Annotated in this window: 50 protein-coding genes, 1 tRNA gene and 2 pseudogenes (1 of these 53 running past the window's edge); 27 read left to right on the top strand and 26 right to left on the bottom strand. The window is 68.6% G+C overall.

All coding sequences use genetic code 11. The features are described from left to right. The 3 genes from eboE to ACFVXA_RS24985 form a co-directional block, all read left to right on the top strand. A protein-coding gene (gene eboE / locus ACFVXA_RS24995) for a metabolite traffic protein EboE (protein WP_384022540.1) crosses the window boundary here: on the top strand, positions 1-929 show its 3' portion. It extends 241 nt beyond the left edge of the window; only the last 929 of its 1,170 coding nucleotides appear in the window; its start codon lies beyond the left edge, outside the window; it ends in the stop codon at positions 927-929. Next, positions 926-2,353: an alkaline phosphatase family protein gene (locus tag ACFVXA_RS24990; protein ID WP_390026741.1), complete on the top strand. Its 1,428-nt coding sequence runs from the start codon at positions 926-928 to the stop codon at positions 2,351-2,353. The genes eboE and ACFVXA_RS24990 overlap by 4 nt, the downstream gene beginning before the upstream one ends. 353 nt (positions 2,354-2,706) lie before the next feature. Next, positions 2,707-3,873, top strand: coding sequence for a sugar phosphate isomerase/epimerase family protein (locus ACFVXA_RS24985; RefSeq protein WP_389469847.1), 1,167 nt, complete (start codon positions 2,707-2,709; stop codon positions 3,871-3,873). Between the two features lie 95 nt (positions 3,874-3,968). Here the strand turns inward: ACFVXA_RS24985 and ACFVXA_RS24980 are convergent, their stop codons facing one another. From ACFVXA_RS24980 to frc, 4 genes are all read right to left on the bottom strand, one after another. Continuing rightward, entirely contained in the window at positions 3,969-5,372 is a 1,404-nt protein-coding gene (locus ACFVXA_RS24980; RefSeq protein WP_362028813.1) for an OFA family MFS transporter, read from the bottom strand. After that, the gene (locus ACFVXA_RS24975) at positions 5,372-6,757 is read right to left on the bottom strand and encodes an OFA family MFS transporter (protein ID WP_383745101.1); all 1,386 of its coding nucleotides are present in this window, start codon (positions 6,755-6,757) and stop codon (positions 5,372-5,374) included. Before ACFVXA_RS24975 ends, ACFVXA_RS24980 begins: the two co-directional genes overlap by 1 nt. Before the next feature lie 123 nt (positions 6,758-6,880). Beyond that, positions 6,881-7,456, bottom strand: coding sequence for a CoA-binding protein (locus tag ACFVXA_RS24970; protein WP_390026738.1), 576 nt, complete (start codon positions 7,454-7,456; stop codon positions 6,881-6,883). A 1-nt stretch (position 7,457) separates the two neighbouring features. Further along, positions 7,458-8,687, bottom strand: coding sequence for a formyl-CoA transferase (frc, locus tag ACFVXA_RS24965; protein WP_390026735.1), 1,230 nt, complete (start codon positions 8,685-8,687; stop codon positions 7,458-7,460). A gap of 156 nt (positions 8,688-8,843) precedes the next feature. On the opposite strand from frc, the gene sucC reads away from it, so the two are divergent. From sucC to ACFVXA_RS24945, 4 genes are all read left to right on the top strand, one after another. Then, a complete protein-coding gene (sucC, locus tag ACFVXA_RS24960; protein ID WP_390026732.1) occupies positions 8,844-9,974 on the top strand; it encodes an ADP-forming succinate--CoA ligase subunit beta in 1,131 nt (376 codons plus the stop codon). Positions 9,975-9,985: 11 nt separating this feature from the next. Next, positions 9,986-10,885, top strand: coding sequence for a succinate--CoA ligase subunit alpha (gene sucD, locus ACFVXA_RS24955; RefSeq protein ID WP_390026729.1), 900 nt, complete (start codon positions 9,986-9,988; stop codon positions 10,883-10,885). A gap of 206 nt (positions 10,886-11,091) precedes the next feature. Next, on the top strand, positions 11,092-12,642 hold the full coding sequence (locus tag ACFVXA_RS24950; RefSeq protein ID WP_384401271.1) for an aldehyde dehydrogenase family protein: 1,551 nt from the start codon (positions 11,092-11,094) through the stop codon (positions 12,640-12,642). A gap of 390 nt (positions 12,643-13,032) precedes the next feature. After that, positions 13,033-13,117 (top strand) — tRNA-Leu (locus ACFVXA_RS24945). A 282-nt stretch (positions 13,118-13,399) separates the two neighbouring features. Here ACFVXA_RS24945 and ACFVXA_RS24940 read toward each other — a convergent pair. From ACFVXA_RS24940 to ACFVXA_RS24920, 5 genes are all read right to left on the bottom strand, one after another. Continuing rightward, positions 13,400-13,762, bottom strand: a complete 363-nt coding sequence (locus ACFVXA_RS24940; RefSeq protein WP_389938872.1) for a hypothetical protein — start codon at positions 13,760-13,762, stop codon at positions 13,400-13,402. A 29-nt stretch (positions 13,763-13,791) separates the two neighbouring features. After that, entirely contained in the window at positions 13,792-14,451 is a 660-nt protein-coding gene (locus ACFVXA_RS24935) for a hypothetical protein (RefSeq protein ID WP_362028833.1), read from the bottom strand. Next, positions 14,433-14,843 carry a hypothetical protein gene (locus ACFVXA_RS24930; protein WP_390026726.1) on the bottom strand — a complete coding sequence of 137 codons (411 nt, stop codon included), beginning with the start codon at positions 14,841-14,843 and terminating at the stop codon, positions 14,433-14,435. The genes ACFVXA_RS24935 and ACFVXA_RS24930 overlap by 19 nt, the downstream gene beginning before the upstream one ends. 181 nt (positions 14,844-15,024) lie before the next feature. Then, positions 15,025-15,645 carry a DUF2267 domain-containing protein gene (locus ACFVXA_RS24925; protein ID WP_389938878.1) on the bottom strand — a complete coding sequence of 207 codons (621 nt, stop codon included), beginning with the start codon at positions 15,643-15,645 and terminating at the stop codon, positions 15,025-15,027. Then, positions 15,554-15,883 carry a DUF2795 domain-containing protein gene (locus ACFVXA_RS24920; RefSeq protein WP_389938881.1) on the bottom strand — a complete coding sequence of 110 codons (330 nt, stop codon included), beginning with the start codon at positions 15,881-15,883 and terminating at the stop codon, positions 15,554-15,556. Before ACFVXA_RS24920 ends, ACFVXA_RS24925 begins: the two co-directional genes overlap by 92 nt. Before the next feature lie 10 nt (positions 15,884-15,893). On the opposite strand from ACFVXA_RS24920, the gene ACFVXA_RS24915 reads away from it, so the two are divergent. The 3 genes from ACFVXA_RS24915 (at position 15,894) to ACFVXA_RS24905 (ending at position 19,923) form a co-directional block, all read left to right on the top strand. After that, positions 15,894-16,106 (top strand): hypothetical protein, encoded by a 213-nt coding sequence (locus ACFVXA_RS24915; protein WP_389471238.1) that lies wholly within the window; start codon positions 15,894-15,896, stop codon positions 16,104-16,106. Between the two features lie 209 nt (positions 16,107-16,315). Continuing rightward, positions 16,316-16,681, top strand: coding sequence for a CU044_2847 family protein (locus ACFVXA_RS24910; protein WP_362028846.1), 366 nt, complete (start codon positions 16,316-16,318; stop codon positions 16,679-16,681). Beyond that, positions 16,660-19,923: a trypsin-like peptidase domain-containing protein gene (locus ACFVXA_RS24905; RefSeq protein ID WP_390026724.1), complete on the top strand. Its 3,264-nt coding sequence runs from the start codon at positions 16,660-16,662 to the stop codon at positions 19,921-19,923. The genes ACFVXA_RS24910 and ACFVXA_RS24905 overlap by 22 nt, the downstream gene beginning before the upstream one ends. Positions 19,924-20,052: 129 nt before the next feature. Here ACFVXA_RS24905 and ACFVXA_RS24900 read toward each other — a convergent pair. Next, positions 20,053-20,776, bottom strand: a pseudogene (locus tag ACFVXA_RS24900) (integrase core domain-containing protein); the annotation flags it as partial. Between ACFVXA_RS24900 and ACFVXA_RS24895 the strand changes: the two are divergent. The 3 genes from ACFVXA_RS24895 to ACFVXA_RS24885 are packed head-to-tail and all read left to right on the top strand — an operon-like array spanning position 20,761 to position 22,220. Next, entirely contained in the window at positions 20,761-21,468 is a 708-nt protein-coding gene (locus ACFVXA_RS24895; protein ID WP_390026722.1) for a hypothetical protein, read from the top strand. The pseudogene ACFVXA_RS24900 and the gene ACFVXA_RS24895 sit on opposite strands and share 16 nt — an antisense overlap. 43 nt (positions 21,469-21,511) lie before the next feature. Beyond that, positions 21,512-22,117, top strand: a complete 606-nt coding sequence (locus tag ACFVXA_RS24890; protein ID WP_362028851.1) for a class I SAM-dependent methyltransferase — start codon at positions 21,512-21,514, stop codon at positions 22,115-22,117. Beyond that, entirely contained in the window at positions 22,092-22,220 is a 129-nt protein-coding gene (locus ACFVXA_RS24885; protein ID WP_389471223.1) for a hypothetical protein, read from the top strand. Before ACFVXA_RS24890 ends, ACFVXA_RS24885 begins: the two co-directional genes overlap by 26 nt. Positions 22,221-22,355: 135 nt before the next feature. Here ACFVXA_RS24885 and ACFVXA_RS24880 read toward each other — a convergent pair whose 3' ends face one another. Then, complete coding sequence (locus ACFVXA_RS24880) at positions 22,356-23,519, bottom strand: MFS transporter (protein WP_390026720.1); 1,164 nt, start codon at positions 23,517-23,519, stop codon at positions 22,356-22,358. 295 nt (positions 23,520-23,814) lie between these two features. Between ACFVXA_RS24880 and ACFVXA_RS24875 the strand changes: the two genes are divergently transcribed. Both ACFVXA_RS24875 and ACFVXA_RS24870 read left to right on the top strand, forming a co-directional pair. Further along, positions 23,815-24,729, top strand: coding sequence for a LysR substrate-binding domain-containing protein (locus tag ACFVXA_RS24875; RefSeq protein ID WP_390026718.1), 915 nt, complete (start codon positions 23,815-23,817; stop codon positions 24,727-24,729). Between the two features lie 259 nt (positions 24,730-24,988). Beyond that, positions 24,989-25,807 carry an SAM-dependent methyltransferase gene (locus tag ACFVXA_RS24870; protein WP_362028905.1) on the top strand — a complete coding sequence of 273 codons (819 nt, stop codon included), beginning with the start codon at positions 24,989-24,991 and terminating at the stop codon, positions 25,805-25,807. Between the two features lie 45 nt (positions 25,808-25,852). Here ACFVXA_RS24870 and ACFVXA_RS24865 read toward each other — a convergent pair whose 3' ends face one another. Both ACFVXA_RS24865 and ACFVXA_RS24860 read right to left on the bottom strand, forming a co-directional pair. Continuing rightward, positions 25,853-26,773: a helix-turn-helix transcriptional regulator gene (locus tag ACFVXA_RS24865; RefSeq protein ID WP_362028858.1), complete on the bottom strand. Its 921-nt coding sequence runs from the start codon at positions 26,771-26,773 to the stop codon at positions 25,853-25,855. A gap of 91 nt (positions 26,774-26,864) precedes the next feature. Next, a complete protein-coding gene (locus ACFVXA_RS24860; protein ID WP_362028860.1) occupies positions 26,865-27,095 on the bottom strand; it encodes a DUF397 domain-containing protein in 231 nt (76 codons plus the stop codon). 120 nt (positions 27,096-27,215) lie between these two features. Here ACFVXA_RS24860 and ACFVXA_RS24855 point away from each other — a divergent pair, with 120 nt between their 5' ends. Both ACFVXA_RS24855 and ACFVXA_RS24850 read left to right on the top strand, forming a co-directional pair. Further along, on the top strand, positions 27,216-27,875 hold the full coding sequence (locus ACFVXA_RS24855) for an ATP-binding protein (protein ID WP_390026716.1): 660 nt from the start codon (positions 27,216-27,218) through the stop codon (positions 27,873-27,875). A gap of 775 nt (positions 27,876-28,650) precedes the next feature. After that, positions 28,651-28,914: a hypothetical protein gene (locus tag ACFVXA_RS24850; protein ID WP_383747801.1), complete on the top strand. Its 264-nt coding sequence runs from the start codon at positions 28,651-28,653 to the stop codon at positions 28,912-28,914. A gap of 7 nt (positions 28,915-28,921) precedes the next feature. Here the strand turns inward: ACFVXA_RS24850 and ACFVXA_RS24845 are convergent, their stop codons facing one another. The 7 genes and pseudogenes from ACFVXA_RS24845 to ACFVXA_RS24815 form a co-directional block, all read right to left on the bottom strand. Then, complete coding sequence (locus ACFVXA_RS24845; protein ID WP_390026816.1) at positions 28,922-30,160, bottom strand: Ig-like domain-containing protein; 1,239 nt, start codon at positions 30,158-30,160, stop codon at positions 28,922-28,924. 223 nt (positions 30,161-30,383) lie between these two features. Then, positions 30,384-30,760, bottom strand: a pseudogene (locus ACFVXA_RS24840) (helicase); the annotation flags it as partial. A gap of 490 nt (positions 30,761-31,250) precedes the next feature. After that, positions 31,251-32,438 (bottom strand): carbohydrate-binding protein, encoded by a 1,188-nt coding sequence (locus ACFVXA_RS24835; protein ID WP_390026714.1) that lies wholly within the window; start codon positions 32,436-32,438, stop codon positions 31,251-31,253. Between the two features lie 372 nt (positions 32,439-32,810). Further along, the gene (locus ACFVXA_RS24830) at positions 32,811-33,932 is read right to left on the bottom strand and encodes an ABC transporter ATP-binding protein (protein ID WP_390026711.1); all 1,122 of its coding nucleotides are present in this window, start codon (positions 33,930-33,932) and stop codon (positions 32,811-32,813) included. Between the two features lie 3 nt (positions 33,933-33,935). Beyond that, the gene (locus ACFVXA_RS24825) at positions 33,936-34,766 is read right to left on the bottom strand and encodes an ABC transporter permease (protein ID WP_383911595.1); all 831 of its coding nucleotides are present in this window, start codon (positions 34,764-34,766) and stop codon (positions 33,936-33,938) included. Further along, positions 34,753-35,640 (bottom strand): ABC transporter permease, encoded by an 888-nt coding sequence (locus tag ACFVXA_RS24820; RefSeq protein ID WP_383911597.1) that lies wholly within the window; start codon positions 35,638-35,640, stop codon positions 34,753-34,755. Before ACFVXA_RS24820 ends, ACFVXA_RS24825 begins: the two co-directional genes overlap by 14 nt. Continuing rightward, on the bottom strand, positions 35,640-36,725 hold the full coding sequence (locus ACFVXA_RS24815; RefSeq protein ID WP_384024986.1) for an extracellular solute-binding protein: 1,086 nt from the start codon (positions 36,723-36,725) through the stop codon (positions 35,640-35,642). Before ACFVXA_RS24815 ends, ACFVXA_RS24820 begins: the two co-directional genes overlap by 1 nt. 854 nt (positions 36,726-37,579) lie before the next feature. Here ACFVXA_RS24815 and ACFVXA_RS24810 point away from each other — a divergent pair. Next, positions 37,580-39,025, top strand: a complete 1,446-nt coding sequence (locus ACFVXA_RS24810; RefSeq protein WP_390026709.1) for a gamma-aminobutyraldehyde dehydrogenase — start codon at positions 37,580-37,582, stop codon at positions 39,023-39,025. Positions 39,026-39,214: 189 nt separating this feature from the next. Here ACFVXA_RS24810 and ACFVXA_RS24805 read toward each other — a convergent pair whose 3' ends face one another. Continuing rightward, a complete protein-coding gene (locus tag ACFVXA_RS24805; RefSeq protein WP_390026707.1) occupies positions 39,215-40,069 on the bottom strand; it encodes an NAD(P)H-binding protein in 855 nt (284 codons plus the stop codon). A 3-nt stretch (positions 40,070-40,072) separates the two neighbouring features. Further along, a complete protein-coding gene (locus ACFVXA_RS24800; protein WP_362028891.1) occupies positions 40,073-40,714 on the bottom strand; it encodes a ScbR family autoregulator-binding transcription factor in 642 nt (213 codons plus the stop codon). A gap of 261 nt (positions 40,715-40,975) precedes the next feature. Between ACFVXA_RS24800 and ACFVXA_RS24795 the strand changes: the two genes are divergently transcribed. The 3 genes from ACFVXA_RS24795 to ACFVXA_RS24785 all read left to right on the top strand — a co-directional run bounded on the left by ACFVXA_RS24795 (position 40,976) and on the right by ACFVXA_RS24785 (position 46,051). After that, positions 40,976-41,881, top strand: coding sequence for a ScbA/BarX family gamma-butyrolactone biosynthesis protein (locus tag ACFVXA_RS24795; protein WP_390026705.1), 906 nt, complete (start codon positions 40,976-40,978; stop codon positions 41,879-41,881). Between the two features lie 243 nt (positions 41,882-42,124). Continuing rightward, on the top strand, positions 42,125-42,772 hold the full coding sequence (locus ACFVXA_RS24790; protein WP_362034100.1) for a ScbR family autoregulator-binding transcription factor: 648 nt from the start codon (positions 42,125-42,127) through the stop codon (positions 42,770-42,772). A 450-nt stretch (positions 42,773-43,222) separates the two neighbouring features. Further along, positions 43,223-46,051: an AAA family ATPase gene (locus ACFVXA_RS24785; RefSeq protein WP_390026702.1), complete on the top strand. Its 2,829-nt coding sequence runs from the start codon at positions 43,223-43,225 to the stop codon at positions 46,049-46,051. Positions 46,052-46,194: 143 nt separating this feature from the next. Here the strand turns inward: ACFVXA_RS24785 and ACFVXA_RS24780 are convergent, their stop codons facing one another. The 3 genes from ACFVXA_RS24780 to ACFVXA_RS24770 form a co-directional block, all read right to left on the bottom strand. After that, a complete protein-coding gene (locus tag ACFVXA_RS24780) occupies positions 46,195-46,893 on the bottom strand; it encodes a thioesterase II family protein (RefSeq protein ID WP_383748313.1) in 699 nt (232 codons plus the stop codon). Between the two features lie 224 nt (positions 46,894-47,117). Next, the gene (locus ACFVXA_RS24775) at positions 47,118-48,590 is read right to left on the bottom strand and encodes an MFS transporter (RefSeq protein ID WP_383911921.1); all 1,473 of its coding nucleotides are present in this window, start codon (positions 48,588-48,590) and stop codon (positions 47,118-47,120) included. A gap of 174 nt (positions 48,591-48,764) precedes the next feature. Continuing rightward, positions 48,765-50,276, bottom strand: a complete 1,512-nt coding sequence (locus tag ACFVXA_RS24770) for a GMC family oxidoreductase (protein WP_390026700.1) — start codon at positions 50,274-50,276, stop codon at positions 48,765-48,767. A 281-nt stretch (positions 50,277-50,557) separates the two neighbouring features. Here ACFVXA_RS24770 and ACFVXA_RS24765 point away from each other — a divergent pair, with 281 nt between their 5' ends. The 6 genes from ACFVXA_RS24765 (at position 50,558) to ACFVXA_RS24740 (ending at position 56,809) form a co-directional block, all read left to right on the top strand. After that, positions 50,558-51,283, top strand: coding sequence for a TetR/AcrR family transcriptional regulator (locus tag ACFVXA_RS24765; RefSeq protein ID WP_362034084.1), 726 nt, complete (start codon positions 50,558-50,560; stop codon positions 51,281-51,283). 280 nt (positions 51,284-51,563) lie between these two features. Further along, positions 51,564-51,908 (top strand): hypothetical protein, encoded by a 345-nt coding sequence (locus tag ACFVXA_RS24760; RefSeq protein ID WP_362034081.1) that lies wholly within the window; start codon positions 51,564-51,566, stop codon positions 51,906-51,908. A gap of 185 nt (positions 51,909-52,093) precedes the next feature. Then, positions 52,094-53,821 carry an acyl-CoA dehydrogenase family protein gene (locus tag ACFVXA_RS24755; protein ID WP_383911925.1) on the top strand — a complete coding sequence of 576 codons (1,728 nt, stop codon included), beginning with the start codon at positions 52,094-52,096 and terminating at the stop codon, positions 53,819-53,821. Between the two features lie 34 nt (positions 53,822-53,855). After that, on the top strand, positions 53,856-55,130 hold the full coding sequence (locus tag ACFVXA_RS24750) for a cytochrome P450 (RefSeq protein ID WP_384026680.1): 1,275 nt from the start codon (positions 53,856-53,858) through the stop codon (positions 55,128-55,130). Positions 55,131-55,164: 34 nt separating this feature from the next. Further along, positions 55,165-56,412 (top strand): cytochrome P450, encoded by a 1,248-nt coding sequence (locus tag ACFVXA_RS24745; protein WP_362034073.1) that lies wholly within the window; start codon positions 55,165-55,167, stop codon positions 56,410-56,412. A gap of 46 nt (positions 56,413-56,458) precedes the next feature. Beyond that, entirely contained in the window at positions 56,459-56,809 is a 351-nt protein-coding gene (locus ACFVXA_RS24740; RefSeq protein WP_362034070.1) for a nuclear transport factor 2 family protein, read from the top strand. Positions 56,810-56,927: 118 nt separating this feature from the next. Here ACFVXA_RS24740 and ACFVXA_RS24735 read toward each other — a convergent pair. Then, a partial coding sequence (locus ACFVXA_RS24735) for an acetyl-CoA carboxylase biotin carboxyl carrier protein subunit (RefSeq protein ID WP_390026696.1) occupies positions 56,928-57,119 on the bottom strand: 192 nt, incomplete at its 5' end.

The following is a 57,119-nucleotide window of genomic DNA, read 5'->3' as shown; positions in this document are numbered from 1 at the left end:
TCGAAGTCGTGACCCTCAACGGCTTCCCCTACGAAGGCTTCGGCGCCGAAGAGGTCAAATACCGTGTCTACAAGCCGGATTGGGCCGACCCGGAGCGGCTCGACCACACCACCGCCCTGGCCCGCGTCCTCGCCCAGCTCCTCCCCGACGACGTCACCGACGGCAGCATCTCCACACTGCCCCTCGCCTGGCGTACCGCGTACGACGACGAGCGGGCGGCGACGGCCCGCGCGGCGCTCACCACGCTCGCCGAACGCCTCGACGCCCTCCACGAACTCACCGGCCGTTCCATCCGTGTCGGGCTGGAACCCGAGCCCGGCTGTGTCGTCGAGACCACCGCCGACGCCCTCGCCCCGCTCGCCGCGATCGGCCATGACCGCATCGGCATCTGCGTCGACACCTGCCATCTCGCCACCTCCTTCGAAGACCCGCACACCGCCCTGGACGCGCTCACCCAAGCCCGCGTCCCCGTCGTCAAGTCCCAGCTCTCAGCCGCCCTGCACGCCGCACACCCCCATCTCCCCGAAGTCCGCACGGCCCTCGCCGCGTTCGACGAGCCCCGCTTCCTGCACCAGACCCGCACCCGGACCTCCGCCGGCCTGCGCGGCACCGACGACCTCGGCGAAGCCCTGGCGGGCGACGCCCTGCCCGACGCCTCGCCATGGCGCGCCCACTTCCACGTCCCGCTGCACGCGGCCCCCGCCGCGCCTCTCACCTCCACACTCGCCGTCCTGCGGACCGCGCTGACCCGCCTCGTCGGCGGTCCGCACCCCCTCACCCGCCACCTGGAGGTCGAGACCTACACCTGGCAGGCACTCCCGCCCGAGCTGCGTCCCCGAGCCCGCGCCCAGCTCGCCGACGGCATCGCCGCCGAACTCACCCTCGCCCGCGACCTGTTGACGGACCTCGGCCTCAAGGAGCTGCCATGACCCAGCCGCCGGTACCGACCCCGCAGGGCGAGCACTCCAGCGAGCACCCCCGTCCCACCCCTCTCCTCGTCCTGGACGTCGTAGGCCTGACCCCCCGTCTGCTCGACCACATGCCGCACCTCGAGGCCCTCGGCCAGTCCGGCTCCCGTGCCCCGCTCGGCACGGTCCTGCCCGCCGTCACGTGCGCCGCCCAGTCCACCTTCCTCACCGGCACCCACCCCGGTGAGCACGGCATCGTCGGCAACGGCTGGTACTTCCGCGAGCTCGGCGACGTACTCCTGTGGCGGCAGCACAACGGGCTGGTCTCCGGCGACAAACTCTGGGACGCCGCCCGGCGCGCGCACCCCGGCTACACGGTCGCCAATATCTGCTGGTGGTACGCCATGGGCGCCGACACCGACATCACCATCACTCCCCGTCCCGTCTACTACGCCGACGGCCGCAAGGAACCCGACTGCTACACCCGTCCCCCGGCCCTGCACGACGAACTCACCCAGAAATTCGGCACGTTCCCCCTCTTCCACTTCTGGGGTCCCGGCGCCGACCTCGTCTCCAGCCGGTGGATCATCGACGCGACCCGCCACGTCAACCGCACCCGCCGCCCGGACCTGACCCTCTGCTACCTCCCTCATCTCGACTACGACCTGCAACGCTTCGGCCCCGACGACCCGCGCTCCCTCCAGGCTGCCGCGGACCTCGACGCGGCCATGGCTCCCCTCCTCGACGACGCCAGGGCGGAAGGCCGTACCGTCGTCGCGCTCTCCGAGTACGGCATCACGCGCGCGGACCGCCCCGTCGACATCAACCGCGCCCTGCGCCGCGCCGGCCTCCTCGAAGTGCACACGCAGGACGGCATGGAGTACCTCGACCCGATGGCCTCCCGCGCATTCGCGGTCGCCGACCACCAGATAGCCCATGTCTACGTGCGACGCCCCGAGGACCTGGAGGCCACCAAGGCGGCGCTCGCCGGTCTGCCCGGCATCGAGCAACTCCTCGACGACGAGGGCAAGAAGGCCCACCATCTCGACCACCCGCGCTCCGGCGAACTCGTCGCCGTCGCGGAGCCGGACGCCTGGTTCACGTACTACTACTGGCTCGACGACGCCCGCGCGCCCGACTTCGCGCAGCTCGTCGAGATCCACCGCAAACCCGGCTACGACCCGGTCGAGCTGTTCATGGACCCCCTCGACCCCTACGTCAAGGTGAAGGCGGCCACGGCGTTGGCCCGCAAGAAGCTCGGCATGCGCTACCGCATGGCGGTCGTACCGCTGGACCCCTCACCTATTCGCGGCAGCCACGGCCGCCTGCCCCTGAGCGACGACGAAGGTCCGCTCATCATCTGCTCCACCCCCCGCGCAGTCACCGGCCGCGTCGCGGCCACCGAAGTGAAATCCCTGCTGCTCGACCTGGCCGGCCTCACCTGACGAGGCCTGACAAGCCGTGACGAGCGACTACGGAAAGTGAAACACGCGCCACTGACAACGCGTCCCGTTACGCGTGCGACGGGCGCCCGGCACCCGCCCGACCTGGGCAAAGGAGGAGGCCGGCCGGGATACGAACCCGAGCCAACCCGGAAAACGAACACGACCCCAACCCGGAAACGAACCCGAGCTCAACCCGGCAACGGGCACGACCCCGAGCCCGCTCCGGTGCCGAGCAACAAACCGCCCGGCACCCGCCACCGCCTAACCCTGACCCGACCCGACCCGACCCGACCCGACCCAACCCGAACCGACCTGATCTGACCCAGCCCGGCCCGACCCGAAAGAGAGACACCGTGACCGCGTTCAACGACGAATCCGGAACCGGCGACGCCCTACGTCGCACGCTCGGCGTCAGCCGCCGCCGTTTCCTCAGCACCTGCACCGCCGTCGCGACCGCGGCGATCGCCGCCCCCGTCCTCGGCGCCTCACCGGCCCTGGCTCTGGCCCAGGACCGGGACAGAGGCCACGACCACGGCGGCGACGTCCTCGTCCCCGCGAACAAGCGCGGCATCATCCTCTACACCGTCCGTGACGCGACAGGCCGCGACCCGCTCTCCACCGATCTGCCCTCCGGATTCCGCGAGGTCTTCAAGCAGCTCTCGCGCTTCGGCTACCGGCAGGTGGAGTTCGCCGGATACGGCCAGCACGCCAACGCCCCGGGCGGCGCGAACCTGGAGTCCGTGGAGGGCGCCAAGCTGCTGCGGTCCTGGCTCGACGAGTACGGGCTGCGGGCCCAGGGCAACCACGGTTTCATACCGCCGTCCTGGCCCCTCAGCACGTCGGACCTGGACACCTTCAAGAAGCACCTGGAGATCGCCAACATCCTCGGCATGGCGCACATGGGCACCGGCGGCGACCCCACCGGCAGCGCCTACCGCGCCGACTGGGACGTGGCCGCCGACAAGTGGAACGCGCTGGGCGAGATCGCCCGCCGCGAGGGCATCAAGCTCTACACGCACAACCACGACGCGGCGTACGGCTTCCTGCTCGACGGCGGTCCGCTGGACGCCCAGGGCCACCCGACCCGCAGCTCCGGCATCCGCAAGCTGGAGTACTTCCTCACGGTCACCGACCCCAAGGTGGTCTGGCTGGAGATGGACATCTTCTGGGCGCACGTGGCCCAGTACAAGTTCCACACGTACACGGCCCATGACGGCTCCACCCAGGAGAACGTGTTCGATCCCGCTGGGCTGGTCACCCGCAACAACAAGCGCTATCCCCTGTTCCACGCCAAGGACGGCACGGTCAACACCACGAACGGGATGGGGTACGACATGGTGCCGTTCGGCACCGGCGTCATCGACTACACGACGTTCTTCTCGCGCGTCGGCGCCCGGAACTACCACAACCCGATGGTCGAGCAGGACAACGCCCCGAGCGCCACCGACCCCGGGCAGTCGCTGAAGCACGCGAAGATCGGTTACGACAACCTCGCGGCCCTCCGCAAGAAGCGCCACTAGTTCCGCTGGTTCCGCGGAAACGCATCAGGCGGCCCTCCCCACATGGCGCTACGTGGGGAGGGCCGCCTGATCCTTCTCGTGTGCCGGGGAACCCGTCAGGTCGCGGGTTGCGGCTCCGGAGCCCGGCTGACCTCGTCGCGACCCGGCTGCTTCAGCAGCAGGGTGATCGCCGCCGCCACCATGGAGATGCCGCCGGCCAGCGCGTAGGCGCCGTTGTAGCCCCAGGCGGCGACCACCATCGAGCCGAGCCCGCCGCCGAACAGACCGCTGATCAGCTTGCCGCTGTACACCAGCCCGTAGTTGCTGGCGTTGTAGTTCTCGCCGAAGTAGTCCGGGGTGAGCGCCGCGAACATCGGGTAGAACGCGCCGCCGCCGAACCCGGAGAGGAAGGCGAAGAACAGGAACAGCGCCTCGCTGTGGATGTCACCGGCCCAGATCACGCCGAACTGGGCGAGCCCCAGGACGACGATGACGAACACCAGGGTCTGCTTGCGACCGTAAGTGTCGGAGAGCCAGCCCACCACGCCTCGGCCGATGCCGTTGATGACGGCCATCACACCCATGGACGACGCCGCCACCAGCGGGCCGAAGCCCACCTCCTTGGCGAAGTCGACCTGGAAGGAGATGCCGAAGATCGACACACCCGCGGTCATGACGAGGGCGATCCACATCAGCGGGAGCATGCCGGTCCTGATGGCCTCCTTGGGCGTGTACTGCTTCACCGCGGGAGGGTTCTTGTCGAGACCGGCCGCGCCCTTCTCGGAACTGCCGTGGGTCAGCGGGTCGATGTCCGCCGGCCACCAGTTCTTCGGCGGGTCCTTGAAGAAGAACGCGGAGGAGAGGACCACGATCATCACGTAGCAGCCGATGAGGTCCAGTACGCGGTGATAGTTGGCCGTGTCGAACGCGTAGTTGAAGATGAAGATGAACGGCAGGGAGCCGTACGCGAATCCGCCGTTGACGAATCCGGTCTTCGCGCCCCGACGCTCGGGGAACCACTTGCCGACCATGTTGATGCAGGTCGCGTACACCAGGCCCGAGCCGATGCCACCGATGACACCGAAGCCGAGAATGGCCAGGAGGACGTTGCTCAGGTGCGAGAGGGCGAGGAAGCCGATCAGGCACATGCCCGAACCGACATACATGGCCCTGCGGGCCGTGAGGATGCCCTTCTCCCGCATCCAGCCCGCCGGGAAGGCGATGCCGGCCTGGAAGAAGACCCAGACGCTCAGGATCCAGAAGGTGTTGCTCTGGGTCCATCCGTGCGCATGGGACAGGGTGTCCTCGGCCGAGCCGTACGCGTACTCGAAGACACTGATGGCCATCATGGCGACCCACGGCAGATACACCATGAATTTACGTGAATGGCCAAGAATGTCCCGGTCCGTCTCACCTATTCGGTAGACACGGCCCCGGGCATCGGTGACTTCCCGGTACGAGCGGTTTGAGGTGCCGGGCGCGCTTGACGCGTCCTTTGCGGCGATGGGTTCCGCCGTCATCAAGCCATCTCCTCGCCAAGAGGGTGCGGGTTGGGAACGATCCGAGCCGTCGGGCGGCCCGGAGATTTGAGGAACAGCGCCAGCACGGCGGAGGCCAGACCGATGGATCCGGCCAGGACGAAGGCGCCGTGGTAGTCCCACGCGCCGACGACGACCGCGCCCATCCCGGAGCCCACGAGCCCCGAGATCAGCTTCGAGCTGTAGACCATTCCGTAGTTGGAGGCGTTGTGGTTCTCGCCGAAGTAGTCCGCCGTCATGGCCGCGAACAGCGGGAAGATCGCGCCGCCGCCGAAGCCGGAGACCATGGAGCAGAAGAGGAAGAACGGCATGCTGCCCATCTGGCCGGAGATGAGGACCCCGAACTGGGCGGTGCCCAGCACCAGACACACGATGATCAGCGTGTGGCGGCGTCCGGCGCGGTCGGATATCCAGCCGATGACTCCGCGTCCCGTGCCGTTGACGATGGCCTTCAGGGACATGGCGGTGGCCACGATTCCGCCGGCGAAGCCCATGTCCTTGCCGAACGGGACCTGGAAGGCGATGCCGAAGATGTTGATCCCGGCCGTGCACAGCAGACAGAACCACATCATCCACAGGACAGGTGTACGGGCCGCCTCCTTCGGGGTGTACTGCTTCAGCGCCGGCGGGTTCTTCTCCAGCGCCCGCCGGATCTTGGGGTCGTCGGACACCTTCAGCGGGTCCACGTGCGAAGGCCACCAGCCCTTGGGCGGGTCCTTGAAGAACCAGCCGGCGAAGGCGACGACGGAGCAGCAGACCAGGCCGACCGTGATCAGGACGCCCTTGTAGTTACTCAGGTCCATGTACGAGGTGAACAGGAACACGAAGGGCACCGAGCCGTAGGCGAAACCGCCGTTGACCAGGCCGGTCTTGCCGCCCTTGCGCTCCGGATACCACTTGCCGACCATGTTCACGCACGTGGCGTAGACGAGACCGGCTCCGATGCCGCTGAACATCCCGAAGCCGATGTACGCGACGATCACGTGCGGCGCGAACGCGAGCGAGAGATAGCCGAGGATCGTGCCCAGCGCGCCGAGGAACATGGCGTACCGCGCCGGCAGTTTCCCGCTCTCCCGCAGCTGCCCCGCGGGGAAGGCGACGGCCGCCTGGAAGAAGATCCAGACACCCATCAGCCAGAAGATGTGCCCACTGCTCCAGAGGTGGGCGTCGTGCAGCGTGTCCTCGGCCGACGTGAACGCGTACTCCGAGGAACTGATGCCCAGCATGCCCATCCATGGGAACAGCACCATGGTCCAGCGTGGTCGACCCATGATGTCCCGATCGGTCTCACCGATGCGGTACGTGCGGCCGTTGACGTCCGTCACCCGTTGATACGGGACAGAAGCCGAGTAGTCGGTGGTTGTCATCTTTGTCAAACACCCCTTGCGTCGAAAGATCTGGACAGCGCCCCCTGCCAAATGCCTTTCGTGCGCCCTCGGGTCCAGGGGGCGGCCGACGCGCACCGTCGGCAGTCCCCGCGCTCACTCACGTCATGGGCCCGCCTCCCCACGGCCCACCGCGCGCGCCCAGCGGTGCTTCGCGCCGAGGGCCTCCACGGGCTCGGTCGGACGGGGCACGAGGCTGTGCCGGTGGCCGGGGACGAGCGCGTGGCCGCGCGGGTCCGTCGGGCCGAGCCGGATCGTCGCCTCGTACGTCGACGGCGGGTCGCTGCCCGCGATGATGACGACGTTGTCGTCCCGGGGGGTCCCCAGCGCCGGCAACGCGCGCGCGTGCGCCGGCGTGTCCTCCTCCAGGGCCGAGGACATCGACGTGGCGGGGACAGCGAGAACCGCCACATCCACCTCACCGGGATCGTTCGTGTCACCCTTGTACGCCTCGCGGCCCCGGATGTCATCGGCCTGCGGGTTCACCGGATGGATCTCTTCGGAGAAGCCGCCGTCGACGACGCCGCGGATGGCGCCGGTCGCCGGTTCCTCGGCAGGGACGGCGATCGCGTACGGGTCCGGGAGCACCTCGCGCTCGGATGCGGTGAGCGCGGTCCGTCCCCTGGCCGGTACGGCGTCGAGAAGCACCCGCGCGATCGGCATCAGGTCCTCGGTCAGCACGTCAGATCACCCCGCTCGACCTGAGCAGGCGCAGTTCCTCGTCCCCGAGGCCGAGCTCGCCGACGTAGACCTCTTCGTTGTGCTCGCCGAGCAGCGGCGAGCTGGTCACGTGGACGGGGGAGTCGGAGAGCTTCAGCGGGTTGCCCACGGTCAGGAACTCGCCCCGCTCGGGGTGCGGCACCTTGACGACCATCTCGTTGGCGATCAGTGACTCGTCCTCGACGATCTCCTTGGTGGAGAGGATCGGACCGCACGGGATGTTGTGGGCGTTGAGCTTCTCCAGTACCTGCCATTTGGGAAGGGTGCTGGTCCACTCCTCGATCAGCTGGAACATCTTGGTGAGCTTGGGCAGGCGGGCCTCGGGGGTGGCCCACTCGGGGTCGTCGGCGAGTTCGGGCCGGCCGATGAGTTCGCTGATCGGCTGCCAGCCGACGGGCTGCACGATGACGTAGACGTAGTCGTTGGGTCCGCCCGGCGCGCACCTGACCGCCCAGCCGGGCTGTCCGCCACCGGAGGCGTTCCCGGACCGGGGAACCTCGTCGCCGAAGTCCTCGTTGGGATATTCGGCGAGCCTGCCATGGGCCAGGCGCTGCTGATCGCGCAACTTCACCCGGCAGAGGTTGAGCACGGCATGCTGCATGGCCACGTTGACCCGCTGTCCACGCCCGGTGTTCTCCCGCTGGAACAGCGCCGCGAGAATCCCCGCCACGGCGTGGATGCCCGTGCCGGAGTCGCCGATCTGGGCGCCGGTGGCGAGTGGCGGCCCGTCCTCGAAGCCGGTGGTCGCCATCGACCCGCCCATGGCCTGCGCGACCACCTCGTACGCCTTGAAGTTGGTGTACGGACCGTCCCCGAACCCCTTGATGGAGGCATAGACGATACGAGGATTGATCTCCCGGATCCGGTCCCAGGTGAAGCCCATACGGTCGACCGCGCCCGGCCCGAAGTTCTCCACCATCACGTCCGAACGCCGGATCAGCTCGGTGAGGATGCCCTTGCCGCGCTCGGTCTTGGTGTTAAGAGTGATGCTCCGCTTGTTGCAGTTGAGCATCGTGAAGTACAGGGAGTCGACGTCCGGGATGTCGCGCAGCTGCTTGCGCGTGATGTCACCCGTCGGCGCCTCCACCTTGACCACGTCCGCGCCGAGCCAGGCGAGGAGCTGCGTCGCCGAGGGGCCGGACTGCACATGCGTCATGTCGAGGACGCGGATGCCTTCGAGAGCCTTGGTCATGCCCAGGTCACCTCACTTGTGCGTCGTCTGGCGGATGGGTCGGAAGGGTGCACGGCACATTGCATACAGTCGACGAATACTGTATGAAGATTGTTATCCCGCATCCGGTGGGTGATGTCCAGGGGTCGTGCGCCACTTTTAAGACAGGAGCCGAAGATGGACCTGTACGAGCACCAGGCAAGGGCACTCTTCGAAGAACACGGCATCCTGGTGCCGCGCGCCGAGGTCACGGACTCGCCCCAGGAGGCCAGGGAAATGGCCCGCAGGCTCGGCGGCCACGTCGTCGTCAAGGCCCAGGTGAAGGCGGGCGGACGCGGCAAGGCGGGCGGGGTGAAGCTCGCCGAGAACCCGGCCGACGCCGAGCTCACCGCACGCCGGATCCTCGGTATGGACATTAAGGGCCACATTGTCCACCGCGTGATGTTGGCTCAACCGGTCGACATCGAGAGCGAGTTCTACGTCAGTTACGTCCTCGACCGGGCCGCCGGCCGCTTCCTCGCGATCGCCTCGGCCGAGGGCGGCATGGAGATCGAGGAAGTGGCCGCGAGCCGCCCGGAGGCCGTGGCGCGCATCCCCGTCGACCCGGCCGAGGGCGTCACATCGGCGAAGGCGGCAGAGATCGCCCGGGCAGCCGGGTTGCCCCCGCAGACCGTCGACGTACTGATGCGACTTTGGGAGGTACTGACCCGCGAGGACGCCGTCCTCGTCGAGGTGAACCCCCTCGTCCGTACCGCGCAGGGACAGATCCTGGCCCTCGACGGCAAGGTCACCCTGGACGACAATGCCCGCTTCCGGCAGGCGCGCTGGGGCGAGCAGGACGCCGCCCACGACGACCCGCTCGAGGCCGCTGCCGCCGCCAAGGGCCTCAACTACGTCAAGCTGGACGGCGAGGTCGGCATCATCGGCAACGGCGCGGGCCTGGTCATGTCGACGCTGGACGTGGTCGCGGGCTGCGGCGCCCGCCCCGCCAACTTCCTCGACATCGGCGGGGGAGCCTCGGCCCAGATCATGGCCGACGGCCTCTCGGTGATCCTCTCTGACCCGGCCGTGAAGTCGGTCTTCGTCAACGTCTTCGGCGGCATCACGGCCTGCGACGCGGTCGCCGACGGCATCGTGCAGGCCCTGGAGACCGTGCAGCTGACCAAACCCCTCGTGGTCCGCCTCGACGGGAACAACGCCGCTCGCGGTCGCGCCATCCTGGAGGATCGCGCGCACCCCCTGGTCCAACAGGCCACCACCATGGACGGCGCCGCGCGCCGTGCCGCCGAGCTCGCCAACACAAGCTGAAGGAGCGGGACATGGCGATCTTTCTCACCAAGGAGTCCAAAGTCCTCGTCCAGGGCATGACCGGAGGCGAGGGCATGAAGCACACCCGGCGGATGCTCGCGGCCGGCACCGACGTGGTCGGCGGGGTCAACCCGCGCAAGGCCGGCCGCAGCGTCGACTTCGACGACCGCGCCATCCCCGTCTTCGGCTCGGTGCGCGAAGGCATGGAGAGCACCGGCGCGGGCGTGAGCGTGGTCTTCGTGCCGCCCGCCTTCGCCAAGGCGGCCGTCATGGAGGCCGCCGACGCCGGGATCGGACTCGTCGTGGTGATCACGGAAGGCATCCCCGTCCACGACTCGGTCGCCTTCCACGCGTACGCCACCGCCCGGGGCACCCGGGTCATCGGTCCCAACTGCCCCGGACTGATCAGCCCCGGCCAGTCGAACGCGGGCATCATCCCCGCCGACATCACCAAACCCGGACGCATCGGCCTGGTGTCCAAGTCCGGCACGCTGACGTACCAGCTCATGTACGAGCTGCGCGACATCGGCTTCTCCACCTGCGTCGGCATCGGCGGCGACCCGGTCGTCGGCACGACACACATCGACTGCCTGGCGGCCTTCGAGGCCGATCCCGACACCGAGCTCATCGTCCTCATCGGCGAGATCGGCGGCGACGCCGAGGAACGGGCGGCCGCGTACATCCGCGAGCACGTCACCAAGCCCGTCGTCGGGTACATCGCGGGATTCACCGCGCCCGAGGGCAAGACGATGGGCCATGCCGGAGCGATCGTCTCCGGCTCGTCGGGCACCGCCCAGGCGAAGAAAGAGGCCCTTGAGGCGGTCGGGGTGCGCGTGGGCGGCACACCGACCGAGACGGCACGCCTGGTCCTGGACCAGCTGGAAGCAGAGCGTGGCGTCACTCATAGTTGACGTGAGGTGACTGCCAGAAGCCGTGTCGCCTCACTACCTTCCTCCGTACGTACGTGACCACCGTCCGTGCGGTTCCCCGTACGCGACCACCGTCCGTACCAATGGCCGTACTTGATCGCCGTGAGTACGGCGGCCGGGCAACCCGTCCCGGCGGCTGAGCCATGTACCCCCGCCCCCGTCTGTGCACCGAGAGCGGAGAAATCCGAATGGCATCCATCCCCAACACCCTCACCCTGAAGTCCGGTACGTCCTGGACCGACGCCTGGCAGCGGTGCCTCACCGTCGCCCCCGAGGCGTTCCGCGACGACCGGGTCCTCAACCTCTGGGGCGCCGCCTGGCAGGCGGACGGCCGGGCGCTGCCCGCCACCAGCCCCGTCGACGGCAGCCCCATCGCGGGCCCGCCGCGCCTGGACGGCACCACCGCCCGGCAAGCCGTACGCGCCTCACTCGACCAGCACCGCGCCTGGCGCCATGTGCCGCTCGAGGAGCGCCGGGCCCGCGTCGCGGCGACCCTCGACGCGCTGACCGAGCACCGCGAGCTGCTCGCCCTGCTGCTCGTCTGGGAGATCGGCAAGCCCTGGCGGCTCGCGCAGGCCGACGTGGACCGCGCCATCGACGGTGTGCGCTGGTACGTCGACGGCATCGAGCCCATGGTGGAAGGCCGGACTCCGCTCGACGGACCCGTGTCCAACATCGCGAGCTGGAACTACCCGATGAGCGTGCTCGTTCACGCCATGCTGGTACAGGCATTGGCGGGCAACGCGGTCATCGCCAAGACCCCGACCGACGGCGGAGTCGCCTGCCTCACCCTGGCCAGCGCGCTCGCCGCGCGCGAAGGGATCCCCGTCACCCTCGTCAGCGGCAGCGGAGGCGAGCTGTCGGAGGCGCTCGTCCGCGCGCCCGAGATCGGCTGCGTCTCCTTCGTCGGCGGCCGGGACACCGGCGCCGCGGTGGCCACCGCCGTCGCCGACCTCGGCAAGCGACACGTGCTCGAACAGGAAGGACTCAACACCTGGGGCATCTGGAACTACACGGACTGGGACGCGCTGACCGCGGTCATCCCCAAGCTCTTCGACTACGGCAAGCAGCGCTGCACGGCCTACCCGCGCTTCGTCGTCCAGCGGGCGCTGTTCGACGAGTTCCTCGCCGCGTACCTCCCGGCCGTCCGCACCCTGCGGATCGGTCACCCGCTCGCGGTCGAGCAGCCCGACGACCCGTTCCCCACGCTCGACTTCGGCCCGGTCATCAACGCGGCCAAGGCCAAGGAGCTGCACGACCAGGTCGCCGAGGCCATCGACCGGGGCGCCGTGCCGCTGCACCGCGGCAAGCTGTCCGACGCGCGGTTCCTGCCCGGCCAGGACACGTCCGCGTACGTCCAGCCCGTCACGATCCTCAACCCGCCGCCGTCCTCTCCGCTGCACCACGCGGAGCCCTTCGGCCCGGTCGACACCATCGTCCTGGTCGACACCGAGGCCGAGCTGCTGGCCGCGATGAACGCGTCGAACGGCGCGCTGGTCGCCACGCTGTCCACGGACGACCAGGCGACCTACGACCGACTCGCCCCGCAGATCCGCGCGTTCAAGGTCGGCCACGGAAAGCCCCGCTCCCGGGGCGACCGCGACGAGCTCTTCGGCGGCTTCGGCGCGTCCTGGAGCGGAGCGTTCGTGGGCGGAGAACTGCTGGTACGTGCGGTGACGCAGGGCCCGGCGGGGGAGCGGCTGCCGGGGAACTTCCCGGACTACCACCTCATGCCGTGAGGTGGTGCCTCCTGGCATGAAAGTCGTCCTTCATGCCAGGAGGGCTGATTCTCTGCCGTGAAGTGAGGGCGGCCGGCGTCCGTACCGGACGCTGAGGCGGGCGGCGTCCGACCGGACGCCGCCCGTTGACCGCCTCCACGACGCCGCTCGGTGCCCCGGAGACGGGCTCAGGGCGCCGAGCGGGGTCCACTGCTCAAGCCGGACCCACCGGTCGAGGCATGACCGTTGCGCAGCCGGCCGATCACCCGTGGTGAGCCCCCGGTACACCCTCACCCAGCCCTCCGCACCCCCTCCGGCGACGCGGATATGCAGGTGAAAGGCACTCCGAAACCTTGGTATTGTTGTCCATGTCGCCGCCGGGAACACCCCCGGTCAGGCGGCAGACACCTGGTCCGGGTGGCGGAATGGCAGACGCGCTAGCTTGAGGTGCTAGTGCCCTTTATCGGGCGTGGGGGTTCAAGTCCCCCCTCGGACACAACCACAACCACTGTCGATACGGTGATGAGGGCCTCGACCTGACGGTCGTGGTCCTCCTTGCGTTTTCGTAACTGATTGTGATGCCGAGGGCTTCGTGGAGCGGGCCCTTCTTCTCGGTGTCGGCTGTGCGGATGCGCTGTGCGATGTCTCCAAGCAACAGCACCCGGAGGTCCCCCGGAGCGAGCCGTCCCAGGCGGAGGGCGAGCGGGGCGACGACGCCTAGCGCCGCTGGACGATCCGTCGCCGGGGGCCGGGTGAGGATGCACTTTTTTCGGCGCTGTCACCGGTTCCCGGGCCGCCTGCCGTCCAGCAGTCCGTGCAGGTGCGCGGCAGCGTTCTCGATGTCCGCGTATTTCTGCTGTCCGGCGCGTACCTCGGCAGAGAGCACACCGCAGCGGTGGACGCGCTCGAAATCGCCGTACGGGAACTTGTACCGGCCCTTGGTCTCCTTTCCCATCGCGTCGTCGATGCCCAAGTACCACCGGGCGTACTCGTTGAATCCGTGCTCCTCGAGGTAGGCATTCTCGTCCGCTGCCGAAGGCTGGTGCTCGCTCCACTCGTCCCGGTCGTCCAGGACGATCCGGCCCTCTTCGGCCAGTTTCTTTGCGTGGTCGAACGCCACCGCGTTCAGTTTCACCGTCATGCCGTTTACCTCCGCATCGTCTGTCGTGTTCAGATGTCGGCTGCCGCCGCCCGGATATCCTGCCGAGCCTGCCCCATCAGCTCGTCCAAGTCGCCGACCTCAGGAGTGAGTTCCAGCGCCCGCGGCGCGATCTGCTGCAGCCATGCCGCAGTGGCCAGGGCCAGTTCGACGGCCTCCCGGGTCCGCTCCTCGCCGAGCAGTTTCTCGACTTTGAAAGCAATGCTCGCGAGTGTGTCGTCATCGGTGGCAGGCACCAAGTAGGGCTCCAGGCCCGGCGGATACGGTGTCCGCTCCCGGTACTCACGCATCGCGGTCACGACCGCGGGCACCGCGCTGTACCAGTCGAGGAGGCCCATGAAGACGTACAGGCGTGCCACCAGCCGTGGCAGGCCGGGGTGCCGATCCAGCCAGGCCATCAGCTCACGCTGATCATCGAAGTGGTCCATGATCTGCGACATCGCCTCCGCGACCCGGTTGGGCCAGGTCCAGTGGAAGGGCAGCAGCCGCGCCACCTGATGGGCGAGCGCCGCCTCGCCCTCCGCGTCCAGCGTGCCGGCGACGAACTCGGCGACCTGCCCGTGGTCCAGTCCGTAGTCGGCCGGCGCCGCCCGGTCCTGTGAGCTCTGCGACGAGTCGTGGCGCAGACGCAACAGCCGTGTGCCGATCTTGCTCAGTGTCCGGTTCCGCATTCTTCCTCCCGGCTCGCGATGTGTTCTTCATCGTCCGGAGCGGCCGAACGACCAGCTCCCGCTCGGATCCATGCGACCGCCCTACGACCCCCGCAGTTCGCCGGACCGCGCAGCATCCGCGGACGCTCAGGCTGCCGTCGTCCACAGGCGGCGTCGGACACCTTCTCGGCCCCTTCGAGGCCGGTGTCGAAGGCCTCGCCGATCATCGCGATGGCGGTGATGAACCAGGCCGGGAAGAGGTAGTCGCCGACGCCGACCTGCCCTCCGATGAACTTGCCCAGGACGGACGCGTCCAGCGGCAGGAAGGAGACGGCGACCAGAGTCGCGAACAGGGCCGTGCCCAGCACCACCACCGCGTGGGCCTGCTCGCTCAGGCTGAGCGGGGCGGTCATCGTGTCGACCTGCCCTCTGACCCGAGCACGGACTGCCCGGCGGAGATGATCGTTGCAACCGGGAGCGCGAGAGCCCGGGCGATCTCCGACGGCAGGCCGGGGTCGGCCACCAGCACGACGCACACGGCAGCGTGCGGGCCGCTTCCGCCGTGGCGCGGTCGGCGTTCCGAAGGATCCGGGGTCACCCGGCGGATTCGAGGGCCTGGGAGAAGTCCGTTCCGAGCTGCGACATCAGGTCGTTGAACTCCTTCTCGCTGATCGCCTCCCGGAGCACGGCCAGTACGGTCCGCACACCCCGGTCGGCTTCCTCCTCCTTGAGCATGGTGCGTTCGGCCACGCGCCGCACGCTGTCGTGGTGGCCGAAGCGCTCGATGAGGTCGGTGGTTCCCCGGCGCACCGCCTCCGCGAGGCCCTCGGGGAGCTCGGTGATCAGGTTCCTGGCCTCGCCCGGGCTCACCCGGTGGGCCAGCGTCTCGAGCGTGGCCCAGGTCAGGTCCGCCGCCTCCTGCCGGCTCAGTCCGGTGCGCTCGGCGACGGTACGGACGAATTGCTTCTCATCTATGCGTCGTACCCCTTCGCTGCTGTGTTGCGACGAACGGCGCGGCCCCCCTCCAAGCGTGCCACGCCGACCCGGCCCGTGCTCGCGCACGGACGGCGGTGACCACGACCCCCACAGCTTGACGCCCCCGTGCACCGTGGTGCGCAGGGCCTCACCGGCCAGGACGGTGTCGAAGACCGACCTGGCCACCCCATCCCGGTTGCCGTACTCGTCCGGGGGATTGGCGCGAAGCGCCTTGACCACTTACTCGGGGCGCTCCGGCATTCTCGGCGGCCTGGACCAGTTCATCTTTGCCCGTGGGGAAGTCGACGTCCTGCAGCGGGTCCAGCACGTCCGTACGCTTGTGGAAGACATATCTCCTCCTCAGTTTTTGTCCCGGGACACTTCGCACTCGTGCCCTACCTGTGGCATTCCCGGCAAAACCGGCTGCTGGCGATGTCGAAGCACTCCGGGGAATCCTGTGCCCGACAGCCGAATCCATGGGAGATCACATGCCCGGCAATATCGAACGTGCCGCGCTGCGCGCCGCGGCTCAGGCCGCCGAGCAGATCCTGGCGAACGCCTCGGAGCAGGCCGAGCAGGCCGAGCCGCAGGACCCGTACGCCCAGCGCGTCGCCGAGCTCGGGATGCTGACCGGTGCGTTGAGGGCCCTGCTGGACACGGTGCGCCCCTTTACCGAGGAAGGCGAAGAGGACGGGCAGTGACCGGCGCTTTCGGCACCGGCCGCCAGCGCGTCGGCCGGGGGACCCCGGTGCGGGATCCGCACGCGCGCTGAAGCCGCCGAGGCAGGGAAGGCCCAGGAACCATCGCAGACGCACGAAGAGCACCAACTGGCGCGGCACACACCGGCCAGTCCTGCATAATGGCGCTCTGCTCACCACCTCAAGTGAGCACTGTCAAAGGGGAATTGAGAGTGTCTCTGTCGCCAACGGGCGCGCCGGTACCTGCCGAGGACTCCAGCTCCGTCACCCGCGTCGAGGTGGGGGACGCGGTGCTCTTCGTGCAGGCCACTCCCCTCGGGGGCACCCCGCAGAGGGACGCGCTGGAGGACGAGGAGGTCGCGGGTATCGTCCCCGACCTCTCGGGTGTCACGAGCGCCCTTTCCACATTCGCCGGCCAGCTGAACCAGGCCTTCCACCAGGCTGCTCCGCAACGGGCGACCGTCGAGTTCGGGTGCCAGTTGGCCGTCGAGTCAGGCAAGTTGACCGCGTTGATTGTGAAGGGCAGCGCCGCCGCGAATCTGAAAGTCACGCTGGAATGGTCCAGGCCGACGCCCTAGGCGCCCGTTCCCTCACCGGGGCACTGCGCGAGACGACTGTCGCGATCACTTCCCCCGGGTTGCCCGAGGGCGGCTCCAGCGTGGTGGGCACCGGCTTCTTCGCCGCTCCGGGCCTCGTCGTGACCTGCGCCCATGTCGTACCGGACCACACTCAGGTCAGCGGGATCTGGCAGGACGAGCTACTCACGCTAGACGTGGTGCGCGCGCTCCCCCACAAGGACGGATCGGGCCCCGACCTTGCCCTTCTACGCCCCTGCGGTGCCCGCCGAAGTCCGTCGTGGGCCTGTCTGGCCAGCGCGTACCGAGAGGACGACTCCCTGTGGGGCTGGGGCTATCCGAGAACCGCTTACCGGGGTGGCGACGCCCTGGCCTTCCGGACCGTGGGCGACTCCGTGCACCGACACGGCGCTGACATGATCAAGGTGGCCGGTGTCCAGGTGTTCGGTGGTCACAGTGGATCGCCCGTGCTCAATCTCCGGACAGGCGGAGTCATCGGCGTGCTCCGCGGCAGAGAGCCGCGCGAGGGGGACTCCGACGCGCACCATGCGGCACGCCTCATACCTGCATCCGCTGTGCTCGCCGCCTTTCCCGAGGTGGCGGAGGCACAACGAGAGGCCGTGACCACGAACGCCGCTTGGCTGGACCAGCTGACCGACGCCCAGATCCGCGCCGGCGGCTGGCGCCATCCAGGACCGCTGGTGCGTGACTACCTCAAAGCCGCCTTGAAGGCGGCGGACGAACACCCTTACGCCGCGCTGTGGGAGCGGCTCTCGGAGGACGGCAGTACTATACCGCCGCTCACCCGGGTCTACCTGCACCAGCACGTCGGCCGCGTTCCCCGCATCCGGCAACGCGGAGAGGATCTCCGGTCCCGGCCCGCCCCACGCCCGGCCCAGGATACCGGCCCCCGTGCCCTACCCCGGGTGGGGGACGCGCTCGTCTCGTCCGTCTTCGCGGAGGCGGAACAAACCGCTTACAGCACTGACGTCCGGCCGGGTATCGAAGGCGTTCAGCTGGGCCCCCTGCCGGCGGAGCATGCACTCGCCGGAACCCGTCATGCCCTGGTTCTCGGGGGCCCCGGTGCCGGCAAGTCGAGCCTGCTCCGGCGCCTGACCACCCTCGCTGCCGACGCATGGCTGACAGGTCGGCCAGCCGCCCACGTCCCTGTACTCGTTCCGGCGGACGTCCTGGCCGAGGAGCTGACGTTCCCGGCCGCGCTGGCCCGCGCGGCCAACAGGGAGCTGCAGCTGTGGGACGACGTCACCCTGCCTGCCGAAGTGTTCGAGACATACCCCATCGCGGGTGTCCCCTGGCTCGTGCTGGTCGACGGCGTGGACGAAATCATCGACCAGACCACACGGCGCCGCGTGCTGCAGGCCCTCATCGAACGGGGTGGCAAGAAGCACTACCGCATCGTCATCGCCAGCAGGTTTCTTCCATCCAGGGAACTCGACGCCATCCTGGAGTCGGAGGAACTGGGCATCGACGCCTTCGAGATTCAGCCCTTCGGCACAGACGAGCTGCCGGCCTTCGCCGAGTCCTGGTTCGAGTCCCTCGGATCAACCGAACCAGCTGCGCTGACCCGCCAGTTCATGGACGATTTGCGCCGCACCAAACTTGATCATCTGACGCGCATCCCGCTGCTCGCCACCATGCTCTGCTCTGTCTACGCAGGCGGTCCCGAACACGTCCTGCCCTCGGCCCGTTCCGAGTTGTACGAAGCGTTCATCGGACTCCTGGGCGCGAAGCAGTACGGCAGGACGGACGTCTACCGGCAGTTACCGCAGCGCCTGCGACGGCAGGCGGGCGTCGCAGGCGAGCAGGCCGCAGAGGCACTGCTCCAACAGGAGAGAGCACTTCTCGATGCACTCGCCGCGCGACGCCTTACCGACGCGAGCGCGGGGCTGCTCGACGTGTCGACGGAGTTGACCGAGTCCCTGCGTCCCACCCACCTCGATGTGCTGCACTGGCGGCAGGCGTTGCGGGAGCTGCTGAGACAGAGCGGGGTGCTCGTCGAGCGAGGTTCACGCGGTTTCTCTTTCATCCACCGAACGATCGAGGAGTACCTCGCGGCGTGCCATCTGGCCACCGAAGTGCCGGTTTCATCACCACGGGGACAGGCATTGGCTGCCCTGGGTGTCGAACCGGACAGCGAGTCATTCGTGGTGTTCCTGCTGGCCTGCTGGCAACGCGTCGGTCAGGACCTCGTCCCGACGCTCGAAGACGCCCTCGACCGGCACAACGTCGCCGCCGCCGGTCTGCTGATGGCCGCTCTGCGCGACGGGATCAGCCTCCCCGCGTTCCTCACGAAACGCGCGACGGCGCTCCTGAAGGGTGCCGCCGAGAACCGGACGGCCAGGCAGGACGCCCGACTGTGGGCCGCGATGCGCCTGGCCCACCATGACCTCGCCGCGGGCGCGCATGCCCTGGGGCAACTGATCGACAGCCGCGCGCTGGACGACGAACACCTGGCACAGGCCCTGCTCGCCCTCGTGGAACTCGACCAGGATAGGACGATCGGGCTGCTGAAATCCCTCGCCCTCACGCAGACGAACGGTCCGACGCACACCGTTCGGCTGTGGCTCCTCGACCAGTTGGCCGCGCTGGGCGGCCCCCACGAGAAGGAAGTCCTGTACGAGCTCACGGCCGCCCCCCGCACCACCCGCATCACCCGTGCCTGGGCCGCGGGCAGACTGGCAGACCTCGACCCTTTGCAGGGACATGACGCGCTGATGGCCCTCCTTACCGACCACAAGACGGCCGGCGGTACCCGGCTATGGCTGACCGAGCGCCTGGCGGGACAGTCCTGGCCGCACGCCCCGGCCGTGCTGGAGATGCTCGCCACAGACCGTTCCGTCCCAGGGCTCACCCGTGTCCGGGCGGCCCGTCTCCTGGCCGACCACGATTCATCCCGGGCTTGCAAGGCGCTGCACGCGATGACCACCAACACGACTGTCCACGCACCGGCACGACGCCAGGCCGCAGCGGCGCTGGCCGACCTTGAGCCACGGCTGGGCACAGTTGCGTTGCTCGCCCTCGCGGAAGACCCCAGTGTCGTGGCGGTGGAACGGATCAAAGCTGCGGAGTGGCTCGCGCAGCACGACAAACCGTCGGCGACACAAGTGCTCCACTCACTGATGCGCTCTGCAGATGCCCGCCCCCCTGACCTGTGGAGGGCCCGCGAGCTCCTGTCCGCGCTCGACAGCGCATCGGTCCCACCGGCCCCTCACGGCAACCCCTGACAATTCACGCCCCCGCAGAGCCACGATCGGATCACTTTGAGGTTGTGCGGTCGGCTCGGGGCGCGGTGACGACGTTGCCGTCGTTCCGTTTCCCCGAGTCTGTGCCGCTCGAAAAGTCGTCGCTGCAGGTCATGCGGCGTATCGGTACTCGTTGATGAGGCCGCCGAGGATCCGGGTGCGCAGCAGTCTGCGGGTGCCGATGTCTGTTGCCGCGGGCTGTTCGTGGGCGTCTGGTGGTAGCTGGTTGGGGGCCTGGTGGGGACGGTGTTCGTTGTGGTGCTGCTGGACGCCGCAAGGGCCTGTCGGGCATGTGCTTCGTTCAGGATGAGGACGTGGTCCAGGACCTCGCGGCGGATGCCTCCGATGATGCGCTCGCAGTGCGCGTTCATCCGCGGCGCCCGCGCGGCACTCTTGATCACGTCCAGTTCTTCCGCCTGAAGATGGCGTCGAACGCCGCGCCGTACTTGCCGTCCCGGTCGCGAAACAGGAAGCGCAGGGACTCCATGCGCATACCGAGGTCCGCGGCGAGATTCCTCGCCTGTTGCAGTGTCCCCTGCCGCGTGGGGTTGGCGGTAACGCCGGTGATGTGCAGGCGCCTCGTGCCGTGCTCGAGGTAGGCCAGCGCGTACAGCCGCCTGCCGAGCACCGTGTCGGTATGGAAGAAATCGACTGCGAGGATGCCCTCGGCCTGGGCAGTGAGGAACTCGCGCCGTGTGGGGCCGGAACGACGTGGCGCCGGGTCGACGCCTGCTGCGTGGAGAATCTCCCGCACTGTCGAGGCGGCGATCCGGTGGCTCAGTCGCGCCAACAACTCTGCGGGTGCCGGAACCCCCATCCGTGGCCCGTGACCTGCAGATCCTCGCGAACGGTCAGTGGGAACCGTATCGCCGGATGGGCACGTCAGTCTGGTGGATCGTGGTGCTGGGACTGTCCTACCCCGCCGTGTCGAGCGTGTTCGCCCTCATGCGACTGCTGCCGATGAGCGATGTTGACAAATACATCGAGATATTGATGTTGCGCTACGAACTGGTTGTCCTGCAAGGGCAGTTCGACAGGCCGCGAGTCACTCCGGCGGACCGCGCTTTCCTGGCGCCGCTTCTCCACCGGCTCCCAAGACTCAAGCTGAGGCAGCTGCACCTGATCGTCTCCCCAGACACGGTCCTGAGGTGGCACCGTGACCTCAGGCGCCGTCGTCACGCCGGCGCCTCCCGTCGCAAGCGGCCTGGCAGGCCGCCGACCCGTCGCAGTATCCAGCCTCTCGTCCTGCGCTTGGCCCGCGAGAACACCTCCTGGGGGTATCGGCGCATCCGCGGCGAACTCGCCGTGCTCGGCATCAAGGTCGCACCTTCCACGGCATGGGAGATCCTGCGAGCGCCCGGGATCGAGCCACGGCCCGAACGTGACCGCTTGGGCTTTGTGGACTCCTCCGTGAGGGTGCCCGGCCGCTGCCCGGAGTCGATCCGGTCCTGCCGCACCCACTTTCGCAGCGTCCTCGTGGAGTCACTGCCGAGCTTTTCTTCGACGGCCTTCAGCGCCGCGAGCTGAGTCGCATCTTCGAGCGGCACACGGTCGACCTATGCTTGCCGCCATGAGCCGTTGGGAGGAGTTGACCGGGGGGACGTCCGGGCAGGACTACGCCGCGCGGTTCGCGGCCCTCGCCGGTAGCGGGAAGGATATGCACGGTGAGGCGCGGTTCTGTGCGGCGCTCGTGCCTGCCGGAGCGCGGGTGCTGGACGCCGGGTGCGGTACCGGACGGGTCATGATCCGGCTTGCGGAGCAAGGGTACGACTGTGTCGGGGTGGATCTTGATGCGTCCATGCTGGCAGTGGCGAAGGAAAAGGCGCCGGGACTGCCTTGGTTCCAGGTCGATTTGACGCGGTTCGACCCGGCCTTGCTCGGCATCACCGCGGACTTCGATCTCGTGGTCGCCGCAGGAAACGTTTTCCCGCTGCTCGCTGCCGGCACCGAGGCCACGGTGGTCGAGCGCCTGGCCGCGGCCCTGCGCCCGGGCGGTCTGATCGTCGCCGGCTTCGGCCTGGACGAGGCCCACCTGCCGGTGCCGCCCAGCATCACCTTGCCGGAGTACGACGACTGCTGTGCCGCGGCCGGCCTCACCCTCGTCGACCGCTTCGCCACCTGGGACGCTGACCCTTACGACGGCGGCGGCTATGCCGTCAGCGTCCACCGCCGGTGAGGTTCTGCGGGACATCTCGATCACCCGCGACCGCCGCGCGGCCGGCAGCTTCTCCCAGCAGTCCGCGAACAGCCACTCGGGCGGTGGCAACCAGTTCTCATGAGGTGATGGTGGGACCGCCCGGAGGATCTTGCATTCGGAACCGCCCTTGCGCGAGCACGACCGTCGTTGATCCACTGGGTGACGACGGCTGGGTCGGCTCTGGCCTCGAGCGCGGCTCGGGCGGGCGAGACGCAGGTCAACGCGCCGTCCCTATGGCTCCTCGCCTTGCGAGTGCCACGGCGACGGCGGCTCCCAGCGAGAGTGCTGATGCGAAGCCGATCATGGACGGCCGGAGGGCCGCGTGCTGGATCACCAGGCTGAAGGCGATGGAGGGCAGGCCCAGACCGAGATAGGCGATGACGAAGAAGACGGCCAGAACCCCGGCTCGGGAGGCGGGGTCGGCGGTGGCGACCGTCTGGCTGACGGCTCCCTTGAACAACAGCCCGGCGCCGGCGCCCGCCAGCCCGGCGGCGGTCACGACAAGCCAGAGCTTCGGGTCGTACAAGGAGAGTGCGGTGAGGGCGAGGCCGGCGGGGAACAGCAGCACGCCGACGGCCAGGAGGCGGGACTGGGTGAGCCTGCCGAGCGCGAGCTGGGCCAGGGCGGAGGCGGCGAACGCGATAAAGGTGGTGAGGCCGGCGATGAAGGAGGAGCTGATGCCTAGCTGCCCGCGCACGATGATGGCTCCGAGGGAGGAGAACAGGCCCATCACGGCGAAGGCGAAGAAGCCGATGCTCGATGCGACGCCGAAGGCAGCCCCATGGCCGGGGCGCAGTGCGAATCGGACCGGGCGGTCACCGTCGAAGAGCGTGACGTCTACGGTCTCGGGGCTGGAGAGGACCAGCACCAGGAAGGCGGCCATGACGGCGGCGAACACCACATAGGAGGTGACGAGCGGGGTGGGCAGCCACTGCGCGGCGGCTCCCGCGAGGAGCGGTCCCATGGCCAATCCGCCGAGGTTGGCGGCCGTGGAGACGAGCGCGGGTACGGGCGAGTGGGGACGGTCCGGGTGCGCGGCGTGGTGGAGATCGGTGAGGTACGCGGTAGCCGTGGACGCCATGAGCCCGACGGCGACGCCGGTGAGGAACCGTCCGACGATCAGGCCCGGCAGGGCCGGCCATGCTGCCAGGACGGCGGCGGCCGCGATGGCGACCAGGAGTGCGGGGACGATAACGCGGCGCCGACCGATCCGGTCGGACAAGTGGCCGAGGCTGCGGAAACTGAAGGCGGCGCCGACGACCATGACCGCGTAGGCGATCGTGACGGTGGTCGCGCCGAAGTGGTCGCGCTGCTGGTAGAGGGGCCACAGCGGCGTGGGTACGGTACCGAACGCCATCAGGGAGGCGAACGCGGCGGCCACGATCCGGAACCCGGACACGTGCGAGGCCCGGCCCTGTCGGCTCCGCGCCCGATGCCGCGGTGTCCGTGGACCCGAACCGGACGCGGGCGTTCGTCGCCGGGCCCCGTGGGTGGCACTGCTCATCTTTCCTTGCCTCTCTGGGCTGACTGGGAGACGGGAACGCCGAACAGCGACCCGCGCGGCCGCTTACAGGTGCGGCCGCTCAGGGATGGCAACCGGACCCGCACGTTCCCCCATACCAACTCTGCTGGACCTGTCAGAGCTGCACCTCATCTGTGCCAGAGATACTGAACGCATGGAACTTCGCCATCTACGCCACTTCGTCGCCCTCGCGGAGGAGCGGAGTTTCACCCGCGCCGCCGCCCGCGAGCTGATCGTTCAGTCGGGCCTGTCCTCTTCGGTTCGCGCGCTGGAGAAGGACGTCGGCGCCCTGCTGTTCGTGCGCGGCACTCGACCGGTGCGGCTGACGTCGGAGGGGGAGGCCCTGGTGTCCGCGGCCCGTCGCGCGCTGGACGCCGTCGACGCCTCGTATCAGGCCGTCCGGGATGTCCGCGGCCTGCTCACCGGGCACCTGCGCATCGGCGGGCTACAGACGAGCGGCCACTCCCTGCCCTTCGCCTCGTGGATCGCGGGCTTCTCCCGCGCCCACCCGGGCGTGAACATGACGGTGCGTCAACTGCCCGCCCTGCGCATGCTGGCCATGGTGGGCGAAGGCGAGCTCGACTGCGCCCTGGTCTCCGCGGAGTGCGGTCGCGTCCCGGGCCTGGACGTCGTACCTCTCCTCTCGGAGCCCATCGCGCTGGCCTGTGCGCAAGGGCAGCCGCTCGCGACGGCCGAGTCGGTCACGCTGCAGCAGTTGGCCGGCGAGCGATTCGTCGAGACCCATCCGGAGTGGGCGATCCGGTCACTCGTCGACGCGGCCTTCCACGAGGCCGGCCTGACCCGTCACATCGTCTGCGAAGTGGACGAATGGACGACCGTCCTCGGTCTCGTGGCCGAGGGAGTAGGTGTCACCTTCGTCTCCCAGCCGCTGAACTTCGCCCTGCTCCCGGGCAACGTCGCGTCCCTGCGGCTGATCCCGCTCCGCGGGGTCCGCTTGGAGCGTCGGATCGATCTCGTCCTGCCGAAGGGACACGCCGCCAGCCCCGCCGCACGCCGCTTCGTGGAGTACGTACGCCAGGCGCTGCCCGCCGTACGGGACTCTTCGTGAGTGCCCCCGTGGGCTCCGGGCGACCCCGACCGGGGCGGCCGCAGGCCACCTGCCCCGCCGGGCCACACCAGCACCAGCTGGAACCCGGTCGTGCAAGAAGGCGTCCCCATGACCGTGCCGTTCTCCGTAGATGTCGGTGACGTTCGGTCCGGGTGCGACCTGTTCCTCGATCGGGGGCTGGTATCGCCAACTCCCGCTTCCCTAGGATGTATTCTCTGCCGGGCCAGTCCACTTGGCGCGGCTCGGAACTGGGGGAATGATGCAGCCTGACAAGCAGGTGTCCACGAAGATCGATGCCACGGTTCCGACGGCCGCGCGCATGTACGACTACTACCTGGGCGGCAAGGACAACTACGCGTCCGACCGGGCGGCCTGTGACGAGTTGGACAAGGTAGTACCCAGCACACGCGCCCTGGCGATGAACAACCGGCGCTTCCTGCAGCGGGTGGTCGGGACGCTGGCCACCGACTACGGCATCAGGCAGTTCCTCGACCACGGCTCAGGTCTGCCCACCCAGGACAACGTGCACCAGGTTGCGCAGCGGATCGACCCGGCCAGCCGCGTCGTGTACGTCGACAGCGACCCGATGGTCCTGGTCCACGGCCGGGCCCTGCTGGAGCAGAACGAGCGCACCGCCGTCATCCAGGCCGACCTGCGGGACACCGATGGGATCTTCTCCCACCCCGACACCCAGCGCCTGATCGACTTCTCGCAGCCGGTGGCCTTGCTGTTCAACTCGGTCTTCCACTGTATCCCGGACAGCGATACCGATGGTCCGTCGGCTGTGGTGCGCCGTGTGGCCGAACAGCTGGTCCCCGGCAGCTGCATGGTGATGTGCCAGCTGGTCAGTGAGGATCCTGAGGTCCGCGAGTTCGTGACCAACTTCATGGATCAGGCGACGCAGGGACACTGGGGCCGCGTACGCCAGGAGAAGGACGTCGCGAAGTGGTTCCAGGGCCTGGACATCCTCGAGCCGGGGCTGGTGGAGGTGTCCACCTGGCGGCCGAACAGTGAGGTGGTTTCCCGTCAGCTCACCCAGGAGTGGGTCGAGTTCGGCGGCGTGGGCCGTATCCGCTAGCGCGGCGCCGTAACCCGGGGTCCCATGCGCTTGCCGGGCGCCGGGTTACGGAGCGGCGTAACGCTGTTCCATGGTGTCGCGCAGCCGTACCAGGGACTCGCGCGGGTTGAGCGCCTCGTCACCCAGCCGGTCCAGGGCCAGCCGGTACTCCTCGGTCTCGTCGCGGTCTTCCAGGAACGCGGCGCTCTTGATGTGCTCCAGGTACACGATGTCGGGCAGATCGACGCCGCCGAAGCGCAGGTACGTGACGGGAATCGCGGGCGCGGAGGCGTTCGTCACGTCCAGGGGCACGATCTGCACGGTCACATGGGGGCGCTGAGCCATTTCGACGAGGTACTGGAGCTGCTCGCGCATCACCTCGCGACTGCCCAGGACGCGTAGCAGTACGGACTCGTCGATGATCGCCCACAGTTGCGGGGCATCCGCGCGCTGCAGCAGCTCTCGGCGGCGCATGCGCAGCTCGATGCGGCGCTGCACTTCGCGGGCCGGCGCCGTCGGCAGACCGCGTTCTACGACCGCCCGGGTGTAGGCCGGAGTCTGCAACAGGCCCGGAACGTACTGGATTTCGAAGGTACGGATGGCGGCGGCCGCCTCCTGCAGGCCGACCAGCCGGTCGAACCACTCGGGCATCAGGCGCTTGTCGTAGCGCTGCCACCATCCCGGCTCACCGGCGCGCCGCAGCAGTTGCAGCAGCACCTGCGCCTCGTGGTCATCGGCCTTGTACAGCTCCAGCAGCGCGCGGACATCGGCCTCCGTCGGGGGCCGGCGGCCCTTGCCCGCCTCGATGCGCGACAGCTTCGCCGGACTGAACCCCACGGCTCGCGCTGCCTGGTCCTGGGAGAGACCGAGGTCTTCGCGGATACCCGTCAGCTGGACTCCGACCAGCATCTTCAGCAAGGTCGGAGCGGGCTCGGCCCGGTTCAGATACGGTTCGAGGCGGGAGATACGAGGTGACTCGGCAGACATACTGACTCCCCGTAGACCGGCAGACGGCATTATCGCATCCCGCACTGTCCTGCTGGAGGCGTCCACAGAAGTGAGGACGTCTGGCTCCGCTTCACAGCAGGTGGTCGAACTCTCCGTCCTTTGCACCGGCGAGGAAGGCGGCGACTTCGGCCGGCGTGTAGACCAGGGCCGGACCGTCGGGGTCGCGGGAGTTGCGCATCGCGACACCCCCATCGCCCAGGGCGGCCACCTCGACGCAGTTGCCTTCGGCATTGCTGTGCCGGCTCTTGATCCAGCGGACGCCCAGTGAGCTCGCCCGCACTCCGTTCGGAACTGGTGGCACCGCACTCTCCTTGCTCACGTTTCGCCACGCATGCAACCTCGCCACCTACTGGATCCGATCGCATCGCGTGCCTCGTGCTTCCAGCACTGTGCGCGCAATTTCCCGTGAAATTGCACGGAGGTGCCTTCGGCGTGGATAATAGCCCGTGGCGTCAACCGGTGTGTCGGCGCCCGCACGCTGACGTCCCATCAGGGAGATGCTGTGTCCTCACCTGCGCATCAAGCGCCCCGGCTTCCCGGCACGGCTGCGCCACTGACGGAGCGGACCGCACCACCCGACGCCCTCAGGCGCGGAACTGTCTCCAGCACCTCGACATCTGGAGAGTTGACGCGGCAGGAGCCTTCGCGAGACCCCTCCAGAACTGCCGTACTGCGCCTCATCGGCACCACACAGGGGTGCGCCCAGGCACGTGACTTCACCCATCGCACCCTTGCCAACTGGGCGTTGGACCACTGCAGCGCCGACGCCCTCACCGTCGTCGCCGAACTTGCCGCCAACGCCGTGGTGCACGCCATGCCGCACGCCCGGGCCGGCATGGCCGGGGTATGGCTGAAGCTCACCCTGCGACCCGCCCACCTCGTGTGCGCCGTCATCGACTCAAGCGACAGCCCACCCGTGTACCCGTGCACGAGCGACCCCCTGGACGAGCACGGCCGTGGCCTGCGCATGGTCGACGCTCTGTCCGAACACTGGGGCTGGACTTGGCGCTACCCCTCGGGCAGGACCGTTCCGGAGGGCAAGACCGTCTGGGCCATGCTGCCGACCCGCCCTCGCACCTGACGCGACCCCTGCAGGGAAGGCCCGCGGTCTTGGCGAAGAGGGCGCTGCGCTGACAATCGGTCACCAAGGAGCGCTCCGACGGGCGCGCGTCGCGGGGAGGCATGGGATGCAGGACACCTTCATCAGGCCCGCTGCGCAGGAAAGCTACGACGCCTACCTGAAGCACCTACGGCAGTGCCTGGAGTGCCCGAGAGGATCGGGCCGGTGCGCTGACGGCCAGGAGCTGGTCCGGGCCTACCTGGCGAAGACCAGGACGGGTGACGGCTCCTGGGCGTCACGAGGATGAGGCACCCAGGAGCCGACGTGCGCAGCTCTGCGCCTGCCGAATACCTCACCCGAGCAGGTCAGGCCGCATGCAGAACGCGTGGATCACTCCACCGGTCCGGTCGTTCCTGCGTATGTTGAGACGGGTCACTCGTTCGGGATCGGTGATCGGTTCGGGGACCGAGCGCAGGGGCGCCGTCTGGTGTATCGCTTGGTGGGGTCGGTGCGCATTGTGATGCCGCTCGAACTCGCGCAGCGCGTGGCGCAGGTGCTGCTCGTTGCAGATCAACGTGCGGTCCAGGAGGTTGTGGGAGACGACGGTGGAAACGTCTGCTGTATCCCAGCGGATGGGGCTGGTTCGCCATGCGGCCGGGTCTTCGCCGCCCCCCGCCACGATCCTGAAGGGGGCAGCCGGGAACGCCCTGGCCGCTCGCCGGGCGGACCGCAGGATGCGCCGTGGAGGGAGGACATGACGGACGACGCCGCGTATGACCTGTAGCCTCGGGTGATCTTGAACACCGCGCTGTTCGCGCTGCTCGCGATCAGCTACTTCCATCCCAGTACCCAGCGGGACTGGCGGGCGATGGGCGCACAGTACTGGTGTCGAACAGCCCACCAATCCGCCGACATCGGTCGTCTGTTGGGCGACGTGACGCAACCGCGGTCCCACACGCGGCGAGGGCTGCTCGAGCACCCTGACGCCGCAGGCGGCGGGCGACACGGTGTCGCCCGCCGCCTGGCGGAAGGGATTCAGGTTCAGATGCTTGGGGAATGACGTGGCGTCAGCCGGTCGCGCTGCCCGCCACCCACTCGCTCCACGGCATGTTCCAGTCGCCGAGGCCGTTGTCGGGGGCCACCATGGTCTTGTCTTCGGAGTTCTTGACGATCACGACGTCACCGATCATCGAGTTGTCGAAGAACCACGCGGCGGGCTGCTTGCCGTCGCCGCCGCCCTTGACGTCCTTCAGGCCCACGCAGCCGTGGCTGGTGTTGACCTTGCCGAAGACCGCGTCGGCACCCCAGTAGTTGCCGTGGATGAAGGTGCCCGAGTCGGTCAGGCGCATGGCGTGCGGTACGGCCGCGATGTCGTAGGAGGGCTTGCCGTCCTTCTTCGTGAGGCCGACGGTCGCACCGTTCATGTGGATCTGGCTGAACTTCTCGGAGATGACCATCTGACCGTTGTACGTCGGGTGCTCGGTGCTGCCGGACGAGATCGGGATGGTCTTGATCGTCTTGCCGTCCCGTACGACGGTCATCAGCTTCGTCTTGGCGTCGACCGTGCTGATCTGGCTCCGGCCGATCTTGAACGTGACCGTCTTCTGGATGCCGTGGAGGTTGAGCGTGACGGTGACGGTGGAGCCGGGCTTCCAGTAGTTGTCGGGGCGGAAGTCCAGGCGGTCGTCGTTGAACCAGTGGCCGACGACCTGCTGGCCGCTGCTGGAGCTGACCTGGATCTTCGACTCCACCGCGGCCTTGTTGCTGATCGCCTTGTCGAAGTTGACCGTCACCGGCATGCCCACGCCGACGGTCGAGCCGTCCTCGGGGGAGAGGTGCCCGATGAAGTTGTTCGCCGGGGAGAGCGTGGTGATCGTGGCGTTCCCGGTGACGGAGCGGCCCTTGGCGTCCTTGGCCTCCGCGGCGACCTGATACTTGGTGGCCCGCTCCAGCCGGCCGTTCGGCTTCCAGGACGTACCGTCGGCGGACAGGGTGCCCGGAACCTCGGCACCGGTCGCGACGGCGGTCATGGTCACCTTGGTGAGCTTGCCGTTGCTGACGGTGACCTTGACGGAGTCGTTGATCCCGACATCGAAGGCACCTTGCTTGGGCGTGACCTTTATTCGGGCGTCGGAAGCTTCCTGGGCGGCCGGCTGATCCGCCCGCGCCTGCGGTGTCGGGTGATTCGCGGCGCCGTTTCCGCTGGTAGCAGCGTTGCTGGTACCGCCGAGGGCCGTGAGTGAGAGAACACCGCCAAGTACACCGACCGCAGCCGCCAGCCGGGTGCGTCCTTTACGTGCCGTGATCAAACGCTTCTCCCGTGTCACTGGTCGTCGAATCCCTGGAGCTGGATGCCGAGGGAGCGCAGCTAGCTATAAAACTACGTATATGGGTTTATCAGTCCTCAAATGAGCAAACTGTGGTGAAGGCCACGCGCCGTCGAGCGTGTCGCCGAGGCCCTTCTCGACTGACGGATGGCGCGTAGTCGATCCGCTCTCGCCGCCCGGAGCCGGTCATGACGGGGGGCGCCCGGTTCAGGCGGAGCGCCCGGCCGACGTTCTGCACGATCTCGACCTGGGAGCCGCGGGTGTCGGCGAAGCAGATGGCGTCCACTGCGCGCTCGCCGGTGATGTCGACGCCTTCCCCGCGGACCCGTCCGGAGGCGAGGAAGACCCTGTGTATGCGCTGGCCCGCGGCGTCGGTGACGTACAGCTCCGCGGCCGTCTCCGGCAGGTTCTCCGCGAAGGTGAGGGCATCGGGGCGGCCTTCTCGACCTTCTGGTGGAAGGGCATGACGGTGCGCGGGTTGATACGCCGCCGCGTGCTCCAGGAGGCGAGGCGTCGGCCCCGCAGCGCGCCCTCCGAGAGCCCGGCCGCGGGGTAGGGGGCGCGGATCTCCAGGACGTCGCTACCCCTACCGGGCCCTGAACGGCTTCGACAGGCTCGCCGCACGCGACGAGCTCGCCGCATCCGAAGTGCTCAGCGCCATCGCCGAGACCGAGGATGCCGACGGCTCGACGAGGAGGAGTATCCGCACCTGCAACTGACCGACGCGCGAAGCGTCAGCAGTCTCACAGGTAGAGCTTGGCTTGCGCCACCACGGCCGTATCGTCAGCGGTCGACTCGCCCCTCGGACACCAGCTGAGACCCCTGTTGATCAGGGGTTACTTGCACTTCCGGGCTGTGGCGTGCCCCACCATGTGACCATCGGCCAGGAGAAGCCCCAGGTCGGACCGGGGACGACGGGCCGAGCCGGCCGCGCCGGAGGCAGTGAGCTTCTGTCGGTTGCTTCGGCATGAGAGGTCAAGGTCCTGCCGTCGCGGTGCAAAGGCCGAGCAGGACGCCGTCCGGCGGCAGGACGGACCGCCCGGGGCGGACCGTCCCGATCCTCAAAGCGTCAGCAGGCCCCCTCGTCCTGCCACGGCCCCCACTCGGCGGCGCTGGGCGTCTCGTTCTGGGTCCACCACTTGGCCTTCCAGTTGTGGTGGTTGTACGAGACCTCGTTGCCGGCGGTGTAGACCGCCGTGGAGCTCCAGGCTGTCTTGCAGGCGGTGCTCGGCGGCGTCGGAGTCGGGGTCGGAGTGGGTGTCGGGGTGGGGGTGCCGGTGGGCGGGGTGGCTCCGGCGAACTTCACCGAGTACTTCGCGAAGTCCCAGGAGTTCTGGGTCACGCTGGAGCACGTGCCCGACGTACGGCCGCCGTTGTCGGCGGGAGTGCACTGGCGGTCGCGGTTGAGGGACCAGAAGGTGAAGCGGTCCATGTTGTGACTGGTGGCGTAGTCCAGCACGGTCTGGAAGTCGGCCTGCGTGAAGTACTCGCCGGTGTCGCTGCGGCCGTTCATGCCGGAGAAGCCCTCGTGGGCGTAGGCGGTGGCCTGGTCCCAGCCGAAGGTGGACTGGAGGATCGTGTTGAAGTTGGTGAGGGCGCCGGTCTGGGACGCCGCGCCGTTGAAGCCCCCGTCGAACGGCATGATGGAGAAGTTGTTCGGGGTGAACCCCTGCGACTTGGCCTCCAGCAGCATCTGCTTTCCGAACCAGCCGGTGCCGTCCGCCGTCCCGGCCGTGGTGACGGAGACGTAGAGACCGGGGTTGTTCTGCTGGAGGATCTTGGCGGCGCCGATCTCGTTCTTGATCGCCGCCGTGTTCTCGTACTCCGGCTCCTCCAGATCGAAGTCGATCGCGTGCAGGCCGTACTTGGTGATGACCTGCTGGTACGCCGCCGCGGTGGCGGCCGCGTCCGAACAGGCCTGCCCGAGCTTGGTGCCGCCGTACCCGCCGATCGAGACGGAGACGTCGCCGCCCTTGGAGCGGATGGTGTTGATGACGGACTGCACCGCGGTGTCCGAGGAGACCGCCGCCGTTCCGCCCCAAGTGGGCGAACAGCCGCCGCCGTTGGGGGCCAGGATGAACGCGAGCTGGAACGCCTTGAGGCCGGTCGCGTCCATGATGGCGCCCGGGTCCGGCGGGTCGTTGTCCAGCGGCATCAGATAGGGAGCGGCGGCGTACCAGCGGTTGCTGAGCGCGGTGGTCGCGCCCGAGGCATCGCCAGCGACCAGGGCGGTCGTGCCGACTGCGGTCAGGCTCACGGCGGCTGCCGCGCCCAGGCATGCGCGAAGACGTCTCACTGTGCCTCCAGGGGAGTGGGGGAGTGGCCCCAGCTTCTGGGTGCTGTCGCGATCACGTCAATGAGTTGGACTAGACCAGAGCTCTCTTTGGACTAGACCATACGTTCTCTTTACTCGGCAGGTCTCCGCCGCCTGCATTCTCACCCCGAGCAGACCGAGGCCACGCATCGCATCTGGACAAGGTCCGCGACAAGGCGAGCTCGATCGCGCACGCAGGTCGCCTTATGGGTGGCCGCACGGACCAAGGACGGGCGCACCTCCTTGCGATGAGTTCCGTGCCGGCCCCAAGTGACCCGCTGTGAAACCCTCTCGGTGCGCCCCGTCCCGGCAGTCTCATGGCTCCAGGACGAGCAGCTGAGCCTCCTGTGGCGACCAGCCGACCGTCACCTCGCTGTCGAGGAGGCCACTCGCACGCGAGCCCGTGCCGAGCTCCCGCATGACCACGTCCTGGCCGCCCACGTGCAGTCGGTGGCGGACTGTGGCTCCCAGGCCGGTGGACGACAGCACCCGGCCGGAGCCGCGGTTCTCGGCGCGGTCGGCGTCGACGAACCGCAGATGCTCGGGGCGGATGGAGACGGCGTACGCATCGCCCTTGGCCCCGCGGTCCCGTACCCGGCCGACTCCCCACGCGCCGAGGTCGACGACGGCTTCGCCGTCCCGACGTTCCAGCACCGTGCAGGGCAGCAGATTGGTGTCGCCGAGGAAGTTGGCCACCCAGTCGGTCCGCGGATGTGCGTACACGTCCTCGGGGGCGCCCTCCTGCACGATCCTGCCGTCGCGCATGACCACGATCCTGTCGGACATGGACATGGCCTCGTCCTGGTCATGGGTGACGAACAGGACGGAGATGCCGAGCGACTGCTGCAGCGTCTTGACCTCGTCCTGCATCTGCTCGCGCAGGCGCTTGTCCAGGGCGGCCATCGGCTCGTCAAGGAGAAGGGCCGCGGGGTTGAACACCAGAGCGCGGGCCAGCGCGACGCGCTGCTGCTGGCCGCCGGACATCTGACGCGGACGACGGTCGCCGAACCCGGCCAGACCGACGCGGGCGAGTGCCTCCTCCGCACGCTTACGGCGCTCACCCCGCTGAACGCCTCGCATGCGCAGCGGGAACTCGACGTTCTCCGCGGCGCTCATGTGCGGGAACAAGGCATAACTCTGGAAGACGACGCCGAGGTTGCGGTCCTTGGGGGGCAGCCGGTCCACCGGTTCGCCGTCGATCAGCACGGTGCCGGAGGTGAGTTCCTCGAAGCCGGCCACCATCATCATGGTGGTGGTCTTGCCCGACCCGCTCGGCCCGAGCAGGGCGACGAACTCGCCGGGCTCGACCGACAGATCGAGGTCGTCGACGGCGGCGACAGTCCCGTACGTCTTGCGGACGCCCCGGAGCTCGATGGCGCCACGCCGCTCCTCGGGGGCGGTCGAGGCGGATGTCTGCTGTGTGGTCGTGGTCGTCATGGATCACCCTGTCTGTTCGGGGGCGGTCAAGGGGAGCAGCTGTGCGACGGAGCGGCGGCGAATGGTGAAGCAGACCTGTACGAGCAGACCGAGCGTGGCGACGGTGACGAGCAACGCCGAGGACACGGCGATCTTGGGGGTCAGGTTGTACTGGATGTCGGTGAACATCTTCACCGGCAGCGTCGTCGCGTTCGGGGACTGCAGGAACAGCGCGATGACCGTCTCGTCGATGGACACCGAGAAGGCGAACAGGGCCCCCGCGACGAGCCCCGGCCGGATGACCGGGAGATAGACGAACCGCATGACGGAGAACGCTCCCGCGCCCAGGCTGCTCGCCGAGTGGACGAGCGCCGGGTTCAGCCCGGCGAGGCTGGCCCGTACGGTGAGAAAGGCGTACGGCACGGCGATCACGGCATGGGCGAGGCCGATCGGCAGGACCGTCCCCACCATGCCGATGGAGATGAAGAACTGGTAGAACGCCAGAGCCAGCACCACCGCGGGCACGATCATCGGCGCGAGCAGTACGCCCGTGACCGCCGCCTTCCCGGGAAACGTACGCCCGTGCAGGGCCACCGCGGCCGTCCCGCCGAGCAGCACCGCGATCACCACCGCGACACCGGCCGCCTGGAGACTCGCGGACAGGGCCGACATCCACGCCTGGTCGTGGAAGAAGCCGGTGACCGCCTCGGTGGACAACTGCTCGGGCGGGAAGGTGATGTAGCGGCTGCCGGTGAACGCCACCGGCAGCACGATCAGCGTCGGCACGACCAGGAAGACGAAGACCGGCACCGAGGCGATCAGCGAGGACACATGCCGAGGTCTAGTGAGCCTCATATTCGCCTCCTGCGCGAAGGATCCGCTGGTATATCGCGACCAGTACGCTGACGATGACGGTGAGCAGCAGCGCGAGCGCCGACGCACCTGCGAAGTCGGTCAACTGCCTCGCGTAGAAGTCGATCTGATTGGCGATCATCATGTCGCCGGGGCCGCCCAGCACGACGGGCGTGATGAAGAAGCCCGTGCTGATGATGAACACCAGCAGACCCGCGGCGGAGACCCCCGGCACGGTCAGGGGCAGGATGATCCGGCGGAAGACCGACGCCTCGCCCGCGCCCAGCGACCGGGCCGCGAGTTCGAGCCGGTCGTCGATCGCGGCCAGGGCCGCGAAGATCGGGAAGACGGCGTAGGGCAGCAGGTAGTGCACCATGCCGAGCACGACGGCGAAGCGGTTGTGGAGCAGGGCCACCGGGGCATCGGTGATACCGAGGCCCTGCAGCGCGGTGTTCACCAGGCCGTTGTCCTGCAGCAGGACCGCCCAGGCGAAGTTCTTCACCAGGACGCCCGTCCAGAAGGGCAGCAGCACCAGAGCGAACAGGATGACCCGCGCCAGCGGTCCGCGCCGCCAGATCACCACGGCCAGCAGATACCCCAGCACGACCGTGGCGAGCGTCGACAGTGCGCTGATCTCGAAGGTGTTGAGGAGCGACCGCGACACCAGCGGGTCCTTCAGCACGCGCTGGTAGGCGTGGCCGTGGGTGCTCGCCGCGACCAGCTTGCCGAGGGGTGTCAGGAAGAGTACGGCGTCGAAGGCGAGTGCGGGCGCCAGCAGCAGCAACCATGTGCCGCGCGGGCGCCGGCGCCGCCGCGGTGCGTCGGTACCGGCCGAAGCGGGTGCCGACGCCGCGGCGGGCGTGACGGTGGACGTCATCAGCTGCCCGCCTGCCACAGCTTGAAGCGCTGCTCGGTCGCCTTGAGGTTCTTGGCCCACCAGGTGTCGTCGCGTACCAGGATGGAGTCCGCCAGTTTCGGACTGGTGGGCAGCGAATCGGCCACCGAGGACGGCAGCTTGGCCAGAGCCGGGGTGTTGGCCAGGGTGAGGTTGGTGGTCTGGATGAAGTCGGCGCCGGCCGCGGGGTCGTTGCTCATGAAGTCCAGGAGCCGGAAGGCCGCCTCCTTGTTCCTGGCGCCCTTGGGGACCACGAAGTAGTCGCCCGCCACGACGCTGTTCCTGGCGGTGAAGTTCAGCCGCGCCCCGTCCTTGCGGGCGGCGCTGATCCGGTTGTTGAAGCTGGTCGAGAGCGCGACCTCACCCGAGGTGAGCTGCTGGATCGGCTCCTGATTGGCCGTGTGGTAGATCAGCCCGTCCCGCCCGGGGTGCTGGGCCAGGTACTTCAGGGCGGCGTCGACGTCGAGGGGGTAGATCTTGTCGAACGGCACGCCCGCGGCGAGTCGTGCCGCCTCCAGGATCGAGCTGTCGGACAACTGCGAGTAGACGGAACGCTTGCCCTTGTAGCGCCCCTGGTCCAGGAACTGCTCCCAGTTCTTGGGCGCCTGTGCATCGGAGATGTGCTTCTGGTCCCAGGCCATCACGAAGAGGAAGCTCAGATACTTGATGCCGTAGTCGGCCTTCGCGTACGAGGGCAGCCCCTTGTCGTCGATGACGCCGTAGTCCAGCTTCTCCAACAGCCCCTCATCTACGGCCTGGAGGTACTCCGGTGCGGTCAACTCCACCAGGTCCCATTGGACGTCGCCGGACTGCACCTGGGCCTTGAGCCCGGCGAGGCTGGTGTTGGCCAGCAGCGACGAGCGGACACCCGTCTTCTTCTCGAACGGCTTGAGCAGGGTCTTCGTCAGCTGGTCGTTGTACGAGCCGCCGTACGAGGTGACGGTCACCGTGGTGTTCGGCTTGGCCGACGGCGCCGATTTGGTGCTGCACGCGGTGAGGAGACTCCCGGCGAGGGGGGCCGCCAGCGCGGAGGCACCGGCCGCCCGAAGGATCGACCGCCGGCTCATGCTTCTGTGTGACTGCTCATTCATGGGGGCCATGCCTTTCTTGGAACACGACTCGTGGCCCTTGTGGGAACACGACTCGTGGAACACGAGGGCGCGCGTCGGAGCACACCGAATGACGGGTGCGGGGCGCGATGAATACGGGGGCGGCAGGGATCAGCGTCAGAGGGGCGAACAGGGGAGCTGCGAGCTGCGTCATGAGCGAACAGGTCGAACCGCGACCTGAGGAGCCACCAGCCGTCGCCAACGACCGTGACTTTCCGGAACCCGTTCACATCCGCCGTCACGATCAGGCGATCCGCGGAAAAGGGAACGTTCCGGTACACGCGGTCTGCGTCAGTCCGGCGACCGCGTGGCGCAACAGTAGGGACATGTCCTCTGCGCGTCAATGAGTGTCTTTCCAGGGGTCGCGTCCAGGGCTCGCAGACAGATGTCGCCTTGCTCCGCCCCGACCGCACAGCCCTCACTGGGTGTGCAGATCATCCATACGGCTTCGATACGATGGATGAATCCACCACTTCTTGGCTGCCCGGGCGGCGGATAGCGTCACTGGCCTGGGACGGCGACCAGGCCTGGTCAGGTCAGGTTTCCGTTCCTGAGCCGCTGTCCCTCAGCTGCTGTCCCTCAGGCCTGGCCCGCCGGCCCGGAAGTCGCCAATTCCGCGCGTCGCTCGGCCCGGTCTCCTCACCCGGCACAACCGGAACGCAGTCACACGGCCGCCCTCCACCCACCGGGGCGCTGCGTCATCGCCATCGCCATCGTCATCGCCATCGTCATCGCCAACGTCCACCAGCCGGTCCCGACAGCGGACTTCCCGTATCCCCACGATTCCCGAGCCACGAGGAGCACAGAACGTCGTGAGCGAATTCCGTACGCTGCGCAATTACGTCGACGGCGAATTCGTCGACGCGAAGGACGGTCGTACCCTGCCGGTCGTCGACCCCACCACCGGTGAGGTGTACGCGAGTTCACCGCTGTCGGGAGCGGCGGACGTGGACGCGGCGATGGCGGCCGCGGCGGCGGCCTTTCCCGCGTGGCGCGACTCCACCCCCAGTATCCGGCAGAAGCTGCTCCTGAAGATCGCGGACGCCGTCGAGGCGCGCGCTGAGGAGCTGGTCGAGGCGGAGTGCCGCGACACCGGCAAGCCGCGCGCCGTGACCAGGACCGAAGAGATCGTTCCCATGGTCGACCAGTTGCGTTTCTTCGCGGGCGCCGCGCGGCTGCTGGAAGGCAAGGCGGCGGGGGAGTACACGGAGGGCCTGACCTCCATCATCCGGCGAGAGCCGATCGGTGTGTGCGCGCAGGTCGCGCCCTGGAACTACCCGATGATGACGGCGGTGTGGAAGTTCGCACCGGCGATCGCCGCGGGCAACACCGTGGTCCTCAAGCCCTCGGACACCACCCCCGCCTCCACGGTGCTGCTCGCCGGGATCGTCGGCGGCGTACTGAGGGAGCTGGATCTGCCCGTCGGGGTGCTCAATGTGGTGTGCGGCGACCGCAGCACCGGGCAGCTCATGGTCGAGCACCCTGTTCCGGCCATGGCCGCCATCACCGGTTCTGTGCGCGCCGGCATCCAGGTCGCCGAGAGCGCCGCCAAGGATGTCAAGCGGGTCCACCTGGAGCTCGGCGGCAAGGCGCCCGTGGTCGTCTTCGACGACGCGGACATCGCGCAGGCCGTGGAGGGCATCACGACGGCCGGCTTCTTCAACGCCGGACAGGACTGCACGGCCGCCACCCGGGTGCTGGTGCACGAGTCCGTCCACGATGAGTTCGTCGCCGCCCTGGCCAAGGCCGCCGCCGACATCAGGACCGGTGGCATCGACGAGGAGGGTGTGCTCTTCGGCCCCCTCAACAACTCCGGCCAGCTCGCCCAGGTGAGCGGTTTCATCGACCGGCTCCCGCCGCACGCCAAGGTCCAGGCAGGCGGTCACCGCGTCGGTGAACACGGCTACTTCTACGCTCCCACCGTCGTCTCCGGCCTTGAGCAGGACGACGAGATCATCCAGAACGAGGTCTTCGGCCCGGTCATCACCGTCCAGTCCTTCGCCGACGAGGACCAGGCCGTCGAGTGGGCCAACGGTGTCGACTACGCTCTCGCCTCCTCGGTCTGGACGAAGGACCACGCCCGCGCGATGCGCATGTCGAAGCGGCTCGACTTCGGCTGCGTATGGATCAACACGCACATGATCCTGGTCGCCGAGATGCCACACGGTGGCTACAAGAAGTCCGGCTACGGCAAGGATCTGTCGGCGTACGGCTTCGAGGACTACACCCGCATCAAGCACGTCATGACGTCGCTGTGACATGGCTCGTGGGCATCTGACCTGCCGGTGTCTGACCTGGCGGGTGCCTGGCCTGCCGGGTGCCTGCCCGTGCCTGGCCTGCCTGCGGCCTACGAGGCGCGCGCGTGCCGCTCCCGTACGTCGTGCGCCGTCGGGCGTAGTGGCAGGACCCCTTCCCTCGCTCACCTCACCTGCCCGTGAAGCGCAGAGTCACGTGGCGAACAGCCCAGCGTGGTCGGTCGCCCAGGCTCGATAGTCGCCGCTCTGCCGGCCCAGCAACTCTCGCACGGTGGGATCGACACGCGATTTGGCGCCCGAGCGCTGGCGTGCCGCGCTCTCCATGAGCGCGTCGACCACCCGACCGGGGTAACGCGCACCGAGCCGCTCGCGGACCTGACTCTCCGTCAACTCGCAAAAGGAAAGGGGGCGTTGGAGAACCTCGGCGAGCACCGCCGTCTGTTCGGCCGCGGCGATGGGCGCGGGGCCGGTGAGCGGATACGCACGGCCGCCGTGGCGTTCCGGATCCGTCAGGGCCAGAGCGGCGACGTCCGCGATGTCGCGCGGATCCACGACGGCGTTCGCCGACGTGCCGTCGAGCGCGCGTACCACCCCCTCCTCGCGTATCGAGCGGGCCCAGCCGAGCGTGTTGGACATGAAGGCGCGAGGACGCAGAAGGGTCCACGCCATGCCGGACGTGCGCAGGAGGTCCTCGTTGCCCCGCTGCCAACGGGTGATCAGGTCGGTGGCTCCGGGATCGGTCACGGCCAGCGCGGAGAGCTTCACCACGTGCCGCACCCCTGCTGTGCGCGCGGCCCTGACGAAGTGTTCGTCATGGGCGTGTGTCAGCGGATCCGCGGTGACGAGGAGCGCGGACCGGACGCCGGTCAGCGCCCGGACCAGACTCCCGAAGTCCCCGAAGTCACCGCCCACCACCTCGACTTGGCGACCGGCCGGAGGGGCCGCGCGGACCGGGTTCCGGGTCAGAAGACGCACGGGCTCAGTAGGGGAGAGGCGCTCTGCCACCAGCCGTCCGACGGTTCCGGTGGCGCCTGTCAGCAGGATCATGGCTCAGGACAGGTCGAGACTGGCGAGGATACGGGCGCCGCGGTCGGCTTTGGTGTCGAGGGAGAGAAGCAGCCCGGGCACCGCGATGCTCGGCAGGATGTGGCCCCACAGCACTGAGACCCGGTGTCCGAGGTCCTCCCGCTTGGTCAGCGCCCGGGACATCAGCTGGATGCCGGCGAAGCCCCCGACCACCAGCTCCACGGTGTCCCTCCGTTCCACACTGGGCAGCAACTCGCCCTGTGCGCGGGCCTGTTCCATCAATTCCATCAGGTGCTCCGCCCAGAGGCGGAACGGTCCCGTGTGATCGACGCCAGGCGGCGCGCACTGGTCCACGGTGAGCCGGACGCTTCCTCTGAGGAGCGCGTTGTCCAGCAGCCGCTCCGCCACGACGAAGGTGATGTCGATGATCTCCTGCAACTTGCAGGGCTGCGGAGGTACCGCTCCGGACGGCACCTGCTCGTCCAACACCGCCTGAGCCAGAGCTTCCTTGGAGGGGAAGTGGAAGTACAGGGCTCCCTTGGTGACTTCGGCGCGCTCCAGCACCATCGAGATGGTGGTGGAGGCATAGCCGTGCTCGTCGAAGACCGCGCCCGCAGCTTCCAAGATCGCTCTACGCGTCCTGATGGCGCGCTCCTGCTTTGCCATGAAGAGCCCCTCCGCGAAACCTGGTCGACTGTATTTCACGCGCGTGTCGAGCCGACTAGATCACATTGAAAACAAACCGGTCGCCTCGTACTCTAGCGCTCAATGGCACGGGTGCCTTCCCGTGTTCCATGGGTTTCGAGGGATCGAGGGGGAGAGATGCCTCAGTTACCGCACCTTGTCGGGGCACGGACCGATCCGACGGGGGCAGTTGCTCCGGCGCGACGGTGCGTTCCATCCATCGTCCACAGAGAGGACCGGTCCATGACGGCGACCGTTCCTCGGCAGCTTGTTCACCGCGCGGCGGTCGCGGAGACGTTCCTCACGGACTGGGTGACAGCCGGGACGGATCGATTCTGCGTGTCCGCCCAGTGGCCCCGGGCGCACAGTCTCTTTGTGTCGCCGGACAGGGCCACATACGAACCGTTGCTCGTGATCGAGACCGTTCGGCAGTGCGGCGCGTTGCTCGCACACGCGGAATACGGTGTTCCACTCGGTCATCAGTTTGTGCTGCAGGAACTTCGCGTCACGACGTATCCCGAGCACCTCGCCGTGGCCGGTGTTCCGGCGGAGCTCGTTCTCGACATCACGTGTTCCGAGATCCAGCGCCGGGGCTCTGTCACCACGGGGATTCGCTATCGCGCGGACGTCCGGCGGGACGGAGCGGTCGTCGCGCGGGCGGAGGTCGGATTCAGCTGCGTCAGTGAATCCGTCTACCGCCGACTTCGCGGCGGCCGGACCCCGGCCTCGGTGTCCGCGTTGTCGCCGCCTCCAGGTATTCCGGCGGCCGCCGTGCACCGGACCACCGGGGCGGACGTCGTCCTGGCACCGGCGGATAAGCGTGGTCGGTGGCAACTGCGGGTCGATACCGGACATCCGGTTCTTTTCGACCACCCGCTCGACCATGTTCCCGGCATGTTGTTCCTGGAGGCGGCCCGCCAGGCCGTAAGGGTCCGAGTCGGGAGCGCGGGGCGCGTGCAGGCGTCGTTCCACGCGACATTCCACCGGTACGCCGAACTCGACCGGCCCACCTGGATGGAGGTGGTGGCCGCAGAAGAGGACGGCACCCAGGTTCGAGTGGCGGCCACGCAGGACGAACAGACCGTCTTCGAGTGCACGGTCGGCACGGTGGCGATCGCCGCGCACACCGCGCGGAGCGCCGCCGGCTGATTCGGTGCGATGGCGCCGCGCGCGCGCCCGCCGCGGCGCCGCCATCGGGGCGCACCACGCCCCGTCGGGTCGTGCCCGCACGAACGAACCGTCCCCGCTCGGCGGCGCACCAGATCCGTACCTCCGGGCGCAGTGGAAACAGCGTTCACCACATGAGAGCATCTCAGTGAGCTATCGTGTACTGGGAGTAATAAACAAACGGCTCATCCCGTTCTTTTCTCTGCCCCGGGAGTGTTCCAGTCGATGGCGAGGCAGCCCCGTGCCGAGCAGACGCGCGCGACGATCATCGAAGCAGCCGCCGACCTGTTCGATCGGCACGGCTACGAGTCGACGAGTCTGAGTGACATCGTCGCGCACGCGCAGGTCACCAAAGGCGCTCTGTACTTTCATTTCGCGTCGAAGGAAGATCTCGTACACGCGATCATGGATCTTCAGTACCGCTCTTCGTTGCGGATCGCGAAGGAAATCGATGGTCAAGGGCATCCCTCGCTCGAAGTCCTCATGCGGATAACGTTCGCGATAACGCGGCTGGCCCTCGAAGAGCCGATCGCCAGGGCCGGTCTCCGGCTCGCTGTCGGCAGGGTCGAACTCCGGCACCCGTTCCGGCACCCGTTCCGGGAGTGGGCGGACATCGCCGCGGCCAGACTGCTCGACGCGGTGAAGGAGTCGGACGTGCAGCCGGACGTCGACGTGGAGGTCGTGGCCCACTCCATCATCTGCTTCTTCGTCGGCAGTCGCATGGTGGGCCGGACCCTGGAGCCCCGGGGGCCGCAGCTCCGCAGGATCGGCGAGATGTGGCGCCTCCTGGTGCAGGCGCTGGTGCCGGTGCCCCGGCGCGCCCACTACCTCGGCCTTGCCGGCAGGCTCGAGCGGGAATGCGGAAACTCATGAAGCCGGGCGGACTACGGATAATTGACGTATCATCAAATGGTTGCTCCACAAAGTGAATTCAATTGAGAATTCATCGGACCGTAAAATATCTGAAATCCGTACCCGCTCGTTCGAGATCCTTCGCTGATCCTTCGTCGTGATGTGATGCAATTCACCCGGCCCGGCCCGTTGCGTTCCACGGCCAGGCGCTCGGCGTTCTGACCTGGCCCTCTGAAGCGGTGTGGCTTCCGGGACTCCGTCGCGCCTCCAAGTGCCCCTTCAGCGTGCTCGGTTGCGGCCCGACGATGATCAACTGTCGTTGACAGAACGGGTCGTCCGGTATTTAAATAGCCGGGCCGTCTCGGGACGGCCACGCTGCGGCGTAACACTCGTATCTTGCAGGGGGAATGAACGAGTATGACGGTGACAGGCATATCCACACACCGCGTAGAGGTTCCACGTCAACGTTCGGTGTCGTCCGTTCTGTCGGAGCGGGTCCGGCCGCTGAACGCGTTGCAGGACCTGTTCGAGGAATGCCTGGCGGGGAACAGCAGAGTCGCTGTGGTCAGTGGCCCGGTCGGATGCGGCAAGACGGAACTTCTGAACGAGTTCGCGGCCCATGTGGACGCGAACGGAGCGGACTATCTGGGAGCGACCGCCTCCCGAGTGGAACAGGCCGTACCTTTCGGCCTGTTGGCGCATCTGCTGCACACCACCCAGATCCCGTCCGGCCCCCGGGCCCGGGCCATGCGCTGGGTGGCGGAGGCTCAATCCGTACTGACCACCCGGTTTCTCCAGGGAGGGCGCACGGACGACGTGGCGCCGCAGACGTTCCACGGAATGTGCATGGCCCTGCTCGACATCGTCGAACAGGCGCGGCGTCCCTTGGTGATCGGCATCGACGACGCGCACTCCGGGGATACGCCCTCGCTGCGCTGCCTCTCCTACGTCGTCCGCAGGCTGCGCTCCCAGAAGCTGCTCGTCGTCCTCAACGAGTCGCCGCACTCGCGCCGGATCGCCACGCTGTCCGAGGCGGAGCTGCCGCCCGAGCCCCAGGTTCGATTTGTCAGGCTTCCGCTCCTGTCTCCGCAGGGCGTCGAGGACGTGATGGCCGAAGAGCTCGGCCGCGCGCAGGCGCAGCGGCTGGCGGCCGACGGGTACGCCGTCACGGGCGGTAACCCTCTCCTGCTGCGTGGCCTCGTCAAGGACAACCGGAGCACCGTCGAGTCGCAGAGCTCGCACTTCCGCGTCGCCGACGGATTCAGCCAGGCCCTGATCAGCTGTGTCTTCCGCTACGAGCCCGAAGTCCTCCAGGTGGCACGGCACTTGGCCGTGCTCGAGGAGGCGCCGTCCGTCGCCGTACTCGCTCAACTGGCCGGACTGGACGCGGAGACGAGCGCCCAGGCCCTGGACATCCTGAGGGAGACCGGGATCCTCTCGGGCGGACTGCTGCGACACGCCCAGGCCCGCAGTGCCGTGCTGAGCGGGATGACGCCGGAGGAGCGGGCCGACCTTCAGACGCACACCGCCAACGTGATGTTCAAGAACGGCTTTTCGGCGATCACCATCGCGCGCCAGATCCTCGGTGCCGACCGCGTCGACACGGACTGCGCGATCCCCGTGCTGCACGAGGCGGCCGAAGCGGCCCTCGCCGAAGGGGAGGTGGAGTTCGCGCTGGACTGCCTGCGCGTGGCGCTGCAGTACGACACGGACGAACGGCGGCAGGCCGTCACCACGGCGATGATCGTTCGCGCCACCTGGCGGACCGACCCGTACGCCGCGTACCGCAGGGTCGGTGGACTGGCGGCCGACTCCAGGGCCGGTCGGCTCTCCGGCCGGCACGTCACGGCGCCCGTCGACGCGCTGATGTGGTTCGGGCGCCCCGATGAGGCGATCGAGATCCTGAAGAACGGTGCCGAAGGGGCCCTGGCGACCCACGACCTGGTGACGTCCTCTCACCTGGAGGCGTCGTGCGCCTGGCTCAACGTGGTCTACCCGGAACGATCCGTCGAATGGCCCGGCAGGGAGGCCGAGGAGACCACGGCCACGGGCGGTGTGTCGCCGGAGGCCTGGACCAAGCGGCGTGCCGCGGCGATGTTCCGTCGCAATCTGACCGCGGGACCCGACGCCGCATCGGTGGGTGAGGCCCAGCAGGCACTGCGCCACTACGCCCTGAACGAGGGCACGGCGGCGCTCCTGCTGACGTCGGTGCACACCCTGATCCACGCCGAGCGGCTCCAGGAGGCCCGGCAGTGGGTAGAGGGATTCATCTCCCAGGCGCGGCGTGACTCCGCCGTGGTGTGGGAGGCGCTGTTCTGTGCCGCACACGCGGAGATCAGGCTGCGGCAGGGCGACCCCAGGGCCGCCGTACAGCAGGTCGAGCAGGCGTTGGCGCTGCTCCCGGCCCGGAGCTGGGGCGTCATGCTGGGGCTTCCGGTGAGTACGGCACTGCACGCGAGCGCGCTGACGGGCAGTACGAGCCCGGCGGTCGACGAAGCGCAGTCGTCGATCCCGCAGGCCATCTTCGAAACCCCGCTGGGCATGCGGCTGTTGCGTGCCCGTGGCCACAAGTACCTTGCGGACGGCCAGGTTTCGGCGGCCCTGGACGACTTCCTCGCGGCGGGGGAGCTCGCCGGTCGGTGGGGGATCGACAACCCCGTGGCCGTGCCGTGGCGGTCCAGCGCCGCCGAGGCGCTCATCCGTCTCGGGCACCATGAGCGGGCCCGGCTCCTGCTGACCGAGCAGGTGCGGATGTGCGGCCCCGCGCATCCACGGGTCTACGCCGGGACGCTGCGGAAGCTGGCCGCGGTCAGCTCGCTGGACGAGCGCCTCAAACTGCTCACGAAGGCGGCCGAGTGCCTGCAGACGTGTGAGGCGCCGCTCGAACTCGCCTTCGCTCTGCATGACCTGGGCTGGGTTCAGCAGGAGCTGGGCCAGTACAGCAAGGGCCGTCTCATGCTGCGCCGGGCCCGGCTCATGGCCGAACAGAGCGGGGTGCGGATCCCGTCCCCCGCGCCCCTGGCGACGGACACCGACGAGGAGGCGGCTCGGGGCGCTCGGCCCGCGACGCAGAACGGGCCCCTCATGGAGGCGCTCAGCGACGCCGAGATGAGGGTCGCCCAGCTCGCGGTCGGCGGGCTCAGCAACCGACAGATCGCCGGCCGCCTGTTCGTCACCGTGAGCACGGTGGAGCAGCATCTGACGCGGATCTATCGCAAGCTCAACATCAAGCGGCGGACGGAGCTGGTGGGGGCGCTCCAGGCAGCCGGACGTCAGGAGCACGGGGGTTCATTCCGCTGACCGACGGCGATCGCCGTCGGCGTGCGTCGAGGCCGCGGGGCCGCTGCCGGGAGTTCCCCGCCGGGCAGCGGTTCGCCGCTTCGGCTGTCCGCAGCCGAGGCGTGTGTGCCGTCGAGGGGCGAACCGGCCGCCCGAGCCCGTGGTCACAGCGAGCGGGTGATCGCCGAGGCCACTGCGGCCGTGTGCCAGTCGAGGTAGAAGTGCCCCCCGGCGAACACCTGGACGTCGGCGCCCTTGGTGGTGTGGAGGTCCCAGGCGGCGGCGTCCGACACCGGGGTGACCGGGTCGGCGTCTCCGACGAGCACGGAGACGGGGCAGGTGAGCCGGGCCCCGGCCGAGGGGCTGTAGTTCTCCACCGCGCGGTAGTCGGCTCGTACGACGGGCAGGACCAGGGCGCGCAGTTCGGGGTCGGCGAGAACGGCCGTGTCCGTACCGCCGAGGCGGGTCATCTCCTGGACCAGACCGTCGTCGTCGCGCAGGTGGACGTCGGCCTGGCCCGCTACGGACGGGGCGCGCCGCGCGGACGCGAACAGGCGCACCGGTCCCTGCGGGGTCAACTGCTCGAAGCGACGGGCGACTTCGAAGGCCACGACGGCACCGAGGCTATGCCCGAAGAAAGCGTACGGGGCCCGGAGCTCCCTGCGCAGCGCCATGAAGGCGGCGTCGGCCAGGTCGGTGACGCTGTCGAGGAGCGGCTCGCGGTAGCGGTCCTGGCGGCCGGGGTACTGCATGGCCCAGGTCTCGACGCCCGGGGCCAGGGCCCGCGCCAACGGCCCGAAGTAGCTCGCCGAGCCTCCGGCGTGCGGAAAACAGACGAGCCGTAGTTCGCTGCTCTCCGACACCGCGAAGCGTTGTATCCAGGAATCCGGGCTGACTTGGCTCGCCGGCATCCGTCGACCTCACTGGCTGGGAGCGGCGGTGGGGGACGCCGCGTAGCGGTGTATTGGGGAATGGTGGTGGCGGGTTCATGGCCGGTCGGGGGAATGCCCGGCCATGAACCCGCGTTCGGGGGTGGGGTGAGTCCCGCTGTCCTGCTGGGGCCCGCCCCGGGAGAAGTCCGCGCCGCTCAGTGCGAGACGGCGCCGAGTTCGTCGGACTGCTGCGCCGGTGCGTCGGCGGCCGCCGGGGCGGCGCTGCCGGGCTTCTTCAGGGTGAAGGCGAGCAGGCCGCCGATCACGGAGGCCGCGCCACCGATCCACATGGCGGTGCGCAGGCCGTCCGAGACGTCCGCCACCGCCGGCGTCGCACCGGAGTCCAGGTTCAGACCCGCGTTGGCGATCGCGACCAGGACGGCGAGGCCCGCGGCGCCACCGATCTGCTGCGAGGCGGAGGCCAGGGCGGAGGCGATACCGGCCTCGCTCGGGGCGACGCCGGAGGCGGCGCAGACGAACATCGCCGGGAAGGTGACACCGCCACCGATGCCCCAGACGACGAGCCCCGGCACCAGCTGCCAGAACGTCGCGCCGGTGCTCATGCCCAAGGCCAGGATGATCATGCCGGTGCCATTGATGAGCATGCCGGTGAAGAGGGTGGCGCGCGGACCCCACTTGCCCAGCAGAACGCCGGTGATCTTGAGGGAGGCGCCCATCGAGATGATGGTGAGCGGCAGGAAGGCGAGGCCCGCCTCCAGCGCGTCGTAACCGAGCACGCCCTGCATGTAGTTGGTGAACAGGTAGTACGAACCGGCCAGCGCGCTCTGGAACACCAGGATGACGACGATGGCGGTCACCAGGCTGCGGTTGCCGAACAGCCGCATCGGGATGAGCGGTTCCCGGGTCTTGTTCTCGACCAGGGCGAAGACGGCGAGGAGCAGGACGCCGGCACCGATCGAGCCGACGCCGCGCAGCGAGCCCCAGCCCGCCTCGGGGCCGCTGACCAGACCGAGGACCAGCAGCGAGGAACCGGCGGTGGCGAGCAGCGCGCCCGGCACGTCGAAGCTGCCGCCACTTTGCGAACGCTCGTCGGCCGGCAGCAGGGCGGGAGCGGCGACCGCGGCCAGCAGGGCCATCGGGACCAGAATGAACAGGACCCACTCCCAGCCCCACGCGTTGGTCAGCAGACCGCCGAGCAGCGCGCCGGCCGCGAGACCACCGCTGCCGGAGGCACCCCAGACGGCCATCGCGCGGTTGCGCTCGGCGCCCTCTTCGAAACGGATGTTGACGAGGGTCAGCGTGGCGGGCGAAAGGAGTGCGCCTCCCAGGCCCTGGACGGCGCGGGCTGTGATCAGCACACCCGGGTCCGTGGCGAGACCGCCGACGAGGCAGGAGATGCCGAAGATCGCGGCACCGAGGATGAAGATCCGGCGGGCGCCGAGACGGTCGACGAGACGGCCGCCGAAGAGCAGGAGACCGCCGAAGGCCACCGCGTACGCACTCACGACCCACTGAAGCGACTGGGCGGTGAAGCCGAGGGCATGGCCGATGTCGGGGAGCGCGACATAAACGATGTTGTAGTCGGCGGCAACGATGAACTGCGCAAATGCCAGCAACGCGAGCATGAGCCCGGGCCTGTGCTGAGTCCTGGGGACGGTGTCAACCACGACTTGGCTTCTTTCTGTCACTTGGCCGGTGCTGACTGCGGAGACCGGCAATGATGAGCAACATCGGGGACTACACGGTGTTCAGTATCAACACGGTGGAGTTTGACTTAACGGCGCTCGGCTGTCAAACGGTGCAGGGGCCAAGCCTGTTGGGGTCGGCCCCTGCACGGGTGATCAGGCGCGTGCGGCCTTGATGCGGTCCGCCATGCGCTCGGCGATCATGAGAACGGTGAGCAGGGGGTTGCCGCGGATGACCTCGGGCATCACCGACTGGTCGATGACGCGCAGGCCCTCGACGCCCAGCACCCGGCACTCGGGGTCGACCACGGTGGTCGCGTCGTCCGGGGAGCCCATCCGGACCGTGGTGGCCACGTGGTGGCTGGCGAAGGTCACCGTGGGCAGCTCCTCGGCCGACGGCAGGTTCGGCTTGTCGGCCAGGATGGAGGTGAAGGCGGTGTGGTTGACCAGTTCGTTGACCCGCTCCAGACCGTCCTTGGCGCGCAGCAGGTCGCTCTGCTCGGTGAGCATGCGCAACTCCGCGAGCGGGCCGGCGAGCGGATCGAGCGAGGTGAAGACCAGCTTTCCGCGGCTCACGGCGTGCATCTGCCAGATGCAGACGCCGGGAATGCCGAGCCAGCCGTTGTTCGGGATGATCATCATGTCGTTGTCGCCGGCTCCGGCCAGGCCCGAGGAGTAGCGCCACGTGACGTTCACGGTCCGGCCGAAGGGGCTCGCGGCCTTCTCCAGCTCAATCGGCAGGGCCAGGACGATGAAGGGATGCTCGGTGAGCTCCTGGCCCACGGGCAGATCCGCGACCTTGTCCACGCCGAGGCGGGCGAGGTCGTCGGCGGGGCCGATCCCGGAGCGTACGAGGAGCGCCGGTGAGAGCGTGCCTCCGGCCGAGAGGATCACCTCGCCGCCCGGCGCCAGCGGAATGGTCTCGCCGCCCGCCAGCTTGACGCCGTTCGCCCGCTTCGTGCCGGGGGCGAAGGTCACGCTGTCCACCAGGGCCCCGGCCCGGATGGTCAGGTTGGCCCGCCCGCGGGCGGGCTCCAGGTAACCGTCGTTGGCGGCCACCCGCTTGCCGTCGCGGATGTGCATGGCGAACGGGGAGAGGCCGGTCGCCTGCGGCGCGTTGGTGTCGTCGTGCCAGGGGACCCCCAGGTCCAGTGCCGCGTCCCGGAAGGCGTTGTCCACCCCGCCCCAGTCCTTCTGCGGTTCACGGTAGATCGGCAGCGGGCCGCCCTTCCCGTGGTAGGGGGCGTCCGGGAAATCGAGGTCGTCCTCCAATTTGACGTACGACGGGAGGACCTCGTCGAAGGACCATCCCTTGGCGCCGAGGGCGACCCAGCGGTCGAAGTCCTCCCGCACGCCGCGGATGGAGAAGAGACCGTTCACCTGGGATGTGCCGCCGATTCCGCGGCCGGCCTGGAAAGGAATGGGATCCAGCGCCGGATGGATTCGGGTTTCCAGGCCGCGCCACCAGAATTCGGGCTGAGCCTCCATGTCCAAGTCGAATGTGCGGCCCTGGAAATTGGCGGGACGGTTCTCCGGGCGAATGTCCTTTCCGGCCTCCAGCAGCAGGACATTCGCCGCCGAATCCTCGGAAAGACGGGCGGCGAGCGCTGATCCCGCGGCGCCACCGCCGACAATGATGTAGTCCCAGCCGTCCAGTGAATCAGCCAACGTCCATACCTTTCGCCTGGCCGGCCGCGGCTCAGCGAAGGTGCGTCGAGGGCCGGCTGTACGGGCAATTTGTGTCGCTATTGCGCGAGCCGAAGTTATGGGCGGACGCCCCCCTAGGGGCAACCCCTAGATCCAGCCCCCTCAGGAGGGCGAACGGACCCCTACACGGTGCGTGTGGATGCCGGGCCGGCCAAGCCAGGCGGCATCGCCGCCCGCGTGACTACACAGTGCTCACAGTCTGAGCGCTGAGTAGCGTACTTTACGCTGTTAGAATGGAGTGCATGGCAGACCCGAAACCGAGCAGGCGAGAACGCCTCCGCGCCGAGGCCGCACAGGAGATCAAGACGATCGCGCTGAAGCACATGGCGGAGAACGGCACGGCGGCCGTCTCCCTCCGTGCGATCGCTCGTGAGATGGGGATGACCGCGGGTGCGATCTACAGCTACTACGACACCCGGGACGACTTGATCACGGCGCTGGTCGCCGATGTCTACAACTCCCTGGCGGAGACGCTGGAGGCGGCCATCGCGGCCGCGCCCCAGGGGCCGGTCGGGCAGGTGATGGCATACGGCCAGGCCTACCGGGCCTGGGCCGTCGCGAACCCGCAGGAGTTCCGGCTCGTCTACGGGGATCCGGCACCGGACTACCAGGTCCCTGCCTGCAGTGCGGCCGCCGAGGCGGAACACCGTGCCTGCACGGCACTCACGGGTGTCGTGGTCGCGGCGTGGCCATGGGCTCAGCGGCTGCACGCCGACGACCACTACGCCTGGTCCGACTACGACCCCGAGTTCATCAAGATGGTCCGCGGGGCCTTCCCCGATCTGCATCCCGCGGCCGTCGCGCTCGCCATGCGGCTCTGGGGACGGGTGCACGGCCTGGTTTCCCTGGAGATCTACGGGCATCTGCGTCCGCAGGTCCAGGACCCGGCGAAGCTGTACCACTCCGAGCTCGTCGACCTCACGCATCTGCTCGGTCTGACGGCCCCGGTGGCGGTCGCGAGCGACTGACCCGCCGGCAACACCCGCGCCCGTACACAGTGCTGGGGCGGCACCTGAACAGGTGCCGCCCCAGCACTTTTTTGGTCACCGGTTTCCGGTCAATTCACCGGCGGAGAAGGCCGCTTGACACTGAACGGCGTTGCGCTACTGTTGGCCGTAGTGCAACTGAACGGCGTGTACTCCGTACCAGCCGGTGATGTGCGCGTATCCCGCGGCCGTGGCGCCCTGGGCGCCCGCGGAGGCAGTTGCCCCGCGTGAGGCTCCACTGTTTATTTGGAAGGAAATTCCCATGAGCGATGCCACCCAGATCGTCGAGACGTACTTCAAGGCGTGGAATGACTTCGATGCCGAGAGCCGCAAGGCGACGCTCGAGTCGATCTTCGCCAAGAAGGCGAAGATCATCGACCCCGACTGGGTCGCCGAGGACCGCGACGCCATCGTGGAGGCCATCGGCGCGGCCCGTGGGAAGCTCGGAGACCTTCCGCTCGACCTGACCACGATTATCGGCTCCCACCATGACGTGGTGCTGTACACCTGGCACCTCGGTCCCGCCGCCGAGCCGGTCGCCAAGGGTTATGGCGTCCTGCACATCAATGACGGCGTTGTCGAGACCGCTTACAACTTCTTCGGCTGACCGAGCCGGAGGACAGCGGTCCTCATCACCGGTTGCAGTATGGGCCAGACGCGGCGAACGCGTCTGGCCCATACTGCTTTTTCCTTGAGAATAGGGGTGGTTGGCGCAGATCTGGGGTTGGCGATAGGGGGAGGGCGGCATTTAGCTTTCCGAGTGTCGCGCGTCGACCGAAAGAGGAATCACCGATGACCGCCGCATCAACCGACGGTAAAGCCGCTCCCGCCACCTTTCTGACCGATCTTCAGGAGGGCCGTGTCGAGTGGAGCCGCTGGCAGGACTTCCCTCGGCAGAGCCCGGAGGAGCAGGAGACAGGCGACCGCCTCGTGGCCGAGGCCGAGGCCTTCTTCGCCCGGCGCATCGACGCGACCGCGGTGGACAGCACGAGGGCGCTGCCCGCCGGTCTCCTCGACGACCTGCAGGACCGCGGCTACCTGCGGCTCGGCATCGACCCCGCACTCGGCGGCCTCGGGCTCTCCGCGTACAACACCTTCCGCCTGATCGCCCAGGCCTGCGCGCACTCCGTACCCGTCGGCCAGGTCGTGGCCATCCAGAACGGCGTCGGCGCGGCCGCGATGCTGCCGGCCCTGCCGCCCGGCCCGCTGCGGGACTTCGTCAGCGCTCGGATCGCCAAGGGCACCGTCTCCGGCTTCGGTGACACCGACCGCTCCGGACAGAACAACGCCCGGCCGACCCTCACCGCGACCCCCGTGGAAGGCGGCTATCTGCTCAACGGAGAGAAGCTCTTCACCGGAAACGGGCCCGTCGCCGACCTCGTCGCCGTCTCCGCGACGGTGCTCGGCGAGGGCGGACCCAAGGTCGGTGCCTGCTTCCTCGACACCAGCACCCCTGGCTTCTCCGTGGGCACCCGGCTCGAGTTCATGGGAAGCCGCGGCCTGCCCAACGCATCGCTCCACTTCGACGACGTCCTGGTCCCCGCCGACCAGGTGCTCATCGACCCGGAGAGCGACCAACTGCCCTTCCTGGTAGGAATGGTGGCGCTGCTCGGGCGCATCTACTTCACCGGCGCCCCCGCGATGGCGATCGCCAGGAACAGCTTGGCCTGGTCCCGCGAATTCATCGCACGGCGCTCCATCGACGGCCGCGCCCTCGGCGACTACGACGAGATCCAGCGCACGGTCACCGCCACCCTCGCCGATGTGTACGCCATGGAATCGGCGGTCCGCTGGAGCCTGCTCGGCAGCGGTCTGACCGATCGCTGGTTCGAGAGGTTCGCCACCAAGAACCTGTTGGTGCGGGGGGCTTGGCGGATCGTCGACCGAACCGTGTCGCTCCACGGCGGAGAAGGGTTCGAGACCGTCGCGAGCAAGAACCGCCGCGGCGCCGTACCCGTACCACTGGAGCGCGCCTTCCGTGACGCGCGAGGCCTGCGGATCGCGGGGAACGTCGACTTCCAGCTCGACAACCAGCTCGGGCGGATACTCCTCGGCCAGTACTACGCCGACGCAAGGACCTACGCCGACGACGGCACACAGGGCGAGCCGGGCCCCGGTGCCGGCACCTCGGCAGCCGGCCTCTCGCCGGCCAACCAGGAGCACGCACGGGCGATCGACCGACTCGTCGGGGAACTGCGGCGGTTCGCCGTCGGCCTGGTGCGCCGCCACCCGGACCCCGAGCAGTTGTACGCCAAGGAGCGCACCGTGGTGCTCCTCGGCCGCATCGCCGGTGAACTCTTCAACGCCGTCGCCGCGCTGGCCCGGGCGGCCGCGGCCGGGACACCGGCCGAGGCCGTGCCCGCGGGGCACCAGGAACTGGCCGACGTCCACTGCGCCGAGGCCCGCCACACGCTCAGCGGACTGTTCGCCCGCTTGGAGCCCGACGCCGAGCCCGACCACGCCCACATCAGCCGCCGCTGGCTGGCCGACGGCGGCGCCGACCAGCTCGTCCGTCACTGAGTGCCGACGGACACCCGAACCCCGAGAGGCTCTGATGACCATCGACCATGAACTCCCGGCGGTACTGGACGGGTTCGACCTTTCGGACCAGTCCCGGTTCGCCGACGGTGTTCCGTACGACGTGTTCGCCAGGCTGCGTCAAGAGGCGCCGGTGCTCTTCCACCCCGGCGGACGGACCGCGGACGGAGACGGCTTCTGGGTCCTCACCCGGCACGCCGACATCGTGGCGGCCGCCGCGTCGCCCGACTTCTCGGCACAGGGCGGCGGCGACCGCGCGGGCGGCGGATCCCATCTGGAGGACCTCCCCGTCGGCGTACACGCCGGTGTGCTGTTCGCGATGATGGACGATCCGCGGCACGACCTGATCCGGCGGCTGCTGCGGCCCGCCGTCACCGGCGAGATCGCCGAGGGACTCGCCGACCCGCTGCGCGGGATCGCCGCCGACCTGCTGTCCGGCGCGCTCACCCACGGCGGCGGCGCCGACTTCATGAAAGACCTCAGCGAGCCCTACGCCCTGCGGGCCATCTCCCTGCTGCTCGGAGCGCCGCGCGAGGACTGGGACCGGCTCGCCGCCTGGGGACGCAGCAACCTGGGCTTCGTCAACCGGCAGACCGGCCGGGTCGACTCGGGCTCCGCCGAGATCTTCCAGACCATGTCGGCCTATTTCAAAGGCCTGTTGGACGGCAAGCGCGAGGCGCCCGCGCGCGACCTGGGCAGCGTCCTCGCGCTCGGCGCCATCGAGGAAGGACACGGCGAGGAGCCGCTCACCGCACAGGAGCGCGACGCCAATGCCGTCCTCATCCTGATCACCGGCTTCGAGCAGCCCCGCAACACCATCGCCAGCGGAGTCCTCGCCCTTGCTCAACACCCCGAGCAGTGGCAGGCGTTGCGCAAGGACCGGTCGCTGCTGCCCCAGGCGATCGAGGAGATCCTGCGCTGGGCGCCGCCGAACCCGTACAACCGGCGCACCGCGACCCGCGACCTGGAACTGCACGGCCACCACATCAAGGCCGGCGACAAGGTCACCTTCTGGTGGCCCTCCGCCAACCGCGACGAAGCCGTCTTCGACAACGCCTCGACCTTCGACATCGGCCGGACCCACAACCCGCATCTCTCCTTCGGCACCGGCACCCACTTCTGCCTCGGCGACCAGGTGGCCCGCCTGGAGATCCGGCTCTTCCTGGAAGCCCTGCTCGACCGGGTGGCGGAGGTCCGGCTGACCGGGCCGGTCGGCTACGCCCCCAACAACAAACACACCGTGATCCTCGACATGCCGGTGGAGCTGGTACCGACCGGCGACGCCTCCTGACCCACCCCACTCCTGACCTGACGGGATACCCGACATGACCGAGACCGTGGAGACCGTGGCCGGCGAGGACCTTCCCGAGGTCCTGCCCTACGACCCGTTCGACCCCGACTTCCATTCCAACCCGTACGCCACCTACACCCGGCTGCGCGCCACCGGCGGTTCCGTGATCCGCACGGCGGCCGGAGTGGCCGTGCTCGGCTACCACGACGTCAACTCCGTGCTGCGCAACCCGAAGCTGGGCCGCGGCGAGGGCGCCGGGTACCAGGACACGCTGATACCCACGCCCGAGGGCCTCAAGCCCGCCGTGATGTTCATGGACCCGCCGGACCACACCCGCATCCGGGCACTGGTCTCCAAGGCGTTCACCCCGCGTGCCATCGAGCGGCTGCGTCCCGCGGCCGAGGAACTCGCCGCGCAACTGGTCGCGGAGACGGTGGCGGAGACGGCCGCCCATGGCTCCGTAGACCTCACGACCAAGCTGTTCCGGCCGCTCGGCGCCGGGGTCCTGAACATTCTGGTCGGTGTGCCCGCGAAGTACCTCGCCGAGTGCATCGAGTACGCCAACGACGCCGGCCGCGGCCTGGACCCCGCGTACACCCTCTCGCCCGACGCGCTCGCCAACCGGCTCAAGGCCCGGGACGGCTATGTCGCCATCGCCCAGGAGCTGATCGCCGAGCGCCGTGCCCAGCCCCAGGACGACCTGATGAGCGAGCTCGTACTGGTCGAGCAGGACGGTGAGCGGCTCAACGAGATCGAACTGCTCACCACGGTCGCCAACATCTTCCTCGCCGGCTTCAGCGCTCCGCAGGCCGCGATGGGCCTGGCCGCGCTCTCCCTGCTGCGCCACCCGGACCAGCTGGAGTGGTACCGGGCGCACCCCGAGCAGGCGGCCGGAGCGGTGGAGGAGCTGATGCGGTACGACTCGGCGGTCCAGCTGATCAACCGGACCGCCCTCGAGGACACAGAGGTCGGAGGCGTGCCGGTCAAGGCCGACGAGGAGGTCTTCATGCTGCTCGGCGCGGCCAACCGTGACCCCGGTGTCTACGAGGACGCCGAGCGGCTCGACCTGAGCAGGCGCGGCACCCGGCACCTCGGGTTCGGGCACGGCATCCACTTCTGTGTCGCCGCGCCGATCGCCAAGCTGATCACCGAGGTCGCGCTCGACGCCCTCGTGAAGTACGACGTCCAGCTCAGCACGCAGACTCCGCCCACCAATGGCGCGCTCGCCATTCGCAGTCTCGCGGAGCTGCCGGTGACGGTCAGGCCGCTCGCCGCCTCCTGAGGCCCGCGGGGAACCAAGAGAACCGAACGACTAGGAGAGTCAGCACGTGAGCAGTGACATCACCACCGTGGTGAAGAAGTACATCGACACCTGGAACATCGTGGACGCGGTGGAACGCCGTGCCGTGATCGACGAGTTGTTCACGGAGAACGTGGAGTACGTCGACCCGAACGTGCAGATCGAGGGGCGGGCGGCGCTGGACGGGTACATCGCGGAGACCCAGAAGCAGATTCCCGGCGGCGTCTTCGCGCTCGCGAGCGAGGTCACCGCCCATCACAACCTGGCACGTTTCACCTGGCAGGTCGGCCCGGTCGGCGGACAGCCGTTCGCCGTCGGCTACGACTTCGCGGCGGTGGAGAACGGGCAGGTGCGGCGGCTGTACGGCTTCTTCTCGTAGAGCATTCCGGCGCGACACCGAAAGGACCGCCAGGCCGTGAGGCCTGGCGGTCCTTGGGCGTTCCGCGCGTGTCGGTCCTGGGTCTTCGTGTCGGTCCTTGATCTCTGCGGTCTGTGTGTCAGTCCTTGATTTCGCAGATCGCGGCGCCGGAGGTGATGGATGCGCCGACTTCGGCGCTGAGGCCCTTGATGGTGCCGGAGCGGTGGGCGTTGAGTGGTTGTTCCATCTTCATGGCTTCCAGGACGACGACGAGGTCGCCTTCCTTGACTTCCTGGCCTTCCTCGACGGCGACCTTGACGATGGTGCCCTG

It is taken from the genome of Streptomyces sp. NPDC058246 (assembly GCF_042881985.1).
Lineage (GTDB): Bacteria > Actinomycetota > Actinomycetes > Streptomycetales > Streptomycetaceae > Streptomyces.
This window is presented reverse-complemented; position numbering and strand designations above follow the sequence as displayed.

Excerpts from the sequence above, each read along its gene's own strand:
- ACFVXA_RS24935 (WP_362028833.1), bottom strand. The coding sequence starts at position 14,451 with ATGCGGAACCGGACACTGAGCAAGATCGGCACACGGCTGTTGCGTCTG.
- ACFVXA_RS24820 (WP_383911597.1), bottom strand. The coding sequence starts at position 35,640 with ATGACGTCCACCGTCACGCCCGCCGCGGCGTCGGCACCCGCTTCGGCC.
- ACFVXA_RS24760 (WP_362034081.1), top strand. The coding sequence starts at position 51,564 with ATGAGCGATGCCACCCAGATCGTCGAGACGTACTTCAAGGCGTGGAAT.
- ACFVXA_RS24915 (WP_389471238.1), top strand. The coding sequence starts at position 15,894 with ATGCCCGGCAATATCGAACGTGCCGCGCTGCGCGCCGCGGCTCAGGCC.
- ACFVXA_RS24825 (WP_383911595.1), bottom strand. The coding sequence starts at position 34,766 with ATGAGGCTCACTAGACCTCGGCATGTGTCCTCGCTGATCGCCTCGGTG.
- frc (WP_390026735.1), bottom strand. The coding sequence starts at position 8,687 with ATGACCAAGGCTCTCGAAGGCATCCGCGTCCTCGACATGACGCATGTG.
- ACFVXA_RS24870 (WP_362028905.1), top strand. The coding sequence starts at position 24,989 with ATGCAGCCTGACAAGCAGGTGTCCACGAAGATCGATGCCACGGTTCCG.
- ACFVXA_RS24790 (WP_362034100.1), top strand. The coding sequence starts at position 42,125 with ATGGCGAGGCAGCCCCGTGCCGAGCAGACGCGCGCGACGATCATCGAA.
- ACFVXA_RS24885 (WP_389471223.1), top strand. The coding sequence starts at position 22,092 with ATGCCGTCAGCGTCCACCGCCGGTGAGGTTCTGCGGGACATCTCGATC.
- sucC (WP_390026732.1), top strand. The coding sequence starts at position 8,844 with ATGGACCTGTACGAGCACCAGGCAAGGGCACTCTTCGAAGAACACGGC.
- ACFVXA_RS24750 (WP_384026680.1), top strand. The coding sequence starts at position 53,856 with ATGACCATCGACCATGAACTCCCGGCGGTACTGGACGGGTTCGACCTT.
- ACFVXA_RS24755 (WP_383911925.1), top strand. The coding sequence starts at position 52,094 with ATGACCGCCGCATCAACCGACGGTAAAGCCGCTCCCGCCACCTTTCTG.
- ACFVXA_RS24795 (WP_390026705.1), top strand. The coding sequence starts at position 40,976 with ATGACGGCGACCGTTCCTCGGCAGCTTGTTCACCGCGCGGCGGTCGCG.
- ACFVXA_RS24805 (WP_390026707.1), bottom strand. The coding sequence starts at position 40,069 with ATGATCCTGCTGACAGGCGCCACCGGAACCGTCGGACGGCTGGTGGCA.
- ACFVXA_RS24950 (WP_384401271.1), top strand. The coding sequence starts at position 11,092 with ATGGCATCCATCCCCAACACCCTCACCCTGAAGTCCGGTACGTCCTGG.
- ACFVXA_RS24815 (WP_384024986.1), bottom strand. The coding sequence starts at position 36,725 with ATGAGCCGGCGGTCGATCCTTCGGGCGGCCGGTGCCTCCGCGCTGGCG.
- ACFVXA_RS24875 (WP_390026718.1), top strand. The coding sequence starts at position 23,815 with ATGGAACTTCGCCATCTACGCCACTTCGTCGCCCTCGCGGAGGAGCGG.
- ACFVXA_RS24920 (WP_389938881.1), bottom strand. The coding sequence starts at position 15,883 with ATGGATTCGGCTGTCGGGCACAGGATTCCCCGGAGTGCTTCGACATCG.
- ACFVXA_RS24975 (WP_383745101.1), bottom strand. The coding sequence starts at position 6,757 with ATGACAACCACCGACTACTCGGCTTCTGTCCCGTATCAACGGGTGACG.
- ACFVXA_RS24745 (WP_362034073.1), top strand. The coding sequence starts at position 55,165 with ATGACCGAGACCGTGGAGACCGTGGCCGGCGAGGACCTTCCCGAGGTC.
- ACFVXA_RS24980 (WP_362028813.1), bottom strand. The coding sequence starts at position 5,372 with ATGACGGCGGAACCCATCGCCGCAAAGGACGCGTCAAGCGCGCCCGGC.
- ACFVXA_RS24940 (WP_389938872.1), bottom strand. The coding sequence starts at position 13,762 with ATGACGGTGAAACTGAACGCGGTGGCGTTCGACCACGCAAAGAAACTG.
- ACFVXA_RS24865 (WP_362028858.1), bottom strand. The coding sequence starts at position 26,773 with ATGTCTGCCGAGTCACCTCGTATCTCCCGCCTCGAACCGTATCTGAAC.
- ACFVXA_RS24930 (WP_390026726.1), bottom strand. The coding sequence starts at position 14,843 with ATGACCGCCCCGCTCAGCCTGAGCGAGCAGGCCCACGCGGTGGTGGTG.
- ACFVXA_RS24990 (WP_390026741.1), top strand. The coding sequence starts at position 926 with ATGACCCAGCCGCCGGTACCGACCCCGCAGGGCGAGCACTCCAGCGAG.
- ACFVXA_RS24905 (WP_390026724.1), top strand. The coding sequence starts at position 16,660 with ATGGTCCAGGCCGACGCCCTAGGCGCCCGTTCCCTCACCGGGGCACTG.
- ACFVXA_RS24800 (WP_362028891.1), bottom strand. The coding sequence starts at position 40,714 with ATGGCAAAGCAGGAGCGCGCCATCAGGACGCGTAGAGCGATCTTGGAA.
- ACFVXA_RS24830 (WP_390026711.1), bottom strand. The coding sequence starts at position 33,932 with ATGACGACCACGACCACACAGCAGACATCCGCCTCGACCGCCCCCGAG.
- ACFVXA_RS24765 (WP_362034084.1), top strand. The coding sequence starts at position 50,558 with ATGGCAGACCCGAAACCGAGCAGGCGAGAACGCCTCCGCGCCGAGGCC.
- sucD (WP_390026729.1), top strand. The coding sequence starts at position 9,986 with ATGGCGATCTTTCTCACCAAGGAGTCCAAAGTCCTCGTCCAGGGCATG.
- ACFVXA_RS24890 (WP_362028851.1), top strand. The coding sequence starts at position 21,512 with ATGAGCCGTTGGGAGGAGTTGACCGGGGGGACGTCCGGGCAGGACTAC.